61 protein-coding genes and 1 pseudogene (2 of these 62 running past the window's edge) are annotated in these 57,671 nt (G+C 31.1%); 7 read left to right on the forward strand and 55 right to left on the reverse strand.

The window, feature by feature from the left end:
• The 15 genes and pseudogenes from HMPREF3125_RS00540 to HMPREF3125_RS00610 all read right to left on the reverse strand — a co-directional run.
• Positions 1-760: the 5' portion of a phage portal protein gene (locus HMPREF3125_RS00540; RefSeq protein WP_070451264.1), read on the reverse strand. The gene continues 689 nt to the left of window position 1, outside the view; 760 of the gene's 1,449 nt are visible here — the first part of the coding sequence; the start codon lies at positions 758-760; the stop codon falls past the left edge of the window.
• A gap of 12 nt (positions 761-772) precedes the next feature.
• Positions 773-2,047 (reverse strand): PBSX family phage terminase large subunit, encoded by a 1,275-nt coding sequence (locus HMPREF3125_RS00545; protein ID WP_047447314.1) that lies wholly within the window; start codon positions 2,045-2,047, stop codon positions 773-775.
• Positions 2,034-2,462: an HNH endonuclease gene (locus HMPREF3125_RS00550; protein WP_070451267.1), complete on the reverse strand. Its 429-nt coding sequence runs from the start codon at positions 2,460-2,462 to the stop codon at positions 2,034-2,036. The genes HMPREF3125_RS00545 and HMPREF3125_RS00550 overlap by 14 nt, the downstream gene beginning before the upstream one ends.
• 76 nt (positions 2,463-2,538) lie before the next feature.
• Positions 2,539-2,760 (reverse strand): helix-turn-helix domain-containing protein, encoded by a 222-nt coding sequence (locus HMPREF3125_RS00555; RefSeq protein ID WP_070451269.1) that lies wholly within the window; start codon positions 2,758-2,760, stop codon positions 2,539-2,541.
• A 203-nt stretch (positions 2,761-2,963) separates the two neighbouring features.
• The gene (locus HMPREF3125_RS00560) at positions 2,964-3,458 is read right to left on the reverse strand and encodes a sigma factor-like helix-turn-helix DNA-binding protein (protein ID WP_070451270.1); all 495 of its coding nucleotides are present in this window, start codon (positions 3,456-3,458) and stop codon (positions 2,964-2,966) included.
• 29 nt (positions 3,459-3,487) lie between these two features.
• On the reverse strand, positions 3,488-3,745 hold the full coding sequence (locus tag HMPREF3125_RS00565) for a hypothetical protein (RefSeq protein ID WP_070451272.1): 258 nt from the start codon (positions 3,743-3,745) through the stop codon (positions 3,488-3,490).
• A gap of 42 nt (positions 3,746-3,787) precedes the next feature.
• Positions 3,788-4,324 carry a dUTPase gene (locus HMPREF3125_RS00570; RefSeq protein WP_070451275.1) on the reverse strand — a complete coding sequence of 179 codons (537 nt, stop codon included), beginning with the start codon at positions 4,322-4,324 and terminating at the stop codon, positions 3,788-3,790.
• Positions 4,317-4,874, reverse strand: a complete 558-nt coding sequence (locus HMPREF3125_RS00575) for a YopX family protein (protein WP_070451277.1) — start codon at positions 4,872-4,874, stop codon at positions 4,317-4,319. The genes HMPREF3125_RS00570 and HMPREF3125_RS00575 overlap by 8 nt, the downstream gene beginning before the upstream one ends.
• Complete coding sequence (locus HMPREF3125_RS00580; RefSeq protein ID WP_070451279.1) at positions 4,871-5,281, reverse strand: hypothetical protein; 411 nt, start codon at positions 5,279-5,281, stop codon at positions 4,871-4,873. The genes HMPREF3125_RS00575 and HMPREF3125_RS00580 overlap by 4 nt, the downstream gene beginning before the upstream one ends.
• 42 nt (positions 5,282-5,323) lie before the next feature.
• The gene (locus HMPREF3125_RS00585; protein ID WP_070451281.1) at positions 5,324-5,689 is read right to left on the reverse strand and encodes an SA1788 family PVL leukocidin-associated protein; all 366 of its coding nucleotides are present in this window, start codon (positions 5,687-5,689) and stop codon (positions 5,324-5,326) included.
• Positions 5,690-5,692: 3 nt separating this feature from the next.
• On the reverse strand, positions 5,693-6,649 hold the full coding sequence (locus tag HMPREF3125_RS00590; RefSeq protein WP_070451283.1) for a DnaD domain protein: 957 nt from the start codon (positions 6,647-6,649) through the stop codon (positions 5,693-5,695).
• A 27-nt stretch (positions 6,650-6,676) separates the two neighbouring features.
• Positions 6,677-7,192, reverse strand: coding sequence for a DUF669 domain-containing protein (locus HMPREF3125_RS00595; RefSeq protein WP_070451285.1), 516 nt, complete (start codon positions 7,190-7,192; stop codon positions 6,677-6,679).
• A 26-nt stretch (positions 7,193-7,218) separates the two neighbouring features.
• The gene (locus tag HMPREF3125_RS00600) at positions 7,219-7,986 is read right to left on the reverse strand and encodes an ATP-binding protein (protein ID WP_070451287.1); all 768 of its coding nucleotides are present in this window, start codon (positions 7,984-7,986) and stop codon (positions 7,219-7,221) included.
• Positions 7,987-8,525 (reverse strand): annotated as a pseudogene (locus HMPREF3125_RS00605) (host-nuclease inhibitor Gam family protein).
• A 4-nt stretch (positions 8,526-8,529) separates the two neighbouring features.
• Positions 8,530-8,796, reverse strand: a complete 267-nt coding sequence (locus tag HMPREF3125_RS00610; RefSeq protein WP_070451289.1) for a hypothetical protein — start codon at positions 8,794-8,796, stop codon at positions 8,530-8,532.
• Positions 8,797-9,157: 361 nt separating this feature from the next.
• Here HMPREF3125_RS00610 and HMPREF3125_RS00615 point away from each other — a divergent pair, with 361 nt between their 5' ends.
• A complete protein-coding gene (locus HMPREF3125_RS00615) occupies positions 9,158-9,622 on the forward strand; it encodes a hypothetical protein (RefSeq protein ID WP_070451292.1) in 465 nt (154 codons plus the stop codon).
• Between the two features lie 258 nt (positions 9,623-9,880).
• On the opposite strand, the gene HMPREF3125_RS12750 is transcribed toward HMPREF3125_RS00615, so the two are convergent.
• Genes HMPREF3125_RS12750 through HMPREF3125_RS00625 form a run of 3 tightly spaced genes read right to left on the reverse strand, consistent with a single transcriptional unit; the run spans position 9,881 to position 10,574 of the window.
• Positions 9,881-10,036, reverse strand: a complete 156-nt coding sequence (locus HMPREF3125_RS12750; RefSeq protein WP_176745264.1) for a hypothetical protein — start codon at positions 10,034-10,036, stop codon at positions 9,881-9,883.
• Positions 10,037-10,057: 21 nt separating this feature from the next.
• Positions 10,058-10,330 (reverse strand): hypothetical protein, encoded by a 273-nt coding sequence (locus HMPREF3125_RS00620; protein ID WP_070451294.1) that lies wholly within the window; start codon positions 10,328-10,330, stop codon positions 10,058-10,060.
• Between the two features lie 25 nt (positions 10,331-10,355).
• Complete coding sequence (locus HMPREF3125_RS00625) at positions 10,356-10,574, reverse strand: DUF739 family protein (RefSeq protein WP_070451296.1); 219 nt, start codon at positions 10,572-10,574, stop codon at positions 10,356-10,358.
• Between the two features lie 169 nt (positions 10,575-10,743).
• Between HMPREF3125_RS00625 and HMPREF3125_RS00630 the strand changes: the two genes are divergently transcribed.
• The 4 genes from HMPREF3125_RS00630 to HMPREF3125_RS00640 all read left to right on the forward strand — a co-directional run bounded on the left by HMPREF3125_RS00630 (position 10,744) and on the right by HMPREF3125_RS00640 (position 12,824).
• Positions 10,744-11,124 carry a helix-turn-helix domain-containing protein gene (locus HMPREF3125_RS00630; protein WP_070451298.1) on the forward strand — a complete coding sequence of 127 codons (381 nt, stop codon included), beginning with the start codon at positions 10,744-10,746 and terminating at the stop codon, positions 11,122-11,124.
• A gap of 161 nt (positions 11,125-11,285) precedes the next feature.
• The gene (locus HMPREF3125_RS00635) at positions 11,286-11,657 is read left to right on the forward strand and encodes a hypothetical protein (protein ID WP_070451300.1); all 372 of its coding nucleotides are present in this window, start codon (positions 11,286-11,288) and stop codon (positions 11,655-11,657) included.
• A 41-nt stretch (positions 11,658-11,698) separates the two neighbouring features.
• Positions 11,699-11,836: an Arm DNA-binding domain-containing protein gene (locus tag HMPREF3125_RS12925; protein WP_252457966.1), complete on the forward strand. Its 138-nt coding sequence runs from the start codon at positions 11,699-11,701 to the stop codon at positions 11,834-11,836.
• Between the two features lie 91 nt (positions 11,837-11,927).
• On the forward strand, positions 11,928-12,824 hold the full coding sequence (locus HMPREF3125_RS00640) for a tyrosine-type recombinase/integrase (RefSeq protein WP_256278043.1): 897 nt from the start codon (positions 11,928-11,930) through the stop codon (positions 12,822-12,824).
• A 141-nt stretch (positions 12,825-12,965) separates the two neighbouring features.
• On the opposite strand, the gene glnA is transcribed toward HMPREF3125_RS00640, so the two are convergent.
• From glnA to hflX, 4 genes are all read right to left on the reverse strand, one after another.
• Positions 12,966-14,306 (reverse strand): type I glutamate--ammonia ligase, encoded by a 1,341-nt coding sequence (glnA, locus tag HMPREF3125_RS00645; protein WP_029055421.1) that lies wholly within the window; start codon positions 14,304-14,306, stop codon positions 12,966-12,968.
• 19 nt (positions 14,307-14,325) lie between these two features.
• Entirely contained in the window at positions 14,326-14,691 is a 366-nt protein-coding gene (locus HMPREF3125_RS00650; RefSeq protein WP_017638328.1) for a MerR family transcriptional regulator, read from the reverse strand.
• Between the two features lie 238 nt (positions 14,692-14,929).
• Positions 14,930-16,168 carry a methionine gamma-lyase family protein gene (locus tag HMPREF3125_RS00655; RefSeq protein WP_070451303.1) on the reverse strand — a complete coding sequence of 413 codons (1,239 nt, stop codon included), beginning with the start codon at positions 16,166-16,168 and terminating at the stop codon, positions 14,930-14,932.
• A 14-nt stretch (positions 16,169-16,182) separates the two neighbouring features.
• Positions 16,183-17,424, reverse strand: a complete 1,242-nt coding sequence (gene hflX, locus HMPREF3125_RS00660) for a GTPase HflX (protein WP_029055423.1) — start codon at positions 17,422-17,424, stop codon at positions 16,183-16,185.
• A gap of 109 nt (positions 17,425-17,533) precedes the next feature.
• Here hflX and HMPREF3125_RS00665 point away from each other — a divergent pair, with 109 nt between their 5' ends.
• The gene (locus HMPREF3125_RS00665) at positions 17,534-18,010 is read left to right on the forward strand and encodes a glutathione peroxidase (protein ID WP_029055424.1); all 477 of its coding nucleotides are present in this window, start codon (positions 17,534-17,536) and stop codon (positions 18,008-18,010) included.
• Positions 18,011-18,252: 242 nt separating this feature from the next.
• Here HMPREF3125_RS00665 and hfq read toward each other — a convergent pair whose 3' ends face one another.
• The 17 genes from hfq to HMPREF3125_RS00750 form a co-directional block, all read right to left on the reverse strand.
• On the reverse strand, positions 18,253-18,480 hold the full coding sequence (gene hfq / locus HMPREF3125_RS00670; protein WP_017638332.1) for an RNA chaperone Hfq: 228 nt from the start codon (positions 18,478-18,480) through the stop codon (positions 18,253-18,255).
• On the reverse strand, positions 18,434-19,432 hold the full coding sequence (gene miaA, locus HMPREF3125_RS00675; RefSeq protein ID WP_070451305.1) for a tRNA (adenosine(37)-N6)-dimethylallyltransferase MiaA: 999 nt from the start codon (positions 19,430-19,432) through the stop codon (positions 18,434-18,436). The genes hfq and miaA overlap by 47 nt, the downstream gene beginning before the upstream one ends.
• A gap of 1 nt (position 19,433) precedes the next feature.
• Positions 19,434-20,369 carry an alpha/beta hydrolase gene (locus HMPREF3125_RS00680; protein ID WP_017638333.1) on the reverse strand — a complete coding sequence of 312 codons (936 nt, stop codon included), beginning with the start codon at positions 20,367-20,369 and terminating at the stop codon, positions 19,434-19,436.
• Positions 20,370-20,607: 238 nt separating this feature from the next.
• Positions 20,608-22,281, reverse strand: coding sequence for a glycerol-3-phosphate dehydrogenase/oxidase (locus HMPREF3125_RS00685; protein ID WP_070451307.1), 1,674 nt, complete (start codon positions 22,279-22,281; stop codon positions 20,608-20,610).
• A 172-nt stretch (positions 22,282-22,453) separates the two neighbouring features.
• A complete protein-coding gene (glpK, locus tag HMPREF3125_RS00690; RefSeq protein WP_017638335.1) occupies positions 22,454-23,953 on the reverse strand; it encodes a glycerol kinase GlpK in 1,500 nt (499 codons plus the stop codon).
• Between the two features lie 142 nt (positions 23,954-24,095).
• Complete coding sequence (locus tag HMPREF3125_RS00695) at positions 24,096-24,914, reverse strand: MIP/aquaporin family protein (RefSeq protein WP_017638336.1); 819 nt, start codon at positions 24,912-24,914, stop codon at positions 24,096-24,098.
• A 269-nt stretch (positions 24,915-25,183) separates the two neighbouring features.
• Positions 25,184-25,717, reverse strand: a complete 534-nt coding sequence (locus HMPREF3125_RS00700) for a glycerol-3-phosphate responsive antiterminator (RefSeq protein WP_029055427.1) — start codon at positions 25,715-25,717, stop codon at positions 25,184-25,186.
• A gap of 14 nt (positions 25,718-25,731) precedes the next feature.
• Positions 25,732-27,696: a DNA mismatch repair endonuclease MutL gene (gene mutL, locus HMPREF3125_RS00705; protein ID WP_017638338.1), complete on the reverse strand. Its 1,965-nt coding sequence runs from the start codon at positions 27,694-27,696 to the stop codon at positions 25,732-25,734.
• Positions 27,697-27,707: 11 nt separating this feature from the next.
• Entirely contained in the window at positions 27,708-30,335 is a 2,628-nt protein-coding gene (mutS, locus tag HMPREF3125_RS00710; RefSeq protein ID WP_070451309.1) for a DNA mismatch repair protein MutS, read from the reverse strand.
• Between the two features lie 204 nt (positions 30,336-30,539).
• On the reverse strand, positions 30,540-31,031 hold the full coding sequence (thiW, locus tag HMPREF3125_RS00715; RefSeq protein WP_017638340.1) for an energy coupling factor transporter S component ThiW: 492 nt from the start codon (positions 31,029-31,031) through the stop codon (positions 30,540-30,542).
• Positions 31,032-31,052: 21 nt separating this feature from the next.
• Positions 31,053-31,418 carry a YlbF/YmcA family competence regulator gene (locus HMPREF3125_RS00720; protein WP_017638341.1) on the reverse strand — a complete coding sequence of 122 codons (366 nt, stop codon included), beginning with the start codon at positions 31,416-31,418 and terminating at the stop codon, positions 31,053-31,055.
• A gap of 2 nt (positions 31,419-31,420) precedes the next feature.
• Positions 31,421-32,965, reverse strand: a complete 1,545-nt coding sequence (gene miaB / locus HMPREF3125_RS00725; RefSeq protein ID WP_070451312.1) for a tRNA (N6-isopentenyl adenosine(37)-C2)-methylthiotransferase MiaB — start codon at positions 32,963-32,965, stop codon at positions 31,421-31,423.
• Between the two features lie 199 nt (positions 32,966-33,164).
• Complete coding sequence (locus HMPREF3125_RS00730; protein ID WP_070451314.1) at positions 33,165-33,461, reverse strand: thiamine-binding protein; 297 nt, start codon at positions 33,459-33,461, stop codon at positions 33,165-33,167.
• A gap of 57 nt (positions 33,462-33,518) precedes the next feature.
• On the reverse strand, positions 33,519-34,142 hold the full coding sequence (locus HMPREF3125_RS00735; protein ID WP_070451316.1) for a poly-gamma-glutamate hydrolase family protein: 624 nt from the start codon (positions 34,140-34,142) through the stop codon (positions 33,519-33,521).
• A 174-nt stretch (positions 34,143-34,316) separates the two neighbouring features.
• Positions 34,317-35,183 (reverse strand): 2-oxoacid:ferredoxin oxidoreductase subunit beta, encoded by an 867-nt coding sequence (locus tag HMPREF3125_RS00740; protein WP_017638345.1) that lies wholly within the window; start codon positions 35,181-35,183, stop codon positions 34,317-34,319.
• Positions 35,184-36,944 carry a 2-oxoacid:acceptor oxidoreductase subunit alpha gene (locus tag HMPREF3125_RS00745; protein WP_070451319.1) on the reverse strand — a complete coding sequence of 587 codons (1,761 nt, stop codon included), beginning with the start codon at positions 36,942-36,944 and terminating at the stop codon, positions 35,184-35,186.
• 142 nt (positions 36,945-37,086) lie between these two features.
• Positions 37,087-37,881, reverse strand: coding sequence for a TIGR00282 family metallophosphoesterase (locus HMPREF3125_RS00750; protein WP_070451321.1), 795 nt, complete (start codon positions 37,879-37,881; stop codon positions 37,087-37,089).
• A 163-nt stretch (positions 37,882-38,044) separates the two neighbouring features.
• Here HMPREF3125_RS00750 and HMPREF3125_RS00755 point away from each other — a divergent pair, with 163 nt between their 5' ends.
• Complete coding sequence (locus HMPREF3125_RS00755; RefSeq protein WP_017638348.1) at positions 38,045-38,260, forward strand: hypothetical protein; 216 nt, start codon at positions 38,045-38,047, stop codon at positions 38,258-38,260.
• Positions 38,261-38,399: 139 nt separating this feature from the next.
• On the opposite strand, the gene rny is transcribed toward HMPREF3125_RS00755, so the two are convergent.
• The 16 genes from rny to truB form a co-directional block, all read right to left on the reverse strand.
• The gene (gene rny / locus HMPREF3125_RS00760) at positions 38,400-39,959 is read right to left on the reverse strand and encodes a ribonuclease Y (protein WP_070451323.1); all 1,560 of its coding nucleotides are present in this window, start codon (positions 39,957-39,959) and stop codon (positions 38,400-38,402) included.
• Positions 39,960-40,219: 260 nt separating this feature from the next.
• Positions 40,220-41,266, reverse strand: coding sequence for a recombinase RecA (gene recA / locus HMPREF3125_RS00765; protein WP_017638350.1), 1,047 nt, complete (start codon positions 41,264-41,266; stop codon positions 40,220-40,222).
• 172 nt (positions 41,267-41,438) lie between these two features.
• Positions 41,439-42,584, reverse strand: a complete 1,146-nt coding sequence (locus tag HMPREF3125_RS00770; protein ID WP_070451326.1) for a CinA family nicotinamide mononucleotide deamidase-related protein — start codon at positions 42,582-42,584, stop codon at positions 41,439-41,441.
• Between the two features lie 165 nt (positions 42,585-42,749).
• A complete protein-coding gene (gene pgsA / locus HMPREF3125_RS00775; protein WP_070451327.1) occupies positions 42,750-43,325 on the reverse strand; it encodes a CDP-diacylglycerol--glycerol-3-phosphate 3-phosphatidyltransferase in 576 nt (191 codons plus the stop codon).
• Between the two features lie 31 nt (positions 43,326-43,356).
• The gene (locus HMPREF3125_RS00780; protein ID WP_017638353.1) at positions 43,357-43,749 is read right to left on the reverse strand and encodes a helix-turn-helix domain-containing protein; all 393 of its coding nucleotides are present in this window, start codon (positions 43,747-43,749) and stop codon (positions 43,357-43,359) included.
• A 19-nt stretch (positions 43,750-43,768) separates the two neighbouring features.
• Positions 43,769-44,605: a YmfK family protein gene (locus HMPREF3125_RS00785; protein ID WP_017638354.1), complete on the reverse strand. Its 837-nt coding sequence runs from the start codon at positions 44,603-44,605 to the stop codon at positions 43,769-43,771.
• 133 nt (positions 44,606-44,738) lie between these two features.
• Entirely contained in the window at positions 44,739-45,443 is a 705-nt protein-coding gene (gene ymfI / locus HMPREF3125_RS00790) for an elongation factor P 5-aminopentanone reductase (RefSeq protein WP_017638355.1), read from the reverse strand.
• Positions 45,443-46,729 carry an EF-P 5-aminopentanol modification-associated protein YfmH gene (gene yfmH, locus HMPREF3125_RS00795; RefSeq protein WP_070451329.1) on the reverse strand — a complete coding sequence of 429 codons (1,287 nt, stop codon included), beginning with the start codon at positions 46,727-46,729 and terminating at the stop codon, positions 45,443-45,445. The genes ymfI and yfmH overlap by 1 nt, the downstream gene beginning before the upstream one ends.
• Positions 46,729-48,006 (reverse strand): EF-P 5-aminopentanol modification-associated protein YfmF, encoded by a 1,278-nt coding sequence (gene yfmF, locus HMPREF3125_RS00800; protein WP_070451331.1) that lies wholly within the window; start codon positions 48,004-48,006, stop codon positions 46,729-46,731. Before yfmF ends, yfmH begins: the two co-directional genes overlap by 1 nt.
• A gap of 26 nt (positions 48,007-48,032) precedes the next feature.
• Positions 48,033-48,746, reverse strand: coding sequence for a GntR family transcriptional regulator (locus HMPREF3125_RS00805; protein WP_017638358.1), 714 nt, complete (start codon positions 48,744-48,746; stop codon positions 48,033-48,035).
• A 2-nt stretch (positions 48,747-48,748) separates the two neighbouring features.
• Complete coding sequence (locus tag HMPREF3125_RS00810) at positions 48,749-51,151, reverse strand: DNA translocase FtsK (RefSeq protein WP_070451333.1); 2,403 nt, start codon at positions 51,149-51,151, stop codon at positions 48,749-48,751.
• Between the two features lie 254 nt (positions 51,152-51,405).
• Positions 51,406-53,079 carry a ribonuclease J2 gene (gene rnjB / locus HMPREF3125_RS00815; protein WP_070451335.1) on the reverse strand — a complete coding sequence of 558 codons (1,674 nt, stop codon included), beginning with the start codon at positions 53,077-53,079 and terminating at the stop codon, positions 51,406-51,408.
• Positions 53,080-53,252: 173 nt separating this feature from the next.
• Positions 53,253-55,352 (reverse strand): polyribonucleotide nucleotidyltransferase, encoded by a 2,100-nt coding sequence (gene pnp / locus HMPREF3125_RS00820; RefSeq protein WP_017638361.1) that lies wholly within the window; start codon positions 55,350-55,352, stop codon positions 53,253-53,255.
• A 135-nt stretch (positions 55,353-55,487) separates the two neighbouring features.
• Positions 55,488-55,757: a 30S ribosomal protein S15 gene (gene rpsO, locus HMPREF3125_RS00825; protein WP_017638362.1), complete on the reverse strand. Its 270-nt coding sequence runs from the start codon at positions 55,755-55,757 to the stop codon at positions 55,488-55,490.
• Positions 55,758-55,869: 112 nt separating this feature from the next.
• On the reverse strand, positions 55,870-56,841 hold the full coding sequence (ribF, locus tag HMPREF3125_RS00830; RefSeq protein ID WP_029055438.1) for a riboflavin biosynthesis protein RibF: 972 nt from the start codon (positions 56,839-56,841) through the stop codon (positions 55,870-55,872).
• Between the two features lie 12 nt (positions 56,842-56,853).
• Positions 56,854-57,671, reverse strand: partial view of a tRNA pseudouridine(55) synthase TruB gene (gene truB, locus HMPREF3125_RS00835; protein WP_029055439.1) — the 3' portion only. 100 nt of this gene lie beyond the right edge of the window; 818 of the gene's 918 nt are visible here — the last part of the coding sequence; its start codon lies beyond the right edge, outside the window; its stop codon occupies positions 56,854-56,856.

Consider the following 57,671-nt stretch of genomic DNA (forward strand, 5'->3'; position numbering starts at 1 on the left):
GGTCATATAAATCAATTAAAGAAATAACATTTTCAAAATCACCTTGTTTAAATTGATCATTTAAATATTCAATAATTGGAACATCATTATAGTAATGAGGTATTTCATCGATAGAATTGAAAGAGCCGCCTTTAACTTCTATGTAATAGATTTTATTTGTTGTATAGACTTCAATTTTTTGTATTGGTGTATTATCTAAATCTTTAACATTAAAGTATCTAACTCCTGCTATCATCTTTTTATCTAGTGAAGTGTCATATACAACAAATGTACTTTTACTATCTAATAATTTGAATGTATCTTTATCATCAGTATCTCTATAAACAATTTCATACGCTCGACCATAAATAGATAAATTTAATGCTAAATCACTATTTGTAGCATCTGCATCATTCACTTTATTAAGGTCAACTAATTTTTCATTTGTATTTTCGTCTTTATGTGTAATTGTTATAGGATTACCAGTTAAATAACCGACTATAAAGCGTGTGACATACTTAGCATAATTATGTACAGCTCTATGGTCAGCTTTATCACTATAATCATTTATTCTTCGGTTATCGGTTAAAATATCAGTATTTCTGTTCAAATAATAATCTTCTAACATTTCTAACCTTGGTACTTGTTCAGTTTTATGTTTACTTACCAAACTAAGTAATACTTCTTCTTTTAATAACTGTTCTACATTACTGATTAAAAAATCATTATTTGCTGTTTTAGAGAACTTTGTGTTGTTAATTTCTTGGGTGTAAATCGTCATCAGTTCACTTCCTTAGAACATGTTTCTAATCCTTGTTAAATCATCTATTTTATTTTCAGTTTCCTTATCTTTAAAAATTAAATTGCATACAGAATATCGAAGTGCATCTATGCAATGATTATATGTATCTACAGGTTCGTTATAGTATTCGCCGGTATTTTTATCTTTTTTCCATGTATAGTTATCTAATTCTTCAATAGTTTTAAAACATCGTTCATCAACTATAATTTCAAATTGACTAATAAATTGAATTCCGGCCATAATGCTATCTTTACCTTTGATTGCAGGTTTAATTCTTCCTATACCATGCTTTCTAATCTCAGCTATACTTTTTTGTTCAGCTGAATCAGCAATTATCACTTCTTTACTAAATCCTAAACTTTTAATAAGTTTAGCTATTTCATCGTTCAACATTCCTTTTTTGACATACTCTGAAATAACATAGAGTTTCTCATTTTCAACATCTACTTTCACATGAATAAATGCACTTGGATCGTTGATATATCCAAAATCCAGTCCAAAATATGATGGTAAGTGTCTAATTTCATCAGTATTAATGATTCGTTTTTCATATTTTGGAAAAACTAATTTATCTAATGTAGCGAACTCTCCTAACGCATATATTTTGTAATAGGCTGGATTTCTATTAGCAAGTTGTTCTAGCGTATCTTTAGTCATATCATCTAAAAATTTATTATCCTTATAACTTGATTGTCTAATCAATACATCTTTTAATGGATTACTAGTTTCAAAAAATGCTTTATAAACCCAATTTAATTTTGATACTGGGTTAAACATTAAAAAAATTTGTTTGTTCAAGTGTTTTCTTTCTCTTAAACGAAGTGTCAATTGTGTGTAATCATCTAAAGTAAACTCAGACGCTTCTTCCATCACAATATCTGATACTGCTTTAATAGATTTAATTTTTTCTGGATTATCTAAACCTTTAAATAAAAAAATAGCGCCATTAGGTAGCACTACTTTGTTATCAGTTTTATTCCATTTACATAAATCCCAAATTTTAAAATCAATTAAGCAGCTTTTTACATCTTCAAATATACTTTCACTTATTGTTGATTGGACTTTTCTAAGCCAAAGTACTTTACGTGGATATTTCCACTTTTTCAATGCTTTTAATACTACTTTTTGAACAACGCCATGTGATTTACCACTTGAACCACCACCATAATGTACTTCAGTAACATGTGAATAATCGTTAATAATTTCGAATATATTTTTATTAAACACCTTATTAGGATATTTAATATTTAACTTAATCGTCGTCATTATATTCACCAATATTGATTTCAATATTTTTCTGAGTGATTTCTTGTTCCACTTTATCTCTGTATTTATGCGGTAATCTATTTTTTAGGGCAAATATTAGTGATGTAGGATTTGGATGTTCATATTTTTTAATTTTTACTATATTACCTTTATTTGTCACGGTTTCTTCTTCGTAATAATAGCCTACTGCCCTTTTATGTAAAGCGTTCTCTAACTCATAGTCAGATACTTCTTTGCCTCTTTTTATGGCGTCTAAAAAGTCTGGTATATTCTTTTTCCATTTAATTAATGTATGTTTTGAAACACTTAAATTCTTAGCAATTTGTTCATCAGTTAGTCCATCACGTTTCCAACCTTCAACTAATCCCAATTTACTTTCAATATCTAATTTTTCATATAAACCTTTTCTAGCCATTCCATATATCACCAACTCTCACGCTAATAGCTTTTTAATTTTTTTGCATTAAAAAAACGCCAATTAAGGCGCTATTTTATAATTTACAATATTTTTCGTAATATTCTCTACCTTTATCGGTAATATTAACTGTTATATTATCAAGACTTTCCTCAGTACCGTCATAACCTTCTACTTTTATATAACCTTCTCTAGATAAACTTTCAATCTGTTCGTGAGACGGAACCGCATGTAAGTTTTGCCCTAGGGGGTTTCCATAATACTGTACTAAAAACTGACATATTTCCTTGTTGTTCATTTGTATTCCCCTTTTGTTTTAATTTGCCTTACACAACTATATTACATTGTTATGCATTAAATTACCATAGATTTAAATAGCAAAAACCTACCCGATTTTTCTCTCAGATAGGTTTAGGGAGGAGAACATATAATGTCAAAAATCTTAGGACACCTTGGAGAATTTCACTTCTCCTATATATGTATCAAGATTAAGACAAAAATTCATAATAAAAATAAATTCTCTATCAATTCATTATCAATTTTCTTTTGCGCTCTTTTTAAAAAGTTTTGAACTGTACCAATTTTTATATTTAATAAATCAGCACATTCTCTATAAGATAAATGCTCACACTTAACCATGATAAAACATTCCAACTCTTTAGTCGTAAGTTTCATTAGCGCATAACTTATTTGATTATCCATATCATCAATAACATCATGATATTCCATATTAGATACTTTTTTATACATAGATTCATCACAAGCTTTTTCTAAAACTTGTTGATCTACTAAATAACATTGAGATTTATCAATAGCATTATAGTTTCCAGGTTCATGTCCAGTAGTTAACCATTCGATAGTGTAATCAATATCTTTTAATATATCTTTATAAACAGTTAAGTCATCTATTTCATCTGTATTATTTTGTTCCAGTTCTTTAATTTTATTAAGTACGTTCAACCTGGTATTCCTATACTCTATTAATAAATCTCTCATGTTGTCGTTCTCTCCTGATGTTTTAATTCTTAAATTGATTCACTGTCTTCAAACTGTTTCCTAACTTTAATTCTCAAATCAATAATTTCTATTAACATAACGAATATTAAAATTGGTAAAACTAAATTTAATTGCTCAAATAAAATTGAAAATGTAAATAAAAATGTTATTCCAAAACTCAGTACAATACCTAATATAAGTCTTAAATAATAAATAGAAACTATAGACATTAAGTAAAATATACTAATACATATAGCTAAACTAATTAATGTGATTATTGTTGTCATTGAAAAGCACCTTCTTCACTTATTTATAAATACCTTGATACCTTAAACGTAACCTTTGTCTATATCTGCAATTCCATCTTGCCTAGTATGGTTAAGTTTCATTTTCTTTTTGTATGCATCGATGAGTTGGTCAATAGAGTAAATGTTGTATGCTATATCGAACACCACAACAACAGTGAAATAGTCAGGATAAAATTCGTTATAAACCAAATCAGGTAAACCTAAAATTGCATCTTTAGCAAATTCTTTATTATTAAAATCAAACATTTCTTTAAATAGTTCATCTTTAAAGCTTTCTTTTATTGATTCAACTATTTCTTTAGCATTTGAACTTGTTTGATTCGCAATACTTAATCCAAATGCCAACATATCCGCTAACTCGTCTAGTTGAACATCTAACGGTTTGCCTGGTTTCTTCTTCCAGTTCTTGAACGTTTCTAATGTGTCAAACCATTCAAAAAATTCAACTACATATGCAATCTTGCTATCTTGCAAATTAAGTGTCGGTATTCTACCGTCAAAGTCCTCTTGTATCTGTAATAACTCTTGTAATTGATCTACTGTTAATTGATTAGTCATTATTAACCTCCTGTAAAATAATTTTTAATATCTGACAATCTTTATAATCCAATGTTTCATACTTTCCTAAATCTAATACGTGGCTGAGATTGCTTTGTATTTCATCAAATACTTTTGCTTTTCTTTCAACATTTACTAAATCCTCGTCCAATAACTCAAAATCTTCATAAATATTACCGATGACATCTAAATTCAAATCAAATTCACATAATTTATAACGAATAGTAGAATAATTATCTTTAGTTCCATCTATTGCACAAAAGCCACCATCTTTAAAAATGATTTGAGCGTTATAATCTATACCATCGCTAGAAAAAATACGTACAATATCTCCTTCGTATATCTCAATATCATTCACATCTTTAAGTCCTGTAGACATCATCACTACTCTATTTATAGAACCATCACCATTAATAATGTCTAAATCTTCCATGTGGCTGAATGTAATTTTGAATGAATCATCAAAATCTTCTCTCACACCATAACTCATACCTTTTCCTGGAAAGATTTCTTCTCTTACTGCGTCCCATTCTCTAAATTTCAGTATCATTCCACCATCGCCCCATTTTTATATATACAAACAAATTCCTTCGTCACTTTGTCGTAATGATGAATAGTAATATCTTGAATTAGTTCATCAGTGGTCACACTCAATATTTCTTTAATTGAAATTTCTTTAAAAACACCTTCAGTTGAATGCCATTTTTCGTCAACATCTCTCCCCATGGCAACTACTCCAAAAAGTTGAGTTTCTAGTGTTAAAGGTTCTTCAATTTCTACTTCAAAGAAAGAATCTTTCACTATAAAATCTCCACATGTATCAAAATCTCCGAAATCATTGAAATATACTAATTCATCTCTGTTACTTATAAATCCTTGATTTTTAATATTGTTTTCCCAAGCCCACTCAATTAATTGATGTAAATTCATTTCTACTTTACGTTTAATTTTTGACATTTTATTCCTCCAATTTTTGTTTTATGTTTTGCATTTTGCGTTTTAATTTTTGAATGCTTTAGTTGCAAAATTTAGCAAATCAAAATAATATTTTGATGCTTTTACTTTTTGTGGATATTTCTTTAAGTGCAATTTCTCCTGTTGTCTTTTTTCTTGGAGTTCCTTTTTATAAACTGAGCGCCGTTGCTTTGACAATAGATTTTGCTTTCTAATTGCTATCATTTTGTCAAAATCTTTTCTAGACATACGTTTTGGCTGATTCACTATATAAAATCTTGGCCAACCATTTTTAAATCTATTAACAATTAATGATCTTGTAATACCAAGCTGTTTCATCTTTTTCACTTCGTCGCTATTAAATATAAGTTTATGGTCTCCAATTTTTACTTTGTAAGGTTCTTTGTCCAAATGCTAATCACCCCACTGTTCGTTTAATTCTTTTAAAAATCTAGCCCTATCTTCCTCAAAATTTTCGTCTACTTCGTCTTGATATTTGTCTCGATTTTCAATCCAGTCTGGCGTTTTCTCTTTACTTTGTTGGAATTGTTTAGGTTTGGTGTATTGATCTCTTAATGCTTTTTGTTGAATTTCATAAGCTCTTATTTGATCAATTGAATTCAAGTTTGATTGTAACCAGGAATTTAAAATGCTTTTAGCATAACCCCAATTCACTTTGTTTCTGTCCTTTGCAATTTTAAGTGCAGCTATGACTATTTCGTCTGAATCATGAGAAAAGTTATCAAGATAATAATTTAATTCTTCGACAAGATATTGAGTGATAAAGCCAAATCCATTTTCTTGGAAGAAGTCGAAGGCTTTATACTTCTTCTCCTTCTTCTCATTCTTTACATTCTTATCATTCTTTATATTCTTTACATTCTTAGTCTTGTTCAGTGATTTGTTCAGTGTTCTGTTCAGTCTATTGTCTCTCTTTTGTTCAGTCTGTTGTTCAATGATTTGTTCACTTTGTTGTTCAGTTGGTTGTATAGTTTGTTGTTCATTTAATTGTTCAGTCTGTTGTTCAATCATATGTTTTTTAGTTTCTTCTTTTCCTTGATAAACCTCGTAGTTATGCACTTTAATGGTTGTTCCGTTTTTTGTCTTTTTAGTGTTTATCATGTTGTCTTTTTCTAACGAATTTAAATAGTTTCTCACGGTATTTCTAGACACGTTCCAACGTTCAGATAATTTCAATTCTGATGTATGGAATGAACCTCGTTTCAAAAGGACTAAATTTCCACCAATCATCACTTTTTTATCAGAATGATTTGTTAATAATAAGATGTCTAACCACCATTTAAATCGTTTGGAATCTGCCCATATCCAATGATCGATTATTTTACGATGTATTTTAATCCAACCTGTCATCTAACCACCTCTTTTAAATACGACCAATTAAAAAGGTAAATCATCATCTGTTATATCAAATGAATCACTCATATAAGGATTATCTGGACTGTCTAAACTAGTTTTTTTCTGCTCTTTAGTATAGTTTTTCTCTTCGTCTTTAATGTCATATTTTTCATATACAGCTGTACCATCAAATTTCCAAAATCTCTTTAAATTCGTAACCCATTTGTCAGTATAGTCATTAAATTTACGCTCTAATTCAATGTTTATTGGCTTACCTATTAAATCTCTTTCAGTAAATTTAAATTGCATATTATTACCTTTAAGCCCTAATACACTTAAGAATGTATATAGCCAATCACGTGCATAATTATGTTCCATATCAGCATTGGCGTAATGAACAAATTCTCCTTCTTCTTTATGTATAAATGTAATTGCAAATTGTGGATGTCCATTTTTGGATTGTTTAGCCTCAAAGTTTTTAATTTTCACGCTATAAAGTCCAGGTTTCATATAATTACCTAATTCTTGCGCACCATTAAGATTAATATTAAAATTCATAGTTCTTACCACCCTTTAAATATTTATTAATTTCCATTTCTGATTGCTTCTACAAGGTCATTTACGCTAGGATTAATAAACTTCTTATCTCTAATTTTGACATTGCTAGCATGCCTTATTTTAGTTTCAAATAATGAAGATGGTTCAGCATTTAAAACATATTCAAATCTCTTCCCTTCACTATCACTGTGTTCTTCAATTGTCATTCTTGCTAAAACATCAGACTGGCTTAAAATAGCCTTTCTAATTTGTTCTTGTGCCTCAATAGTGATAGTAGGATTGATTGTGCTACCTTCTTCGTCTTTATCTTTATTTATGCCTTCATGACCACTTATAGCTAAATGAAATTGATATTTCTGTTGAATTGTTGATATATACCTATACATTTTTACTATTCGGGAAGCACACTCTCCCCAATCATTGAATGTAGGATTCCGTCTTTTACCATTCATAATCTCATCAATAGTTATATCTCTTAGCTTTTGAATGGTTTCTATCACAACAACATCAATATTTTTTCCATAATCACGTAATTGTTGAATAATTTCTGGCAGCTTCTTTATAACTAATCCAAAATGTTTATAATTTTTTATTTGAACAACAGCACTATCTTCTGTAACAGTAGTGCCATCTTCATTAATATCTAATACCAAAGCATTATTATCTTTAGTTAAAAATGTGGTTTTACCTGTCCCAAATTTGCCGTATATTGCAAATTTGTAGAACTTATTAGCATTTTGTTTACTTATATCTTTGACACCTAATTTTTCTAAAATACTGGGCTCGTGTGTCATTTAATCACCCACTTTGACTGAGTATGATGTTGGCTTTTGAACAAGGTAAATACCATCCAACATTTCACCATTTGAATCAATTAATCTTCCTGATTCAGTTACATTAAAATCTTTCTTAATATCTGTTTGATTTATTTTTTAGTCACTTTGATATATTTATCAAATCCGCGTTGTTCTAATTGATCAATAACGTTTTGTTCATTACTTAATTGAAGTACTTTTGAACCTTTGCGCGAAGTTACTTTTCCATATGGTGTATTTAATTTAAATTTATTATCTTGTTGACGCATCTCTTTAAAATATTCTGTAAGTAAATGCTCAAAATAAGTTTTATGATTTTTTAATTGCTCAGTTTGGATACTTTGCCAATCTTTGATTCTGTCAATTTCTTGACTAGCAAGCTGATTAATCTCATTTTCTTTGGCATTGATTGCATCAAGCTTTTTAAATGCCCAATTTGCTTGATCTAAATTAGTAATTTTAAACGATTCTTCTTGGTGCTCTATACTTTCAAATTCTTGTTGTTGTAATTCATTCATTTAATCAAGCTCCTTTCTTAACCAAAATTTGGCCACGCATAACAGCAATAATATAATTTTTCATTCTTTCGTGTGATTCAGGATATATTTCAAAAATTTGTAGTAGTTTGTTATTGGTTTTATATCTATTGTGGTAATGTAAGAAATTAATAATAATTTCTTTACGAGGCGTTCTTTCGATTTCGAGTATACAAGTTTGGTCTGATTTCTTTAATTCTTCAAAAAGTTTTTGATATAGTTCATACATGTCTTGTTTTGAATTATTTGTCATTGTTGTTGTCCTCCATTGTTGGTATAATTCAAGTGTGTTATTTTTTAATTACTGATTGCTAATTGCCGTTAGCAGTCAGTTTTTTTATTTTTAATTTTATTTTCTAGGTATAAATATAGTGCTAATCCAATAAAAAAACTTAATACTATTGAAGTCGTAAAATATATACCTATAAGCATAAATACAAATGATAAAATCAATGTTAAAAAATATGCTGCAAAGAATGGAATTTCACTTCTACTTATAATAATCATCTCCAAAAAATTAAATTCCTAAATTTATGTTGCAAACCACTTATTTTATATTTAAATCAACTGTATAATTTAATTATCGCTACTGCGATGAACGGGGGTGAAAATTGATGGACTTTTTTCAATCAACATTATTTTCAAATATCATTGCTTTAGTGGCTTTGATAATAGCTATTGTTAGTTTCATCTATACATTTATAGTTAATCGTCCACATATTGATTTAAGTGATCATGATGTAGAGGATTTAGAATATCATAGTGACTTAATCAAATTTAGTTTCATCCTTTGTAATACTTCATCAACTACAATTGTTGTTAAAGAAATTAATTTATACAGTAATGAAGGTGCTAAGTTATTACACAATGAAGTTAAACCTCCTGAAAAAGAATGGTTAAAATACCCTAATCCTTTATTCTCGCCATATAATTCTTATCAATTTAGGACGAAGGAAACCTTTATACCAGAAGCCAAAATAGAATTTTCTTATTACTTAACTGATAAACCCAAAGTAATTGAAATTAACACTAATAAACTTATTAATGGATTTAGCCACAAACAAAAGTTTATTTTTTAATGTTTATAAATGTTGTTAAAGTTATGAAAACAATTGTTAAAATGATACAAATATTAGTGAATAATATAATATTCCCTCCTATAAATAATCATGTATTAGATTAAACTAATTAAGATAAATCCATGGAACAACTTTTAACATTTATTGCGTTAATATTTTTTATAATCAATTCAAATATTTTCTCACCCATAGCATTCCTAATCTCTTCCGCCAAGATGACGATTAGGAGTGCTATTTTTAATATTTTAATTCTTTCAATTACGCACCTCTTAAATCACTAAAATTAACTACTCTATTACTCTCAATTTTTAATTTCACTTGTTCCTTCTTTATCTTTTTTACACATTCATTCAATTCATCTTTATCTTTAAATTTTTCTAATAATGATTTGTCATTTAATAATTGTTTGATCATGTACATTACTCCTCTAAATATTTATGAACCTAGTCGATTAATTACAGTTTGATAAGCGTCTAAAACTTGAGGATAAAGATATAAAACACGAGTGCCTAAACGCCTAGTAACTTCTACAATTTCAGGTTCACAGACAATTTTATTTTGTAATGTTGATTGACTTAATCCAGTAATTTTGACTAAGTCTTTTATATCTACAGTTGCAACTTGTCTTTTATATTTGTTTAAAATTTCTTCAACTTTTTCGTTAACTAGTTCATTAATTGTTTGTTCATCAAGTTGAATGTTTAACATAGTTCTCACAACCTTCAATTCAAAACTATTGAACTTTAGTATTAAAAAAATAAGATGCTATATCTGATTTCTTAATACCCAAAAGCTTAACGGCCTTGATTATTTCTCTATCCTTCCATCCAACTTTATTATTTAATTTTAAAGATAGACTTCTTTCAGAAAGCTTCATTGCTAATGCAAAATTACATCTACTACCATATTTCTCTACTATTTTTCCATTTAAAACTGAATAATCAAAATACATAAAGAGCTCCTCCTTTCTAGTTCAATTTTTTTGAACTTTGTAAATATAATTTATCACACTACAAAATAAAGAGCAATACTTTTGTTGTTTATTTTTGAATTTTTAAATTGAACTTTTATTCAAGTTTGTCTATAATTAGTTTATAAATTGAATAGGAGGAAATCATAAAATGAGAGAATCATTTAGTTCTAGATTAAAAAAAGCAATGTCTGAGAAAAAAATGAAGCAAATAGATATAATAAATAAATCTAAGTTACTAAGTGATAACGGTGCTAAAATTACAAAAACCGATTTAAGCCAATACGTAAATGGCAAAACTACACCAGGACAAAAGAAGTTATATATTTTGTCCAAAACTTTAGATGTAAGCGAAGCTTGGTTACTTGGCTATGATGTTTCATCTGAGCGTCCTAGTGATGAAGAAAGACGACAGTTAAGCCATAATAAACAAATTATAGCGGCACACATTAGTGATGATGTTACAGATGAAGAAATGAAACATATAATAAAATATATAAAATTTATTAAAGAAAGCAAAGGCGATATATAAAGAGAATGCTAATTATACTAATAATCATATTAGAATAAGTGTGTTCTCTTTTTTTATATATAAATTTTGCATTTAGTTAACTTCTGAAGAGATTGGTGATGATAAACATAAAAATTTAAATTTCAATTTTATAAATATAAATGAAAAGGAAGTGATCTACTATGCAGACTTGCAAGGAGATGATAAATAAAATTGAAGTAAAGTATATTGATTGCCCTCAAAAATTAGAAAGCTGTGTAATTGGTAATACACTATATATAAATAAATCTATAATACCAGATTTAACTATTAATGAACCAATAACGTCATATGGCAAAAGGAAGTCATACAAAACTAGTTATTTATCAAGTAATGGTATTTTAGAATTAATCCCTCTCAACCTACTTATTGATGCAATTGAAAGTCCTCATTTAAATTCATTTTCAAATCTAGCAATCCACTTTGATACTACTTCAATTTTTATTAAACAAAATATCACATTTTATAAAATCAAATATCCAAATTTAAAACATTTCGACAAAATTACAGATTAACTCATTACAACTTAAGAAATAAACAGCTAGGAGATGGTTAAATGGCATATTTTGAAAAAAGAGGAAATAAATGGAGATATAAAGTACATTATCTAGATGAACTCGGAAATAAAAAATATATTAGCCGTTCAGGTTTTAAAACTAAAGCAGAAGCCAAAAAAAAACGCATTAGAAACTGAATTAAATTTAAAAAAAGGCTTTAAAGAAGAAAAACATTATTCTCTTAATGAATGGCTTAATTACTACCTTGAAACTTGGCGTAAAAATAAAATAAGCGACAATTCATATGAAATTGAACAATTTTCTAAAAAGAGAATTTTAAGTTTCTATAACGATGTTGATATTAAAGCTATAACACCATCCATGCACCAAAAATTTATAAATCATCTTATAGATAATGGCTATAGTAAATCAACTCTATCAAAAACACATAATTTGCTTAAACGTGCATTAGAACGTGCGAAATATGATAGGTTAATCTATTTTAATCCATGTGATGGAATTACACTCCAACATAAAAATTTGAAAGAACAAGAAAAAGCTAAATACTTACCTAAAGAAAAAATACGGCCATTTTTAGAGACTGTAAGAAAAAGAGATATGTATCAGTACTTTTTATTTAGAACATTTATAGAAACTGGTATGAGAATTGGAGAAGCTAGTGCTTTAAACTGGAATGACTATGATAGAAAGAGTAAAACAATAAAAATAAATAAAAGCTATAACCAAAAGAAAAATACATTTGGTCCAACTAAAAATAAAGAGAATCGAACTATATTTATTAGCGATGAGTTGGCAAATGAACTATTCAAATTAAAATTGTTACAAAATGGTAATAAAATTGCGAATAGTGAGTTATATAATACAAATTATGATTTTATCTTTTGTAATGAATTTGGAGACCCGCTTCCACGATCTACTACACATAACACTATGATTTATGTTACACGTAAATTATTAGGTGAAGGTAATGAGTTAAGTATACATAAATTAAGACATACTCATGCAACTTTGTTGTTAGAAAGCAATGTACCTATGAAAGTGATACAAGAACGATTGGGTCATAAAAGTGAAACAATCACTAGTGATGTTTATAGCCATGTAACAGACAAAATGAATGAAAACGCTAAAGATAATTTTGAAAAGTACATAAAAGATGTTTTTTAAACTTAGTTGCCCAAAAGTTGCCCAGTTATCAATTTTATCGTTAAATTTCTTATATTAGTTGCCCATTTTAAACAAAAAAGAGCTAAAGCAAAAATGCTCTAGCCCTTGATATAACAATATTCCCCAATATTGTTTAGCGCTTTAGTATTGTTTCATGTACTGATCTCTTTCCCATTCAGATACTTGAGTTCTATAGTAATCCCATTCAATTGATTTTGAATTAAGGAATTGGTTATAGATATGATTACCTAAAGCTTTTTTGATTGTTGGATTTTCACGCATAGCTTTTAACGCAGTGTATAGTGTTGAAGGTAAGTCTTCAATACCTACAGCTTCACGTTCTTCGCGATTCATTTCGTAAATATTTTGGTTTACTGGTTTAGGAACTTCTAATTTGTTTTTAATACCGTCTAGTCCAGCTTCTAAGATTGCTGCTAATGCCATGTATGGGTTAGCTGCTGGGTCTACTGAACGTACTTCAACACGAGTAGATAAACCTCTTGAAGATGGTACACGTACTAATGGTGAACGGTTTTTACCACTCCATGCAATGTAACATGGTGCTTCGTAACCTGGAACTAAACGTTTGTATGAGTTTACTAATGGGTTACAAACTGCAGTGAATCCACGTGCATTTTTAAGAATACCAGCTGTAAATTGGTAAGCTGTATCTGTTAATTCCATTTCGCCATTTGGATCATAGAATGCATTTTCTTTACCTTTGAATAATGATACGTTAAAGTGCATTCCGCTTCCGTTTACACCGAATAATGGTTTTGGCATAAATGTCGCATGTAAGTTATGTTTACGAGCGATTGTTTTAACAACTAATTTAAATGTTTGGATATTATCACATGCTGTTATCGCATCTGCATATTTAAAGTCAATTTCATGTTGTCCAGGTGCAACCTCATGGTGACTTGCTTCGATATCAAAGCCCATGTCCTCTAATTCAAGAACGATATCACGACGACAGTTTTCACCTAAGTCTGTTGGTGCTAAGTCGAAGTAACCACCATCATCATTTAATTCTAATGTTGGTTCGCCTTTTTCATCTAATTTGAATAAGAAGAATTCTGGTTCAGGTCCTAAGTTGAAATCTGTGTAACCTAAATCTTCCATTTCTCTCAATACACGTTTTAAGTTATTACGTGGGTCACCTTCAAATGGTGTACCATCTGTTTTGTATACGTCACAGATTAAACGTGCAACTTTACCTTGACCAGCTGTCCATGGGAAGATTACCCATGTATCTAAGTCAGGTTGTAAGTACATGTCAGATTCTTCGATACGTACGAAACCTTCGATAGATGATCCATCGAACATCATTTCGTTATCTAATACTTTCTCTAATTGGCTTACTGGTACTTCAACATTTTTAATTGTTCCTAATATATCTGTGAATTGTAATCTTAAATATCTTACGTTCTCTTCTTCAGCAAACTTACGAATATCATCTTTTGTAAAACTACGTTTAGGCATACTTAAAATCCTCCAAATTTTATTTTATAAATCGGGATAAATCTCCTCGATTTATTGGCAAAGTTTCGCCATGTGGTTTTTGAGTTGCATCTACAATCATTCTTTTTCTAGTTTCTTGTTCGTCTGATGTTAAGTGATTTTGTTGATTATGAATAATTTGTTTAATACCTTTAATATTAAATCCTTTTTCAATTAAAGATTTAATTTCTAATAATCTTTCCAAATCATTCAGCGAAAATAATCTCTTATTTCCTTCAGTTCTTGCCGGCATAACTAGTTCATGTGTTTCATAGTAACGAATTTGTCTAGGACTTAATTCTGTTAATTGACTAACAACACTCATGGAGAATACGGCCATATTTCGTCTGATAGAATCATTAGACATCTATAACCTCTCCTCCACTTTTGAACTTGTACTTAATTTAGCATAGTTTAGCTCATATTACAAAAATATGTTAGGTTTTCTGACATATGCTCTCAAAATACTGATTTTATTGCATTTTCCACCCCTAAAAGTATCTCTTTTTAACCAAATACCCTATATTTCGAAAAATAAATTTAAAATTTTCTGATAAAATAAGAAAAATCTCGAAGTTTTAAATTACTCTGAGATTATCTCAATGTTACACAAGCCCTTGTTCTTTTAATTGTTTGACTGCTCGTGTGACTGCTAGTTTAACATGTTCATATGTTAATCCACCTTGAACATAAGCTTCATATGGTTCTCGTATAGGACCATCAGCAGATAATTCAATTGAAGATCCTTGTACAAACGTACCTGCTGCCATTATCACGTCATCTTCGTATCCTGGCATATAGCTTGGCTCAGGACTAAAGTGTGCATTAATTGGTGACGCATGTTGTATACTCTGACAAAATGATATCATCTGTTCTTTTGTATCAAATGTCACTGTTTGTATTAAATCAGTACGTTTAACATTATATTTTGGTGATGTTGTCATATTTAATTTTTCTAATAATAGACTAGTAAATAAAGCACCTTTTAAACTTTGACTTACAACGTGTGGTGCTAGGAAGAAACCTTGATACATTTCTTGTAATGAATTTAAAGAGGCACCTGCTTCTTTACCAATACCTGGAGCAGTAAGTCTATAACCGCAACGTGCTATTAAATCTTTTTTCCCTGCGATATAGCCTCCAATTTTAGCTAGCCCACCACCAGGATTTTTAATTAATGAACCAGCTATTAAATCAGCGCCTACTTCGATAGGTTCTTGTTCTTCAACAAATTCACCATAACAATTATCTACAAAAATAATGACATCAGGATATTGTTCTTTTATTGCTTCTATTGCTTCTTTTATTTCATCAACTGGAATAGATGGTCGTTGATCATAACCTTTAGAACGTTGTATTGCCACAACTTTAGTTTGTTTATTAATAGATTTCAGAACCTCTGGTATATCAATTTTACCTTCATTTAATGCAACTTCATTATATGTAACACCATGTTCTTTTAAACTTTCAATCCCGTTTCCGTTCACGCCTATAACTTCTAGTAACGTATCATAAGGACTTCCAGTGATATATAATAATTCATCACCATATTTTAAATTACTTTGTAATGCTAATGTGATTGCATGAGTACCAGAAATAATTTGTGGACGTACGATAGCATCTTCGGCTTTAAATGTTTTAGCATATATTTCTTCTAAATGATCCCTACCAAAATCATCGTACCCATAACCAGTCGTACCTAATAAGTCACTTTCTGTCGCTTTCACCGCATGAAACGCGTCTAAAACTTTTTCCTGATTAATTAAAGCAACACGTTCAATTTCTTTAAAATATGGAGATAATGTATTTTCAACGTCTTCAATAAGACTTGTCATATCTGTCATCTTACTAACTTCCTTTATATTTTTTTATATCCTTTAATTTCATATGTCGCATCATTTTCATTAAATTCTAATTCACTTACTAATGTATGTTGTTTTAAGAAATATAATCGATCAGCATCAGAACTTGGTACAGTTTCTTCATAGTAAGTTAAATTATCTTTAATTTGATTAATTAATAAGTCTTTAACTTTATCTTTGTCACTATCGTAGCGACTTGATACAAATACATATGGATTGTTTGAAACTGGTAAATCCATTTGGCTATCACACTGGTCTTTTTTATTAAAAATAACGGCTTGTGGAATTTGATCCATGTCTAATTGTTTAATCAATTGATTAACCGTATCATACTGTGAACGATACTCTGAATGACTTGCGTCTACCACATGTAATAATAAATCTGCACCTTTTGCTTCTTCTAACGTTGATTTAAAAGCAGCAACTAATGTGGTAGGTAACTTTTGTATAAATCCAACTGTATCAGAAATAATTAAGTTAAAGCCTTCATTGATCTGAATTTGTCTTGTTTTAGGATCTAATGTGGCGAACAACTGGTTCTTTTCATAAGTTGTTTCATTAGCAAGTACATTAAACCATGATGATTTACCAGCATTGGTATAACCCACTAAAGCAATTTGAAATACTTGATTCTGTTCACGTTTACTACGATAACGATCTCTATGTTCTACTACCGTTTGTAATTGATGTTTAATTTCGTTCATTCTAGTACGAATATGTCGACGGTCCATTTCAAGTTTCGTTTCACCAGGACCTCTAGTTCCAATTCCACCACCAAGACGTGATAAGCTACGTCCATGTCCTTGTAATCTAGGTAATAAATAATCAAGTTGTGCAAGTTCAACTTGTAATTTACCTTCTCTACTTTTAGCTCTTAGTGCAAATATTTCAAGTATTAACTGTGTTCTATCGATAATCTTAATGCCCAAATTACCATTTAATGTTTTAGATTGAGCTGTCGTTAATTCATCATTCGTTACTACGACATCAATATCATGAAATTCTATAAAAGCTTGTATTTCTTCAATTTTCCCTTTTCCAACATAGTATTTATGGTCTACTTGTTCTCTATTTTGAGTAATTTGACCTTTTACATTTAATTGGCAAGTTTCTGATAAAGCTTCTAATTCTTCCATTGTTGATTCAAAATTAAATTGATTATCATTTTGAGCATGTACACCGATTAGTACAGCCGTTTCCAATTTTTTCTTTGTATCATGTGTTGATAGCTGTGCCATGATATACATCTCCTTTATATTTTCTTCTTAAGTATTTTATCATAGTGCCAATATAAAGACTATTCGTCCATATTATGTTAAATTGTAAGTAATTCGAAAGGGTGGTATTATGGAAAATATTTATGATTTCGTAGTAGAAAAAAATACTGGAGAAACATACAAGTTAGAAGATTATAAAGATTATGTTATGTTAATCGTTAATACTGCAAGTGAGTGTGGTTTCACACCTCAATTTGAAGGATTACAACATCTTTATGAAAAATATAAAGATCAAAAATTTATTATTTTAGGATTCCCATGTAATCAATTTGGTGGGCAAGAACCTGGTTCAGGTGAAGAAGCTGCACAAAATTGTAAATTGAATTATGGCGTTACTTTCCCTATTCATCAAAAAATCGATGTTAAAGGTGATAATCAACATCCATTATTCCGTTTCTTAACAGATGCTCAACACGGTATGTTTAATGAAAAAATTAAATGGAATTTCACAAAATTCTTAATTGATCGTAACGGTAATGTGGTTAAACGTTTCTCTCCACAGAAAAAGCCAGCACAATTAGAAAATGAAATTGAAAAATTACTTTAATCAGATTACTAAAATAAAATTATAAATTTAAAAGCTTCAATTAAAGTTGGGTTCGTGAGCTGAATGTTAGCTCTGCCAGCTTTAACTGAAGCTTTTTTACATGAATTAATACAAATACGATAAAGCACGAATGAGAATGATATTAGAGAAATAATCCATTATATTTCTGTTACCATTCCCACTATTATGTAACTATTGCTACGTTCATTGAAAGTTGTGCTTTAATGCACTTCAATTATTACTTATTCTTCTGATGTTGATTCATTTTCGTCATCAATCATGAAAGTGCTGATCGCATGTTTGTAAATCAGATGTTGTTTTCCTTGAGAAACCAGACGAATTACCTGATCATCGAAATCTTCAATAGTTCCTTTCATTTGGAACCCATTTAGAAAGAATACAGTAACTTCTGTTTTTTCTGATTTAAAGTTCTCTAGTGCTTGATCTTGGATGTTTTCGTTTGCAATCATGTTCAGTACTCCTTTTATTTATTTGGGGTGTAATCTCATCTAACATCATTTGAAGCGACATTTTCTCTCTATCTAACCAGTGAACGTTCATTTTATTTTTAAACCAAGTCAATTGACGTTTCGCATATTTTCGCGAATTTTGTTTTAACTTTTCAATGGCTGTTTCTTTATCCATGTTCCCTTTAATAACAGGTATAAGTTCTTTGTATCCAATTGCTTGCATACTTTGACTTGATTCATAACCTTGTTCAACTAAGTATTGCACTTCTTTAAATAATCCGTGGCTCAACATAATATCAACACGTTTATTTATTTTTTTATATAATGTTTCACGCGACATTTCAATCCCTAATAATAATGTATCATAATTTTCGGTGAATTGTTGAACTTTCTTGCGATAACTTAAAAGTTTTTTTGTTTTTAAATAATATTCTATCGCTCTCAATACTCTTTTTCTGTTATTTGGATGTATATTCGAAGAAGATTCAGGGTCAAATGTATTTAGATAGTCATGTAAATCAATATTATTTAATTGTTCCAATTCTTTTAATTTAGTATTAACTTCATTCATTTTTTCATCTGATACTGTTTCGTCTTCAAATTGATAGTTATAAAGTAAAGACTGAATATATAATCCTGTACCACCTGCAACGATTGGTGTTTTACCTCTATTAGTTATATCTTTGATACATGCTTCTGCTCTTTCTTTAAATGCATAAGCAGAGAATGATTCATCTGGATTTAATATATCTATTAAGTGATGTGGAATACCATCCATTTCTTCTTTAGTTACTTTAGCAGTACCGATATCCATTTGTTTGTATACTTGCATTGAATCTCCGCTAATAATTTCGCCATTACATCGTTTGGCTAATTCTATACTTAATTCTGTTTTACCGGATGCTGTTGGTCCAACAATGACGATTAGAAATGGTTTATCTGTACTATTCATGCTATTCACTCACTTTATTTTTCTTTAAAATTTGTTTTTTAATCCATTCAAACATATGTTGCCAAGTTGACAAATAATCGTCTTCAAATAAAATTTCATGACGTTTATTTTTATATAATTGTACGGTGATATGTTTAATACCCGCTTTTTTATAAATTTTACCTAATTTTTTAATTCCCTTCCCGTATTCACCAAAGGGGTCATCTTTTCCTGATATTAAAAGAATAGGCAGATTGTGATTCATTTGTTTTAACGATTTTACATTTGCAGTATCCATCATGTATTTAACGGTTTGATAAATAAGTTGATTAGATACTCTGAAGCCACAATATTCATCATCAATAAATTTATTAACTTCTTCTCTTTTTGTAGAAAGCCAATCACTTTCTGTCTCAGGTTGGTCAATTTTTTTGGTGAATGATTTATTCATTAATCGATTAACCCATCTAATACGACGACGTTTTCCAGCAACAATTGTAAGTAATTTTAACAATATCATTGTTGGAATGCCTTTCCATTTTGGGAACATACCTGTACCAGTTAATATAAGACCATCTGCAAATTGAGGGTATTGTTTTACAAATAGTCTTGCAATGATTGAGCCCATTGAATGACCTAAAATAATGTATGGTAATTCAAAATGACTATCATATAACGTTTCAACTATTTCGTATGCATCGGCAGCGACTTGAGACATATCATCAAAATGACCTCTTTCTTTTTCGTCAATATTTTTACCATGTCCTCTGTGATTATGTCTGATAACATCATAGCCTTGTAAATTTAAAGCTTTGACTAATTCATCATAACGATCCATATGTTCAGCCATACCATGAAAAAGATGAACAATGCCTATAGTTTCATTATTTGCTTTGTCTATTTTCACTTCAATCATTGTTCCATCTTCCACTGTGATATTGAATTGACTTTGACTCACATATATACCCCCAAAATTTCTAAAGTTCATTTATATTATTTACGTTAAACAACCATATTATATTCAATATACCTTTTGATAACATTGTAATCAAATTGTATGCATAATAAATAGTTATCTACTTATAAGATGTTTATTTTGATTAAAAAAAGTTGTATTACAAAGTATAACATTTCGCATAAAAAAACTACTAGTATTGAGAGTATATCTCAATACTAGTAGTTCAACATCATGATATTTATTCTTTAACTGCAGGTTGGTTATTACCTGATTGTGCTTCATCAATCGCTTTATTTACTTCTTCAGTATAAGCTTGTTTTTGAGCATCGCTATATTGAAGCATATCTGCTAAAACATCAATAACTGCATCTTTGTAATTAAGTACATCATCAATATTAAAGTATAATTTACCAGAACGACGTACTAAGAAGTCAGTTGGTTTAAATACCATTTCTTGTTGAATACCATAAATTAATTCAACATAAATTTCTAATGGTAATTTACTGTTATGATATTGTGCTGTTTGAGCAATATTGAATAAATCGTCAACGTTAGAACCATATTTACTTGCTAAACGATAAGCAACGTCTTCGTCAATGCCAAATCCTTTAGCTGCGTTAACTTTTTGTTTAACGAAATTGTCGAAGTTTTTACTTCCGCCTACGTCACCACCAGAGATTTTTAATTCTTTAGTTGCACATGGTTTGAATGTTAAACCGTATTCTTTTTTAAGACGTTTAGCTAATAAATCTACAATTTCTAATGCCATATGACGGTATCCTGTTAACTTACCACCAGCGATAGTTAGTAATCCAGATTCGCCTTCCCATACTTCATCTTTACGAGAAATTTCTGAAGGGTCTTTACCTTCTTCTAAAATTAATGGACGTACACCAGCCCAAGTTGATTCGATGTCTTCATCTTTAACTTTAACTGATGGGAACATGTAATTAATAGCTTCGATTAAATAATCTCTATCTTCTTGAGTTGTTAATGGTGTAGCTTTCTCATTATCATAAAATGTGTCAGTTGTACCAACATACGCTTTTCCTTCTCTAGGAATAGCAAAAATCATTCTGCCATCTTTTTCAGTATCAAAGTATACTGCTTGTTGTAATGGGAATTTAGATTGATCAATAACAACATGCACACCTTTAGTTAAACGTAATTGTTTGTTGTTTCTTGCATAGTCTCCACTTCTTACTTCATCAACCCATGGTCCTGAAGCGTTAATCACTTTTTTAGCTTTAATAGGATAAGTTTCATTATCGATCATATCAACGACTTCAATACCATTTACTTTTTTATTTGAGTCATAAGTGAAATGTTCTGATTTAGTATAGTTAATGATTTCAGCACCTTTTTCGGCAGCTTTTTTCATAACTTCAATTGTTAATCTTGCATCATCTGTGCGGTATTCAACATAATAACCGCCACCTTTTAAGCCATCTTGTTTAACTAATGGTTCTTTATTAAGCGTATCTTGTTTAGATAGCATTTTTTTACGTTCTGATTTTTTAACGCCTGCTAAAAAGTCATACATTGTTAAACCAATAGCAGTAGTAAATTTACCGAATGTACCGCCTTTATGCATTGGTAATAACATCCATTCTGGAGTTGTTACGTGTGGACCATTTTCATAAACAATGGCACGTTCTTTACCTGTTTCAGCTACAACACCTACTTGAAGTTGTTTTAAATAACGTAACCCACCATGTACTAATTTAGTAGAACGAGAACTTGTACCTTGTGCAAAGTCTTGCATTTCTACTAATGCTACTTTCATTCCACGGTTACTTGCATCAAGTGCAATCCCTGCACCTGTAATTCCGCCACCAACGATGACAACATCATATTCTTCATTTTTTAAATTTCTTTTTATGTGATCCCTTTTAAGTGTTGATAAACCCATAATTCAACGCCTCCTAATTAGTATAAAAAAAGAGAGACTTATCCCACAATTACCATTTAATTGTACGAATAAATCTCTCATGTCTCGATTTCTTTATTAACTTATTTTAAGTATAACATAAATAAGAAAATCAAGTCTATCTTATGCTTACAAATTATTAATATCTTAATTCCTAGTCTTCTAGTTTAAATACTTGTGTAGCTTCTACAGCTTTTTTCCAACCTTTATATAGTTTCGCGCGTTGCTCTTCTTCCATTTTTGGTTCGAATTCTTCTTCAAGTTTCCATCTGTTAGCAATATCATCTTTGCTTTCCCAGAAGCCTACAGCTAAACCAGCTAAATAAGCAGCACCTAACGCAGTTGTCTCTTGAATTTCTGGACGTTCAACTGGTGTATCAACAATATCAGCTTGGAATTGCATGATAAAGTTATTTTTAACTGCACCACCGTCTACACGTAAGTTTTGAACTTCGATGCCTGAGTCTTTAGACATCGCTTCCATAACATCGCGTGTTTGATAACAAAGTGATTCTAATGTTGCACGGATGAAATGTTCTTTTTCAGTACCACGTGTTAAACCAAAGATAGCGCCTCTTGCTTCAGAATCCCAATAAGGTGTTCCTAAACCAACGAATGCTGGAACTACATATACACCTTCAGTTGAATCTACACGTGTAGCATAGTTTTCAGTTTGTGGCGCTGAATTAATCATTCTTAATCCATCACGTAACCACTGAATTGCTGAACCGGAAACAAAGATTGATCCTTCTAAAGCATAATTTACTTTACCGTCAAGACCGTATGCAATTGTAGTTAATAAACCACTGTCAGATTTTACCGCTTCTTCACCAGTGTTCATTAACATGAAACCACCAGTACCATAAGTGTTTTTCACATCTCCACGATCAAAGCATGCTTGACCGAATAAAGCAGCTTGTTGGTCACCTGCGATACCAGCAATTGGTACATTTTGACCAAAGAAGTGATAATCCACTGTATGTGCATATACCTCACTAGAAGGTTTAACTTCAGGTAACATGTTTTCGGGAACTTCTAGAATATCTAATAATTCTTTATCCCATTTTAATTCATGGATATTAAACATTAATGTACGACTAGCATTAGTATAGTCAGTAATATGCGCTTCTCTACCTGATAACTTCCATACTAACCAAGAATCAATTGTGCCGAACAGTAAATCACCGTTATTAGCTTTTTCTCTTGCACCCTCAACATTATCTAAAATCCATTTTACTTTTGTACCAGCAAAATACGGATCTAATAAAAGACCAGTTTTATCACGGAATAAATCTTCATGACCTTGTTCTTTTAAATCATGACAAATACTTTGAGTTTGACGAGATTGCCATACAATAGCATGGTAAATTGGACGGCCAGTATTTTTATCCCATACAACTGTTGTTTCACGTTGGTTTGTAATACCTATACCTTCAATTTGCTCAGCTCTTACATCTTGTTCATTCATGACTTCTGCCATTACAGATAATACAGATGTCCAAATTTCATTAGCATCATGTTCTACCCAACCAGATTGTGGAAAATGTTGTTTGAATTCTCGTTGTGCTACACCTTTGATTTCTCCGTCTTTATTAAATAAAATCGCTCTTGAACTAGTTGTTCCCTGGTCTATTGATAAAATGTATTTTTCCATAATTATTTGACTCCTTTTGATGTCATAAATATAGATAAAAGATGATTAATACTAATCATTTATATTTTATATTCACGAATCATGTTTATATTCTATGCTTATTTTCTAAAATTAATTCTAACGATGCTACTTAAGTTCTCTTTTAATAGATAGATTCGATGTCATTGCTTTTAGACGCTCTATTTAAAACTACACCTAATACTAATGTTATGATAACTAAAATAATGCCCACTGCACAACTTACATTAAATGTTTGTTTGTAAAATACTTCGTAAATGACAGCACCTAACATACCACCAGCGATTGGTCCAAGTACAGGTACGATAGCATATGACCAATTTGAACCACCTTTACCAGCGATTGGTAAAATCGCATGAGCGATACGAGGTCCTAAGTCACGTGCTGGGTTAATAGCATAACCTGTTGTTCCGCCTAAACTTAAACCAATTGCGACAATTAAAGCCCCAACAATTAATGGGTTTAATCCATCAGCAATTTTATTAACACCAATAAATAATATACCTAAAGTTAATGCAGTTGTACCAATGATTTCACTCATAAAGTTAGCAAAATAGTTTTTGATTGCAGGTGCAGTTGAGAATACACCTAACTTAGTGGCTTGATCTTCTGTTGCTTTCCAATGTGGTAAATACATTAACCAAACTAGTGCACCACCTACAATACCACCAAGCATTTGACAAATGATGTATCCAGGCACTTGCGCCCAACTAAATCCTCCATCCATAGCTAACGCAATTGTAACGGCTGGATTCAAATGTGCTCCTGAGAATTTACCAACTGCGAATGCGCCCATGGCAACGGCTAGTCCCCATCCTGTAGCGATAACAATCCAGTCAGCGTTATTACCTGCACTACGTTTTAAATTAACGTTAGCACAAACGCCACCACCGAAAAGTATGAGGATGGCTGTACCTAAGAACTCTGCTAAATAAGCATTCATATAATTATTCCTCCCAAAATAGATAGGGAGACCCCTACAAAGCGATAAAGCTGTAGAAATCTCCCCTTCTCTGTTCTAATATTAACTTTTAATAACTTGTTTATATATTACAATTACGTTGTAAGCGTTGTCAATGATTTTGTTGAAAATTTGTCAAAAATATCAAACTTATATTCAATAAAATTGACCAAACATTTATAAAAAATAGAGGGATTAATAGATCATTATTTCACCATTAATCCCTCTACTTATTCTTTATAAGTTTTTATTTACCATAATTTTTGATTACTAGTCGTAATATATTTAGCGCCATTTTTAATAGCTTCATCTACTTCAGAAACATCACTAATTAATCCACCAGCAATTACAGCTGTATCGGTTTCTTCTTGAATACATCTTACTGCTTTATGAGCAATACCTGGAAGTACTTCGACAAAATCTGGTTGAACCTTTTGAATTAATTCAATACTTCTACTTAAAGCTTGGCTATCAATAATAAATACTCTAAAGATAGTTAAAGTATTGAGCGATTTCGCTTTTTTAATGACTTTCGTTTTAGTAGATACGATACCTTTAGGCTTATATTGTTGAATAATATATTCACATGAATATTCATCATGACTAAGACCTTTTATTAAATCAATATGGATATAACATTCAATTCCATTATTTTTTAATAAGTCTAAAATGCTTTTTAGATGACCTATATGCATGTCTAACAATACACATGATTTATATTCCGTTTTAATGAGGTTATCTAAATCTTTCATATTTCTAATTGCTGGGAGTATATTTTCTTTCAAATGATTGCTCCTCTCTACATGACACGTTTAAATAATTTTTCTAATTCGTAATTTGAAAAGTTAATAATAATTGGACGTCCATGCGGACAAGTAAATGGATCTTCCATTTCACGCAGTTGATCAATTAAATCTGCCATTTCGTTATTTTTTAAATAATGATTAGCTTTAATTGATTTTTTACATGACATCATAATCGCTGCATCTTCACGCATTTTTTTAACATCTATTTTTTTATTTTCTAAAACTAATTCAATCATATCTTTAATAATTTCTTCCGCTTCTGCTTTTGGAAACCACACTGGATAACTATTAACAATATAATCATGACCTCCAAAATGTTCAAGATGTACACCGACTCTATCTAGTTCTTCTTTATATTGGTCTATAATCAATTGTTCATCCTTAGAAAAATGGAAAGTCATTGGTATCAATAAGTTTTGTACTTCATTTGATACTTCTCCAATTTTATCTCTAAAATATTCGTATTTAATACGCTCTTGTGCAGCATGCTGGTCAATCATAAACATACCATTTTCATTTTGAGCTATGATATATGTTCCATGAACTTGTCCAACAACTTCCATATATGGTACACGACGTCTCGTTGAAGCACTTATAGCACCTTTAATGTCTTGATTATCTTTAACTTCATCATCTAATTCAAATGTATTATCGTTATTATCTAATTCGTTTAAAATTTCTTTTTGATTTTCGAAGTAATTATCATCATTATCACGGTTAATATTATTAGAGGAATTAAATGATTCACTTTCATCATTTTCTTGTACATTGGATGAAAGGCTTTGGCTTGTTTCTTCGTTATACCGTTGTTCATTTGTGGCATGATCTGATTTATTTTCAGAGTCATTCATACCGTTATGATTATTTGCTTCTTCTTTTTGTCTACGTTCAAAGTCTAACTTTTGTTGTTCAAAACTATTTAACACTTTGTTTTTCTTAGAATGTTGGTCTAAATCATTTTTAGGTATTAAAATTTTATCTTTAAATGCTTCTTGAATTTTTTCAACAATTAATTTGTATAATTGCTCTTCCTTAGATAATCTGACTTCAAGTTTAGTAGGATGAACATTAACATCTACTAGTATGGGATCCATTTGGATATTGATGTAGCAAATAGGGTATCGACCAATTGTTAATAATGTATGATAACCTTCAACAATTGCTTTATTTAAAACAAAGTTTTTGATATATCTACCATTGATAAAAATAGAAATATAATGTTTATTACTTCTTGAATGCTCAGGTCTAGCAACATAACCTTCAAGATGATAATCGCTTGTATCACCAGTGATATGTACTAAATCTTTTGCTACTTTCATTCCATATATTTCTGCCATAACTTCATTTGTTTTACCAGAACCATTAGTTTTTAAAAGTGTTTTACCATCAGAAACTAATGAAATTCTTATATCAGGATGACTCATTGCCATTCTATTAACAATATCTGTAATTTTGCCTAGTTCTGTATATAAACTTTTAATATATTTTAACCGAGCTGGCGTATTATAGAATAATGACTCAACAAGTATATCTGTCCCTTTTTTAGCTTTAGCTGGTTTTTGATCTTTAATCACACCATTTTCAGCATATATTTCATGACCACTTTCATTATCTGTACATGTACGTAAAGTCACTTTGGATACTGAAGAAATACTCGCTAATGCTTCTCCACGAAATCCTAATGTTCTAATATGGAATAAATCATCATCTGCATCTAATTTACTAGTAGCATGTCTGTGAAACACCAGACTTAAATCATCTTGTTCAATACCAGTTCCATTATCTACAACACGTATTGAAGCTATACCTGATTGTTCCACTTCTATATTAATTTCGGTTGACTTGGCATCAATAGCATTTTCTAATAATTCTTTTACAACCGAACTGGGTCTTTCGACTACTTCGCCAGCTGCAATTTTGTTAGCTAAGGAGGTTTGTAGTTCTTTAATTTTTCCCATTTACAACACCTCTATTTTAATTGATTTTGTAATTCGCTTAATTTTACTAAAGCTTCTATTGGAGTCATATTTGATAAATTTAAAGATTTGATTTGTGCTTCTACTTCGCTTTGTTGTACTTCTGCATCAAATAAATTAAATGCCGCTTGTTCAAATGAAGACGTATTTTCTTGATTATTAGTATGTTGTACTGCATCTTGTGTCTCACTATTTGAGTTTGAATCTATAGCATCATCTTTTACTTCACTTTGTACAATCATTGGTTCTGGATTATCAGACTTCTGTTCGAATTCATCTAATATAACTTGTGCTCTTTGAATCACTTTATCAGGTAGATCAGCAAGTTTTGCTACTTGAATACCATAACTGTCATCAACAGCACCATCTTTTACTTTGTGTAAGAAGATAAGTTCACCTTTATATTCATTTGCAGCAACATGAACATTTTTCAAACAAGGTAATAACTGATCTAAAGTTGTAAGTTCATGATAGTGTGTAGAGAATAGTGTCTTAGCGTGAGACGTTTGAGCAACGTATTCTATCATGGCTTGTGCGAGTGCTAAACCATCATATGTTGAAGTCCCCCTACCTATTTCATCAAAGATAATTAAACTATCTTCTGTAGCATAAGTTAATGCTTTTTGCGCTTCTAACATTTCTACCATGAACGTACTTTTACCTGATACTAAATCGTCTGCAGCACCAATTCGTGTAAATATTTGATCAAAAATTGGTAGCACTGCTGATTCACAAGGAACATAAGCACCCATTTGAGCCATAATGCTAATAATAGCGATTTGTCTCATATACGTTGATTTCCCTGACATATTAGGACCTGTAATTAAGTAAATGAATGTATCATTATCTAATTCACAATCATTTGGAACATAATCGTTATAATCCATGACACGTTCTACAACTGGATGTCTAGAGTTTTCAAGTTTTAATGTTTTGTTATCGCTAAATTGTGGTCTAACATAATTATATTTTTGAGCAATTTCCGCAAAGCTTTGTAAACAATCTAATTCTGAAATGATTTTTGCCTGCTTTTGAAGTCGTTCTGTATACGACTTAATATGTTCTCTCAATTTTACAAATAATTGATATTCTAATTCTATAGCTTTATCTTCTGCGCCTAGAATAATATCTTCTTTTTCTTTTAATTCATCAGTAATAAAACGTTCAGCATTAGATAAAGTTTGTTTACGATTATATCCAAATTCAGAAGGTTCAAATCCTTGTAAATTGGCGCGAGTAATCTCTATAAAATAACCAAACACTTTGTTAAAACTAATTTTAAGAGATTTAATACCTGTGCGTTCTCTTTCTCTTGCTTGTAATTCAGCAAGCCAAGATTTACCATTACGAGATGCTTCTAAATACTCATCTAATTGTTGATTAAAACCTGTTTTGAACAATCCGCCATCTTTAACTGAGATAGGAGGCTCTTCTACTAAGCTATTTTCAAGCACTTCTAATAAATCATCTAATGGTTCTAACTCATCAAATTGAGTTATCTTGTCGCTTTCAAGCTGACTTAATAATTGTTTGATATTAGGAATCTCACTAATTGAATATTTTAATTGTATTAAATCACGTGCATTAACATTACCGTAACTCACTCGACCTACAAGTCTTTCAATATCGTAGACTTGATTCAAATAATTTCTTAAGGTATCACGTTCAATAAAGTGGTTAATAAACTCATCAACTATATTCAATCTCTCTTCAATTTGCTGTTTATAAATTAATGGTCGGTCTATCCACTGTTTAAGACGTCTAGCTCCCATTGGTGTTTTTGTTTCATCCATTAACCATAACAGTGTTCCTTTTTTGGATTTCAATCTTATACTTTCAGTTAATTCTAAGTTTCTTTTAGCATAGAAATCCATTTTCATGAAATCAATAGCAGCATAATGTTGCACTTCTTCTAAATGTGATAAGTCTCTTTTTTGAGTATGGTGGATGTAATCTAATAATAATTGAGTAGATTGATACATACCTTCATGTTCATTATTGTTTACGGAAAATGATTGGTTAGATATCTCCTCACGAACTGTTATCGTTTCAGTAATCATATTAATTTGTCGTTGCATGTTTTCAGATAAAGTTTCATTTACTACAATTTCATTAGGATTAATCGTTGTAATTTCATTTAGTAAAGTAGCTTCATCTTTAAAATGTGTAGCTTTTAATTCACCTGTTGAAATGTCACAATAACTTAATGCATATTCTTGCCCTTGCTTAATAAAACTTAAAATATAGTTGTTTTGCTTTTCATCAACGCCACCTTGATCCATCACTGTTCCTGGAGTTACTATTCTAACTACTTCTCTTTTAACCATACCTTTTGTCTGTTTAGGGTCTTCCATTTGTTCACAGATAGCTACTTTATAGCCATTATTAATTAATGTTTCAATGTAACTATCAGCGGAATGATAAGGTACACCGCACATCGGTATTGGGTCTTCTTTTTTGGCATCTCTTTTAGTAAGCGTGATTTCTAATACTCTTGACGCTTCTTTAGCATCTTCGAAGAACATTTCATAAAAGTCTCCGAGTCTAAAAAATAATAAACAGTCATCATATTCTGATTTAATTTTTAAATATTGTTGCATCATTGGTGTCACATTCGACATAAAGTTCTTCACAACCCTTATTTTATAGTCTTTTTATTTTTATGAATTGAATCATTTTATGTAATTTTTACGTTCTTTTAACTCATCTATTTTAACATATTGAATATATTCTAGCCTATGAAGTTAATTTGATAATTAAAAAAGTACGTACAAACATTGAACTGAGTCATTTCAGTTTCACTATGTATTGTACGTACTTAATTGCTATTTTTGAAATCTATCTAAAAGACCACGTTTTTTTAATATAATTAATAACACGTAGCTTATTGCGGCACCAATAATACTAGACACGATAAATGCAGTCATTAATGGTTTAACAAAGAAGTTTTGTAAATTAAGTATCCATGCTAATGGAATACATATTAAACTTCCAATGATGCCTGTTCCAAGAACTTCTCCAACTGCTGCCATAAATATATGTTTACGATACATGTAAAAGAGGCTAGCTAAGAATACACCTATCATACTGCCTGGAAATGCAAATACACTTCCAGTACCAAACGTAACACGTAAAATGGAAGAAATTAAAGCTTGTGCAAGTCCATACCATGGTCCTACGAACACTGCGCAAAGTACGTTTACTAGATGTTGCATAGGCGCTGCCTTGATTGGACCAAGAGGGATGACAATGATACTGCTTAAAATGACATTTATTGCTATTAATAGCGCTGTTATTGTAAGTTTTCTAATATTCAATGCATTGTCTCCTTATCCAATTTATTTGTTATGATAACTTTCATTATGTTCATTCAAACGGTTTTCCATTGTTTTAATCATCATTTGTAGAAGATAATTGGCTTCATATTGAGATGTACGAAATTCTTCAACTATTGGTAATTCATTTATTTCGTTTTCCAACTGATGAATTTGGTTCTCTGATTGATTAAATGCTGTTGATTTACCATAGTTTTGTAAGTTTACTGATTGTTTTTGTTGCTTTTTCAATCGGTTCATTTTCTTTTCAATGGTTTTATTATTGTGAATTTGTGTTTCGATTGTTTGATAGTCTTTAATTACTTCAAGATTTTTTATCTTTTGGGCAAGTTGATCAGCATTCGATAGTATGTCCTCTTTATTATACATTATTATTGCATCACCAATTCTTTTTGATGTTCTCCTACGAAAGTACCATTTAATGAATATTGTTTCGCTTCATCTATTTTAACATCAACTAATTTACCAATCATTTCTTTTGGTGCTTTAAAGTTAACAAGTTTATTTTTTTCAGTATAGCCTGCTAAAACTGTATCATCTTTTTTACTTGATCCTTCACATAAAACCGTCACAATTTCGTTCTCATACTGACTCATTGCTTTTTGTGAGTATTCTCCAACTTTTTTGTTTAAACGTTGAAGTCTCTCTTTTTTTACATCAGTTGGTACATTATCTTTCATTTTAGCTGCAGGCGTACCGTCTCTTTGAGAATATAGATATGTATATGCATGTTCGAATCCAACTTCATCATATAAAGTTAATGTTTCTTCAAACTGTTCTTCAGTTTCATTTGGATAACCTACAATGATATCAGTCGTTAATGCGATTTGAGGAATTGCTTCTTTAATACGGTTTACTAAGTCTAAATAACTTTCTCTCGTATATTTTCTTCCCATAATTTTTAGCACAGCATTGTTTCCTGATTGTACTGGTAAATGAATATGAGGTACAATGTTTCCTCCATTAGCAATCACTTCAATCATGCGATCTGTAAAGTCCCAAGGATGACTAGTTGTGAATCTTACTCGAGGAATATCAATTTTTGAGATATCCTCTAATAAATCATCTAATCCATAGTCAAGTCCCTCGATATCTTTTCCGTAAGAATTAACATTTTGTCCTAACAATGTAATTTCTTGATAGCCTTCTCTAGCTAATTCTCTTACTTCATCAATAATATCTTCTGGTCTACGGCTACGTTCTTTACCTCTTGTAAAAGGTACTATGCAATATGTACAGAATTTATCGCAACCATACATAATATTCACCCATGCTTTAATATGACCGTCACGAACTTTAGGAAGATTTTCAATGACATCTCCTTCTTTAGACCATACATCAACAACCATTGCTTTAGATAGATAAGCTTCTTCTAATATTTCTGGTAGTTTATGAATATTATGAGTTCCAAAAATCATATCTACATTTTGGTATGATTTTAAAATTTTATTAACAACAGATTCTTCTTGTGACATACAGCCACATACACCTATTAAACAATCTGGTCGTTCTTTCTTAAGATGTTTTAAATTACCAATTTCGCTAAATACTTTATTTTCAGCATTTTCACGAATCGCACATGTATTAATTAATATAATATCTGCTGTGTTAATATCTGATGTTGCACTATATCCTAAAGCTTCTAATATCCCCGCCATTACTTCAGTATCATGTGCATTCATTTGACAGCCATACGTTTTAATTAAAAATGAACGTCCTTTACCCATGTCTCGATATTTTTCATCAATTTGAAAGTCTCGATTATATTTTATCTCTTGTTTACCACGTTTTTTAGCTTCTTTTAAACTAGGTGGTTGATACACTTGTTCAAAATATTTACTATAATCCTTTTCTTCTTTACGATCACGTTCTGCTAAAATATTTATCGAACCAGCTTTTCTTTGCTCTTCATTCACTATTAAAAATCCTTTCTATATGCCCATATATCATTTCTACATTATATTAAATTTAACCACAAAGTGCAAAAAGCGTCTTATCAATATTTACTTCACAATGAATAAGGCTAAGACAACATTGATGCCTTAGCCTCTACTTTAGTCTATCTAATTCTAAAAGTAAGATTATTATCACAGTGATTATAAAATTGTCATAAATCTATGCTTCGTCATACTTTCCTGTTAATGTTTCAATTTCAATACCTTCTGGTACATGATAAAACTTAACTTGACTAATTATACTAGGACATTCTAATTCTACCATACGTTGGTTTAAATTTTGGATTAATATTAGACATTCATTCATATCTCCTTGTACGGATGTTTCAAGTGGTCCGACACGATAGTGCATTCCCGATTCATCTATAATCTTAATTGCTTCATCTACATAAGGAATGACGTCTTCATTATTTGGTGTTTTAGGTATAATTTGAATACTCATTAATGTATCAACCATTTAATTTATCTCCAATCTTATCTTTAGTTATAATACTAGTTTAACATTTTTATTAAGTTAATCATGTAATTCTTCAACTGCCTTTACCAAAGCATTTGCAAATGTATATAAAAATTCATCCCAATTACCTTGATCTTCTCTGCTTTTACGAGTTAATTTTCCATCTTTAAAAAACTGTTTCCTTAATGCATGTGTTATTTCCAGTTGTACGCCTGCTTGTATTTGAGTTTGATTAACTATGTTTTCCTTTTGTTTACCGGACATCGTATGCGGGGCATGTTGAACGTCTACTTCAATATCTTTTAATTCAGAAGTTATTAACTTAATTAACTGTTTATCTTTACCGCCTATGTAAACGATTGATTCTTGGCCTGTACAACCATGTAATGAGATTGCGCGTTGACTTTTTTGAGTTAAGTCTTGTGCTATTTCGTTATCATAGTGAATTGATGTGACATGTAACTCATTATTACCATGTCGTCTATCTCCCTTAAAGGTAAAATAGTTATATTCGTTGGTTTGTGCAGTCACAAAGGCAAGCTCACTAGTTGCAGGTTCGATACCTCCGCCGTGTATAGCTAATATTGTAATGTCACTATTATTATCTTCAGTTTCAATATGCCAATCTTTATCTTCTATTGTATTATCTTGTAATTCTTTCATAGAAATAAATTTGTCCATATACCTTCTCCTTATATGACCTTTATTATCTATTCCACAATGTACAGTATTTTAATGTATATTTACAGAAAATTTATAATTTAATTCTATAGATTAATATGTTGTTTGCTTATAAGCTAATAATAAAATAGCTGCCAAATACCATTCTATTAATGGAATTGACAGCTATCCTCTCTATACAAATTGTTTAGTTAATTCATTAAACTTGTCTTCTGATATATGAATATCTTTCTTAGCTAATGGCGTTCCTTCCATTTCTTCAATCTGTGATTCATATGAAGGTGTTTCTGTATCTTGATAAACAATACCTTTTAACATAGATTCATGTTCTAAAACTGTTTGTATAGCTAATTGTTTATCCGTCGTATCATAATTTTCAATGTCATCAATACTTGTCAGATTTTCTTTGAACCAATCATAAGTATTAATTTTGTTATAAGTAACACATGGTGAGAATACATTTACGAATGAAAATCCATCGTGATTAATAGCATCTTCGATAAGTTTTGTTAATCCTTTAATATCACTTGAAAAACCTTGTGCTACAAAAGTCGCTCCTGAAGATAATGCTAATTCTAAAGGTGCTACATTTTTTTCAATGTTACCTTTAGGTGTAGATTTAGTCACAAATCCAACCGCTGAAGACGGTGAAGTTTGTCCTTTAGTTAAACCATATATTTGGTTATCCATAACGATATAAGTCATGTTCATATTTCTACGTAAGGCGTGAATAGTATGACCCATACCAATCGCATAACCGTCACCGTCACCGCCAGAAGCAATAACTGTAAGATCTCTGTTAGCCATTTTAACGCCTTGTGCTAACGGTAAAGCACGACCATGTATGGCATGTACACCATAGGCATTTATATAGCCTGATAATCTACCTGAACAACCAATGCCTGTAATAAGTGCAACTTCTTCTGGTTCTAACCCTACATTTGCGGCTGCTTTTTGTATAGCAGCTTGAACAGAGAAATCACCACAACCTGGGCACCAGTTTGGCTTAACATTATTTCTAAAATCTTTAAATGTAGCCAATTAGACCAACTCCTTTATTTCTTTTGCAACTTCGATACCTTTATCAACTATTTCATGTGGTAAGAATGGTGTACCATCATATTTAGTTTGATTTACTAATTTATTTTGAATATTCACGTTCATTTTAATAATATTTGCTAATTGTCCTTGATAGTTATGTTCTGCAATAACAACTTTTTGTGCTTTATCAATCGCACTTTGAATCGTTTCAGTTGGGAATGGATGTAATTGTCTGATTTGTAGTGTATTCACTGCGATATTTTTATTATTTAATCGTTGTGCACCTTCTTCGATAGCACCTTTACTTGAAATGAAACCAATATATAGAATATCAGCTTGTTCGTGATTTTCAGTATAGTCTACTGGTTTTTCTATAAGAAGATTTTTAGTTTTGCGCATACGTTTGTCCATTTGTTGTTGACGATTTTGTGCAGCTTCGCTTGTTTTACCTTCTTCGTTATGTTCAACACCAGTAACATGGTGAATACCACCTTTATTACCAGGTATTGGTCTAGGTGAAATGCCACTTCCTGTTAATGCATATCTTCTGAAATATGATTTGTCATCTTCTTCACGTTCGATATCAGATTGAATTAATTCTCCACGTTTAATTTTGATTTTATCATAGTCTAATTCTTTAACTGTTTGTTTACCTAATGATAATTGTAAATCACTTAAAATAATTACTGGACATTGATATTCCTCAGCTAAATTAAATGCTTCCATTGTTAAATAAAATGCATCTTCCGCATCTGTAGGGGCTACTACAATTTTTGGAATATCACCATGAGTACCATAAATCATTTGCATTAAGTCAGATTGTTCTTGTTTAGTTGGTAAACCTGTAGAAGGACCTCCACGTTGTGTATTTATGACAACAAACGGTGTTTCAGTCATACCAGATAAGCCAATTGATTCCATCATTAGAGATAATCCTGGTCCTGCGCTTGCAGTGAATCCACGAACACCTGCATAATTAGCACCGATAGACATTGTCGCAGCAGCAATTTCATCTTCAGTTTGAACAACTGTTCCGCCAACTTTTGGTAAATTAGCAATCATGTATTCCATAATTTCAGAAGCTGGCGTAATTGGATAAGCTGACATAAATCTTGATCCAGCAGAAATTGCACCTAATCCAATTGCGTCATTACCAATCATATAAAGATGAGGATTTTCATTACTTTCTTGAAGTTCGAAATCGCCTTGAATATCTTCTAAATATTCTTTCATTAATTGATAACCTTGATTTAAAGCTTGTATATTCATTTCAACAACTTTGTCACCTTTTTTAGTGAACATGTTTGTAATTAATTCTTCAAATGTAGATGTATCTAGGTTCATTAATGCAGATGTAGCACCAATCGCTACCATGTTCTTCATTAATGCAGTTCCTAATTCTTTTGCAGTACTAGTAAACGGTAAATCTATAAGTTGTGCCTGACAATCATCAGGTTTTACTGGTTTTGCTTTTGAATCAGCAATAATGATACTATCTTCGCGCATTTCATGATGATTAACTTCTATTGTTTCTTGGTCAAATGCGATAAGTATATCTAAATCATCACTAATAGCATGTACTGGAGAAGTAGAAACTCTAATTTTATTATTAGTATGTCCACCTTTTATACGACTAGAAAAGTGTCTATAACCATATAAGAAATAGCCTTTTCTATTCATTGCAGTAGCAAATATTTCTCCAGTTGATTCAATTCCTTCACCTTGTTGTCCGCCCACTTTCCATGATATTTGTGATTTCATATCATAAGCCTCCTGTGGTTTTTAATTCATATTAAATGATAACAAAAATAACCACCGTATTACTATGTAAACAGTGGCATGTTTATAATTTCATACTAATGGACGATAGTCTTTTGTAACTATAATGTCACAAACATTTACTTTATAATTTCATAGGATTATCGTCATTAATTAATATTCTTTCAATATTTGTTGTTTTACCATTTTTATCTAAATCAATGATAACACCAGAAAGAACACTGCGTCCATTATCTGGTACAACATGACGTTGTGGTAAACTCGTAATAAAACGCTCTATCACTTCATCTCTATTGATGCCTAATATACCATCATAAAAACCTGTCATGCCTACATCAGTAATATAGCCTGTTCCACTTGGTAAAATACGATTATCAGATGTTTGAATATGAGTATGTGTACCCACTACTGCACTTACTCTACCATCTAAAAACCATCCCATTGCATTTTTTTCTGATGTTGTTTCAGCATGAAAATCAACGAATATATATGGCGTTACTTTTTGAGCTTCTTCAATGAGTGCGTCAGCTTTTTTAAAAGGGTCATCTATATCCTGCATGAACGCTCTTCCTTGCAAATTAATTATAGCTAATTTTATTTCATTAATTTGAATAAAGCGCATCCCTACTCCAGGTGCTTCATCAGGAAAGTTGGCCGGTCTAACCATTCTTTTAGCATCATCAATAAATTCGTATATTTCACGTTGACCATAAGTATGGTTACCCATAGTCATAAAATCGACACCCTCACGAAGCAATTGCTTATATATCTTTTCAGTTAGTCCTTTACCATGTGCTGCATTTTCAGCATTTACAATGGATACAGTAGGACGATATTCTTGTTTTAATTTAGGTAAATATGTAGTTATTGCGTTTCTGCCAATCTTACCTACAATATCCCCAATAAATAATATTCTCATGCCTTGTTCATCCTCTCATATCATTAAGTTTAATAGATAGAACACTTTATTTAAAGTACTCTTTGTAAAATTATTTATCTGAATATTAACTGTCTTTGCTTTTTTATAAACATATATTATGTTAGTATATGTTTATAAAATATTTAGGAGTTGTAAATAATAAATGTCTATTAATATCGATCCTGAAAAGTTTGCAGAATTAGTAGTAAGTTCTAACCCATCTAAATCAGAAGATGCAGAAGATATTGCTAAAGAAAGTTTAAAATTATATATCAATGCATACCGTTTAGCAGAAAGATACGCTAATATCGCTACTAATTGCTATGACACAGCTGAAATTATTCAAGAATTGAAGAAAACAGATTTACAATTGAAGTAAAATTTTTAATACAACATTATGATTATACAAATATCTGACGATTGATTTATTTAACATCAATCGTCAGTTTTTTTATATAATCACAAATTTTGATAATAATTAAACCCCTAACTACACAATGAGTAATTAGGGGTTTAACTTATTTAGCATATTCTACTGCTCTAGTCTCTCGAACAACTGTCACTTTGATATGACCTGGATATTGTAATTCGTCCTCAATTTGAGTTTTAATATCTCTAGCCAATCGGTATGATTTTAAATCATCTATTTCTTCAGGTGAAACTACTACACGAATTTCTCTACCTGCTTGAATTGCGAATGCTTTTTCAACACCATCATAACTTTCTGAAAGTGTTTCTAAACGCTCTAATCGACGAATGTAATTTTCTAATGTCTCTTTTCGAGCGCCAGGACGAGCGGCTGATAATGCGTCAGCTGCTGCAACTAAAATCGAGATAATTGATGTTGGTTCAACATCACCATGATGGGAATGAATAGCATTAATAATTGTTTCATTTTCACCATATTTTTTAGCTAATTCAACACCTATTTCAACGTGACTACCTTCAACTTCGTGATCGATGGCTTTACCAACATCATGAAGTAATCCAGCACGTTTCGCTAACGTAACATCTTCACCTAGTTCTGCTGCTAACATTCCTGATAAATGTGCTACTTCGATAGAATGTTTAAGCACATTTTGTCCATAACTTGTACGATAATTTAAACTTCCAAGTATTTTAACTAAGTCAGGATGCATGTTATGAACATTGATTTCGAATGTAGCTTGTTCACCGGCTTCTCTAATAATATCGTCTACTTCTTTTCTAGCTTTTTCGACCATATCTTCAATACGACCAGGATGAATTCTTCCATCAGAAACTAAGTTAACTAATGCTGTTCTAGCGATTTCTCGTCTAATAGGGTCAAAACCAGATAAAATGACAGCTTCTGGAGTGTCATCGATAATTAAATCGATGCCCGTAAGTGTTTCAAGTGTACGAATATTTCGTCCTTCACGTCCGATTATTCGACCTTTCATTTCATCATTTGGCAAGTTTACAACTGATACAGTTGATTCAGTTGTATGATCTGCTGCTAACCTTTGTACTGTAGTAGCTAGCAATTCTTTTGCTGTTTTATCAACTTTTTCTTTAGCTTCTCTTTCTTTTTCCTTAACAAGTATAGCAATATCTTGTGACAGTTCTTCTTCTACTCGTTGAAGTTGCTCATTTACAGCTTCTTCTTGAGTGAGACCGGAGATGCGTTCTAATTCTTGTTCATGCTTCATTATTAATGTTTGAACACTACTCTCTTTTGCGTCTACTTGTTGTTGTCTTTCTTCAATTTTTGATTCTTTTTGCTCTAAAATCTCATCTTTTTTATCTAATAAATCAGATTTACGCTCTAAGTTCTCTTCTTTTTGAAGAAGTCGGGTTTCTTGTCTTTGTAATTCACCACGTCTTTCACGTAGTTCATTTTCAGTTTGTTCTCGTAAAATTTGATTTTCTTCTTTTGCCTCAAGCAATTTTTCTTTCTTAGTGTTGTCGGCTTCTTTGTGCGCTTGATTGACAATATCATCGGCTGTCTGTCTAGCCTGAACCTGCTTTTGATGCAATAAATTTCGGGCAACAACATACCCTACAACAACGCCTAGAATTATACCCAGCAAAATGAGTAGGAGGCCTAATAAATTCACATAAACACCTCCTTTATCTAGGGTTTGCTCTGTATATCAAAATCAATATGATTATATGAAATTATATAAGAATCATACATACTAATTGTACGGTTTTACACTCAGAAGTGTCAAGATATCAATGCTAACTTATAAGTATTATAAAGAAATTGAGTTGTTATTTTACAAAATGTTATTTTGATTTATTTCAGTTAATGATAAATAAAAAGCAGTTTCTATATAATATCTATAGAAACTGCTTTTGAAAAATCCAATTTATTTTATTCTTCATCAAATAAAGACTTTGGCGCCTCTTCTTCTTTTTCTTCTACGTCACCATCAAAAATTCCAAGTTTTTGACGTAATTTTTGGTCAATTTCTTCTTTAATTTGTGGGTTTTCTTTAAGGTAGGATTTAACATTTTCTTTACCTTGTCCCATTCTATCTCCATTGTATGAATACCATGCACCTGATTTATCTACAATTTCATTTTCAACACCAAGATCAATAAGTTCTCCTTCTTTAGAGATACCTTGACCATACATGATATCAACTTCTGCAACTCTAAATGGTGGCGCAACTTTATTTTTAACTACTTTAATCTTAGTTCTATTACCAACAATTTCTTGTCCTTGTTTTAATTGTTCAGCACGACGAACTTCTAATCGAACAGAGCTATAGAATTTTAACGCTCTACCACCAGGAGTTGTTTCTGGGTTACCAAACATAACACCAACTTTTTCACGAATTTGGTTAATGAAAATAGCTGTAGTGTTAGATTTAGAAATAGCACCAGATAATTTACGTAACGCTTGTGACATCAATCTAGCTTGTAAACCAACGTGTGTGTCTCCCATTTCACCTTCAATTTCAGCTTTAGGTGTTAATGCAGCTACTGAATCGACTACAACGATATCTACTGCACCACTACGAACAAAAGCTTCTGCAATTTCAAGGCCTTGTTCCCCGTGGTCAGGTTGTGAAAGATATAAATTATCAATATCCACACCTAATGCTTGTGCGTATACAGGATCTAAAGCATGTTCGGCATCAATAAATGCTGCAACGCCGCCATTTTTTTGTGTTTCAGCAATAGCATGTAATGCTACTGTTGTTTTACCAGAACTTTCTGGACCATATATCTCAATAATTCTTCCTTTAGGATAGCCACCTACTCCTAATGCGTTATCTAACGTAACTGAACCACTTGATGTACTTGAAACTCTACGGCCTTTATTATCGCCTAATTTCATTACTGCACCTTTACCAAATGATTTTTCCATATTTTTTATTACTGTATCTAGAGCTTTTTGACGTTCGTTATCCAAAGCGAGACCTCCTAAATTGGGAATGTTTTCTGTTTAATATCTTAATTCATACTATACAAGCTTTTAAATAAAATTACAAGCGATTTGCGAATATTTGTTCGTGTTATTTTATAAAACACACAAACAAAAACGAACAAACGTACTATAAAATAGTACAGAAACTAATATAATTTTATTGTTCTAGCCATTTTAATAATTTTATTAATGCATAATTTTGACTTCTGCTTCGTAATAAATTTCTATTTTGAGACATTTTAAATGATTCAATATCTAATTTATCATCATTGAGGATACCCAAATAAACATCTTTTTCATTATGCAATAAAGTAATACCCTTCTCTGTTTTAAATAAATCTTTTACATATTTAGCAGTCATATATAATTGTTCATTTATATCTAGTTCATGATCAACAAATTGTGGTGAATCTGGTAATGCGCCTTTTAATTGATCTTCTGTATCTTCATTTTTTAGACGTGTATATAATGCTCCATTGGTAACACCATCATAAATTGAAAATGTACTATTCATGTGATTCATTACAGCCGCTTCTAATGTTGTATCGTCTGAACCATAATAATATTCGCCAATGCGATTTAATACTTCTTCTTTTATTGGTTGAATTAAATCTCGACATTGCTGTTGGGTTTCAGCATTTGCTGTTAATCTGATATATACTTCATGAGAACCAGCTAGTGGCGCAATAGTAGGATTTGTTTGCTTATCAATTAAATCCATTAAGATTGTTTCTACTTTAGATTCGCCAATGCCAGCAAATTTAAGTTGTTCTGAAAAAATAACTTTATCATCATCAAGAATATATGGTAGTAATTCATTTTTAGCCATAGGTTTCATTTCTTTTGGCGGTCCGGGTAATAATACTACCTTTTTACCTTCATTTTCAACTAACATACCTGGTGCCATTCCATTTCTATTAGGAAGAACAATTGAATCTTCTATTACTAATGCTTGCTGTTTATTATTAGGTGTCATTTCTTGACCTTGGTCTTCAAAATAACTTTTAATATAATCTAATGAGGCTTCATCAGTAACTAAATCTTTGTTTAAAACTTTTGCGACTGTATGTTTCGTTAAGTCATCTTTTGTAGGTCCTAAGCCGCCTGTCAGAACAAGCATGTCAAAACGTTCTAAACCTTGACGAATAATATATTCTAAACGCTCTGGGTTGTCACCAATAACTGTATGTTCTACAACATTTTTTCCAACACCATTAAATAATTTAGACAAATATTGTCCATTAGTATTTGCAATTTGTCCTAACAGTAGTTCTGATCCAACAGCTATAATCGAAATATTCATAACACATTACTCCCCTTTAATTCTCGAATGTATTCAATATCACTATTATAAACGTTTATAATAGTAAAATCTAAGAATGAGGATTCCACATCAAACAAGATACTGAATCTGTTGTAAAATATAAAAAAACGAGTTGAAACGATACCATTTCAACTCGTTAATTATTTAATGTTTAAATACATCTCTGCCTTTGTAGAAGTATTCAATACCAGAAAGAATTGTAAAGAATACACCGATATATAATAAAACTTGTCCAATTGGGAAACCAATCCAAGTTGCTAATGGATCACCTAATAAAATCCAAATAATAGCAACCATTGTTACTGCAGTTTTAATTTTACCTAGTTGCCCTGCAGCACTTACAAAGCCTTGTTCAATTTGTAGTAATCTAAGACCTGTAACTGCAAATTCTCGTGCAATTATTATAATTGCTACAACAGAGTTAGTTAAATCTAATTGAACTAATACAATCAATGCACTAGCAACTAATAATTTATCAGCTAAAGGATCTAAAAATTTACCCATATTAGTTACTAACTGCCATTTACGTGCTAAATATCCATCGGCAAAATCACTTAATGATGCAATAAGGAAAATAATTGCTCCGATAAATAGTTCTATTTTTATATCATATCCGCCTAAAAATGACATTTTCCCAAAACCAAAATTAACTAAAGCAAATAAGATAAACACTGGTATAAGTATAACTCTGAATACCGTAATCTGATTCGGTATATTCATTTTTCAACCTCATTTCTTAATACATTTTTCTTTAAAATAATAATACTGCTAAAATCCATAAAGCTAATGTTACTAATGTAACTAAAACAATAATAGCTGCAACTTGCAATGGTTCCATAGATTTACTTCGATAAGGAGGCGCTTCTTTATTAGCGAACGAAGTTATCATGTCGTCTAATTGAATATGATGTTGGGGTATTTCATCTTGATGTGCTTGGATTAGTTGGTTGGGTTCAATATTAACAACATTGGCATACTTTCGAATGAAACCTTCAGCATAATTACTATTAGGTAATTGATTAAATTCATTGTTTTCTATTTGTTCTAGTGTATGACGTTTAAGTTGCGTTCGTTGCTCCAATTCATTAAGAGTCATTCCTAATCTTTCACGTCTACCTTTTAATACTTCGCCTATCGTTTTCAAAAATATGCCTCCTTAAATCCTATTCAAAAAATCCAAATCCTCCACCAAATGGATCACCAAAATCTAAATTATTTTTACTTTTAGTTTGAGCTGTTTGTTTCTTCATTTCTTCATATTGAATTTCCTGATCTTTATTTTCACGTAATTCAATAATATAGTCAAAATCATCCATGCTATAGTCACATGATTCAACAAATAAATCTGGATGCTCCACTACTTTCACTGAAGGAAGTGTCATTATCTCTCTAACTAAATCTTGGTGTTTCGTATTAGATTCTCGAGCTGTAACTGCTCCGTCTATAATATAAACATGGTTCGAATCATATTCGCCTTTAATTAATGAACTTCTAACTGTTTGTTTAATTAATGTTGAGCTGATAAATAACCATCGTTTATGGGCACAAACACTACCTGCAACGATTGATTCCGTTTTACCAACTCGTGGCATACCACGAATTCCGATTAATTTATGTCCTTCTTCTTTGAATAATTCTGCTAAGAAGTCAACAAGTAAACCTAAATCTTCACGTTCAAAACGAAATGTCTTTTTATCATCGGCATCCTGTTCGATATAACGACCGTGTCTAACAGCTAATCTGTCTCGCAATTCAGGTACACGTAATTTAGTTATATCGATTTCATTAATTTCTTTAACGATTTGTTCGAATCGTTGAAATTTTTCTAATTTATCAGTTTTAATTAATAATCCACGTTTACCTTGATCAACGCCATTAATAGTAACGATACTAATGCCTAACATCCCTAATAAACTCGAAACGTCTCCTAGCAAACCAGCACGATTCATTGTAATTTCGTATTCTAGATACCATTCTTTTCTTCTCTCAGCCACTGACACGAGAATCCACCCCTTGTTTAAACACAACTATAAAATAGACTATACTTTGATTAATAATACTCACATTATAACATCGAATTCAATATCATGTACTACAAAGTTCATGCAAAAATTTGGAGCTTACAAGTAGTTATTACAAATACCAACCACCGTTAACTTTTTGAATGGTGCCAGTAATACTTTTAGCCATAGGATGATATAAATATGAACAAGCATAAGCTATTTCATTAGGTGCAATCATACGGTGTTGAGGAAGTTCATCTAAAATTTGGTTGAGTTCATCTTCAGACCATTTGTCACTCATATTACCTGATACAAAACCTGGCGTAATTGCATTAACAGTCACTGATGTTTGTGATAATTCTTGACTTAATGATTTTACGAACCCTAGCTGAGCACTTTTCATTGTCGCATAAATTGTTTCCATACTCGCACCAGTTTCTCCCCAAATTGAAGAAATAACAATGATTCTTCCATTTTCACTTTGTCTCAATGTATCTACAAAATAACGACTTATTCTGATGAGTTGGTGGACGTGAATCTGATAAGTCATGTCAATTTGTTCATCAGTCATGTCTTGAAGCATACCGTATAATGCATTTCCTGCAGCATAAATAATACAATCAAGTTGCTGAATATGCCCAAATAAATGGTCTAAATTAACATTACCTGATAAATCGCATTGAATTAAATTAACTTTTTTATTTTGATACTGTGCCTTTAATTGGGTCTCATCGGACGTGTTAAATTGTAGATCGACTTCATATCCATCAATTAATAATTGTTCAACAATTGCTGTTCCTATTGAACCTGAACCACCTAATACTAGAGCTCTCATTATGGTTTAATCTCCAAGCGACTATCAACGATTTCATCTAAATTTAAATATAGTTGTGATGTCTCGTTGACACTTTCAAGCGTAATATTTTCAACAATATCTAACATATCAAAGACACTAACTCCTTCAAAGTATAGCTTTGCGTATTGATTCGCAATGTACTCAGGAGAATTAAGACTCGAAATAAATTCGCCGATAAATTGTTTTTTCAGTAATTCAAAAGCTTCAATATCTGAGAGATTACCTTGATTTTGTTTCAATTGATTTAAAAGCAATTGTTTTAATTGATCTGGATTAGTTGTGGCACTTGTAATTATAGAAAAACTATACGTCGGTTCTAAAACAAATTGATATCCAAATGTTTCATCAATTAAATCATTATTAAGTAATTCTTGATAAAATTCAGTCTCTTCTCCAAAAATAAGTTCATAGAAAAATGTCATTTCTAAATCACGTTGTACATATTTTTCAGGAGATTCTTCTAATGGTTGATTTTTAAATCCAAGCATCAATTTAGGGGATTGTAGTTTCATTTCTTCAGTTACAAAATGTTGATTCACAGATTGAGGTTCATCAATTTTAGCACGTTCGATTTCAGGTTGATTTGTTTTATCTCGCTGATTTTCATGTTCCTCTACAATATCAACAATATATTCTGGATCTACGTCACCTACAACAAAAAGTACCATATTAGATGGGTGGTAGAATGTTTCATAACATAAATATAAGTCATCTTTAGTAATGTCATAAATACTTTCAACACTACCCGCAATATCCACTCTAATTGGATGATTTGTATACATCGCTCTTAATGTATTAAACATTAATTTATAGCCAGGTTGTTCTTGATACATTTTGATTTCTTCTGCAATAATACCTTTTTCTTTATCTACAGTTTCTTTTGTAAAATAAGGCGTCTCAACCATAGTCAATAATCGTTTAATATTATTTTCTAAGTGATCAGTAGCACTAAATAAGTAACTTGTACGATCAAAACTTGTAAATGCATTCGCTTGTGCATTTTCTTCAGCAAAAGCAGTAAATAAATCTTCCTCTTCTTTTTCAAACAATTTATGTTCTAAAAAATGTGCTACGCCATCAGGGACTGTCACAAATTCATTCTGGCCAAGAGGTTTAAAACGACTATCTAGTGAGCCAAATTGAGTAGTATACGTTACAAATGTTTTTTGAAATCCAGGTTTAGGAATGACAAATAAACGTAAGCCATTTTGTAATTCATGTTCATAAACTTTTTCATCTATGACCTCATAGTAATGTTGTTTCACTACTCATTTCCCCCTTTCGTTAATACATAAATCGAATCTAAAACTGCTTCATTTACAAGATCTACGATATCTTTCTTAGTAACTTGATTTATGTTATTCAAAAAGTCTTCGTCAGTTTGTGGTTCATCTAACAGAATCTGATTATGTAATATTTCTATAATACTTTTGGGTCTATCTGTAGATTCGTGTCTTTGGGACGTAATGATTTTTTTAGCTAATTCAATTTTACCTTCTTCAAATTCACCTTTTTTAAATTTAGCGAACTCTTCTAAAATTGTTTGTTTAGCAACTTCATATTTATCTGCTGATACACCACTAAGCACAAATAGATAACCATTTTTACCATCAATTTGTGAATGAATAGAATAAGCTAAACTTTGTCTTTCACGTACCTCGTTAAATAGTACAGATGAAGGATCTCCGCCAAACATAATATTAAACACTATAAAAGCATAGTAATTATTTTTACCATAATGCGTTGGGAAACGATATCCTAAATTTAGCTTTGCTTGATCAACATCATCAGTCTCAACAATTGGATTCGGTATGTTGCTAGCATTTTCTAATTGTTTATTATCATTTGAAGTTGTCTCAAAAATAAATGGCTCAATATTAAATTTAGTATTGATTTGGTCAATAACTTGTTGTTGATTAACATTACCTACAACATAAACAGCACAATAATCATTTTGAATCATTGATTGATATGTATTATATAAGGAATTTGGAGTCACTTTAGATATTTGTTCAATTTGACCTGTTGCTAAATATTGATAAGCTTCATTTTCAAACATATTTTCTAACAATTTTAAGAATGAATATTGCGCTTTATTATCAATCATAGCTTCTATTTTTTTACTAAGTAGTGATTTTTCTTGTTTAACAAATTTTTCGTCAAATTGTTGATTATGTATTAATGGATTCCATATTAATTCATTTAATAAATCTAACCCTTGTTCAAATAATGGGGTTTGGTCTTTGAGATAGCGTTCATTTACGATTTCAAGGGAAATTGTAATAACATGTTTATCTTTAAATTTAGAAACAAAACTATTCACATAAGCGCCATAAAGTTCAGACAATCGACGATTCAAAGCCTTATCGTCTTGCCACTTTTGAGAAGCTCTTACTAATACTTTACTAAGCACTGATCGTTCAGTAATTGTTTCATAATCAAGTGGTGCCATAAATTTAAATGTTATCGTTGTAGTTTTAAATTTTTCAGTTGGCATCACATGAATATGTCTATTTTTATTATTTTGCTTTTCTTTATGCAACTACTTTACCTCCAATGACTTTATCATTATTTTTCTTTTGTAATTCTAAATTTCACTAAACTACTTTTCATATAATTTAAAGAATATAAAATCGGATTCTTTTCTTCATCATAATGTGTTACTTTGAGTAACATTAATCCTTCATGTGGTGAGGCATTAAGTAATTCTGATATATGAGGTTCATAATTAACCGCTTCTAAATCAGTTTCTGCATAAGTTACTATATGACCTGTTGCATCTTTAATTGCATTTAACATTGAACCATTACTTTCTTGGTAACCCGTACATGTTAAATAGTCCTTCGCAATTTTATCTAAACAATACACAACCGGTTGGTGATTGGCAGTTTTTAATCTTTCTATAATAGTAACTGGTTGTTTTTCGCCAATTCCTAAACGTTTAGCATCTAAAATGGTTGCTGGTTGTTCATCAAAATTTAAATATTCAGTCCCAGATTTAAAACCAGCACTTTTAATCATTTCAGTTATACTAATCAATTCATTTAAGGGATAAAAGAAAGGGGGCAGTGATTTCACACTTGTACCCTCTTCAAAATTATCAACTATCACTTGTTCAGTGATAAGTTCATTTATCCCATCATAAACATCATCTGTTTTTATTTGAAGTTCACGAGCAATTGATAAATTACTTGGTAATTTACTTCCATACTCTAACTCTCCAGATTTAATTTTATTTAAAATGTATTGTTTTACTCTATATTTAGCATTCATTTCCGACATAATTACACCTCATCTTTATCAATATCAACTAAAATTTGTCTTGGTTTACTTCCCTTTTGAGGACCTATAACTTGATTTCTCTCAAGATCATCCATGAGTCTTGATGCTCGGTTATACCCAATTCTAAACTGTCTTTGTAATAAAGATGTACTTGCTTTTTGTTTTTCTATAACAAATAAGTAGGCTTCATCATATAACGCATCTTCACTTTTCATTTCTGACTTATCTACTGGTGCATCAGGTTCCATTTCTTTAACATAATTAGCTTGTTGTTGTTCCACTACATAGTTGACTACATCCTGTACTTCTTGGTCACTTAAGAATGCACCCTGTATTCTTGTTTTAGTTGAATCACCATTTCCAACGTATAGCATATCACCTTTACCTAGTAATTTTTCAGCTCCTCCAGAACCTATAATCGTTCTTGAGTCTGTTTGTGAACTTACAGCAAAGGCAATTCTTGATGGAATATTATTTTTAATTATACCAGTAATAACATCTACGGACGGTCTTTGTGTAGCAACAATTAAATGAATACCTGCTGCACGTGCCATTTGGGTGATACGTTGAATAGCATTTTCTACTTCTTTACCAGCAACCATCATTAAATCAGCTAATTCATCTACAATTACAACAATATAAGGTAATTCTGCTTGTTTTTCATCTAATTCTTTATTTTGATTTCTAATATATTGATTATATCCTTCTATATTTCTTGTAGAAGAATGTTGGAATAAATCATAACGTCTTTCCATTTCCGCTACAATCTTTTCTAAAGCTTGTGCCGCTTTATGTGGGTTAGTTACAACTGGTATTAATAAATGCGGAATACCATTGTACACATTTAATTCTACCATTTTAGGATCAATCAACATAAGTTTAACTTCATGTGGCTTAGCATTTAATAACAAACTAGTAATTATTCCATTAATGCAAACAGACTTACCACTTCCGGTAGAACCCGCAACTAATAAATGGGGCATTTCGTTTAATTGAATAGTAATTGGATCTCCTGAGATATCTCTACCCAATCCGACTTCTAATTTATCATTAGAAGGGAATTTTTCTTCTAATACTTCTTTCAATGCAACTAAAGAGATCTTATCATTTGGCACTTCAATACCTACAGCTGAACGTCCTGGTATAGGTGCTTCAATACGTACATCCTTTGCAGCTAAAGCTAAAGCAATATCATTATGCAAATTAACGATTTTATTTACTTTCACTCCTTGTGCTGGTTGAACTTCATATTGTGTAACGGCTGGTCCGATTTTAATTTGAGTAACTTTTGCATCAACACCGAAGTTTTTCATTGTAGATTCTAAAACTTGACCTTTACGTTTAACTTCTGCTTTTGACGTTGATTGTTTCTGAGCTGGTTGCTTTAATAATGATAATGGCGGTACTACATAAGAAACATTCATTTCTTCTCCAGCTTCAGAAATAGAATTTTCATTTTGGCTATCATCATTTTCATTATTTGTTGATTGAGTTTGATGTTCTATTTCAGAACGATCATTATTCGTCTGTTGTTCTTTATTGCTTGGTGTATTGTCATTTGCTTCATGATCAAATAATCGTTTTTTACGTTTTGGTTGTACTGTCTCTTTCTCAGAATCACTATGACCATATATAGGTATATCACTGTCTTGTTGTACTTCTGGTAAATCTGTAACGTCTTTAACTACATCATTTTCTTGTGAACGATGGCGCTTTTCGATTCTTTCTGCTTTATTTTTGGCTTTTTCTTCTTTTTTAGATTTATTATTTTGTCGGTTTTCTTTTAAATTTTGAGAAGCTGATACTGTAGTAGTTTTTATACCTTCTAATATTTTTTTAGATACATCACGATGTCTTAAGTTTAATAGCAAAATAATGCTTGATGCTAAAAGTAAAATCGTAATAATGATAACACCGACAATAGAAATGAGCGGAATACAAATTTCTAGTAAATAATAGCCAATCAATCCGCCACCAAAATTTGGAAAATGATTATGTTCATATGATTTATAAACATAAGACAATACTGGTTCTCTTTCAGAAACGATACCTTTACTAAAGTGATAATATAGCTGAGCTATAAATAGTAATGCAAATTGTAATGTAATTGAACCTACTGTTCTTCTTGTTTTAGGTATTTTCTTAGAATATGTGATAAAACCTGTTGCTAATAAAATTAAAATATATGTTAAATATCGACTCATTCCGACAAAATAATTAAAGAAACTATCAATCATTCGTCCTATGATGCCTAATTGAAAAGCACCTAAAATGATTAAAATAACCACAACGATAGCAATAATATATCTTAATGGACTCTCAGTTTGCTTTTTCTTTGTGGTTGTTTTCTTTCTAGTTGTATTTGTTTTTTTCTTTGTCGGCGATTTTTTCTTTGCTTGTGGCAAATTGGTACACCTTCTTTTTATAATCTTTCATATGTATAATAAATAACTTTTGTGCCAATAATTTAAGGCTTTTTTAATAAGATGAAAGAGGCAAGGACACTTACACTCATAATAGAAACATTTCGTAAAATAAAGAATGTATTCGAATCATTCCTTATACTTACAATAGTCTATTGAAGTTCAAAGTCATATATTTCAAATGACTAAAAACAATGTGAGTATGTCCCAACCTCTTTAAATTATATTTATAATGATTATATTTCTGAAATGACTGGAATAATCATTGGACGACGTTTAGTACTTTCGAAAAGTAATTTGCTAATTTTGTCTCTCATATTTTGTTTAATATCTGACCATTCAATACGTTTTTCTTGTAATCCTGCTTCAACGATTTCACGTACTTTTTCTTCAGCTTCTTTTAATAAGTCTTCGCTTTCTCTAACGTAAACAAAACCTCTTGATTGTATTTCAGGTCCCGCTGCAATTCTGCGATTTTTAGGATCAAGTGTAACTACTGCAATAAAGATTCCGTCTTCAGCTAATAAATGGCGATCTCTTAATACAATATTACCTACATCACCGACGCCGATACCATCGATTAATATATTACCTGAAGGTACTTTTTCATTTAATACCATATTTGTACCGTCATAATTAATAACATCACCTTTTTCAACAAGGAAAATCTTTTCAGGTGCAACACCTGCTTCAGCTGCTAATTTAGCATGCGCAATTTGCATTTTAAATTCACCTTGAACAGGTATAAAGTATTCTGGTTTCATAATATTAATCATCATTTTTAGTTCTTCCATACATCCATGACTTGATGCATGAATCTTTTTATTATTAGGAATAATATGTGCACCTGCACGTACTAATTCATTTAATGTATTAGCGATAATAACTTCCATATTAGCTGATGCTGTAATTGCTAAAAATACTGAATCACCTTTTTCGATGTTAATAATTTTATGTTTTTGTTGAGCCATTTGACTTAATGCTTCTACAGGTTCACCTTGCATACCTGTTGCAATAATAATGACTTCATTTTTAGGATAATTTTCAACTTCGCTAATTGGAATAAGTAAATCTTTCGGAATATCAAAATAACCCATTTTACGTGCAATATTAAATGAACTTTCTAGTGAACGTCCTAAGAAAGATACTTTACGATTTAATTGGCTCGCAATATTTAATACTTGTTGTATTCTTATAAAGTTTGAAGCATAGCATGATACAATAAGACGTCCATTTACTTTAGCAAATGCATCGTACATGTGATGTTCAATCACGTTTTCAGGTGTATTGTATCCTGGTTTTTCAGCTTCAGTAGAGTCACTGATTAAAGCAAAGACTCCTTCTTCTCCAATTTCAGCCATACGTTTAAAGTCTGGTGAGTATTGTCCACTTAAACTTTGATCAAATTTGAATTCACCTGTGTATACAATTGAACCATAAGATGTGTGAATACAGATACCTAAACTATCGGGGATACTATGTGATGTACTAAAGAAACTAATATTCACATTTTTAAAACGCATAACTGATTCATGGTTAACTGAATAGTAACGAACTTTTTTATTAATATTACGTGATTTCATACTCTCTTTAACAAGGGCAATTGTTAATTTAGACCCGTAAACAGGAGCATCAACTTGTTCTAATATATAACTTACGGCACCCATTGCATGTTCATGTCCATGTGTTAGGAAAATGCCTTTTAATTTTTCTTTATTTTCAATGACATATTGAATGTCTGGAATTACGATATCTACGCCTAACATTTCATCTTCTGGAAACATTAAACCAGCATCAAGCATAAACATCTCATCGTCTACTTCAACGATATACATATTTTTCGCAATTTCTCCTACACCACCAAGTGGTATGATGCGAATGTCTTTATTTTTTTTCTTTATTAAACTCAAAATGTTACCTCCTATATTTTATCCCCGTCCATATATAAACTCACCATTTATTATAAGTTAAAATGGGCTTGATGTACACTATTAATCAATGTCATCACTGCTTTAATATAAAAGGTTAGCGAAATATAAAAAGATTGGAACCCTTTATAAAGATTCCAATCATTTAAACAATATTATTTTTCGTTTATAGCTTTATGTGAAGCGTTGACACGACCTTGTTTGTCAATTTCAGTTACTTTAACTTCAATTGTGTCTCCAATTTTCAACACGTCTTCTACTTTATTAATACGTTCAGTAGAAATTTGTGAGATGTGTAATAACGCATCTTTACCTGGGAATAATTCAACGAAAGCGCCGTATTTTTCAATACGTTTAACTTTAGCATTGTATACTTGACCAACTTCAGCTTCACGAGTAATTTCTTCAATTATTTCACGTGCACGATTAATCATTTCTTGATCTACTGCACCAATAAATATTTGACCGTCTTGTTCGATATCAAGTTTAACGCCTGTTTCATCAATAATTTCATTGATTTTTTTACCGCCTGGTCCAATGACATCTCTAATTTTTGATGGGTTAATATTCATTGTAACAACTTTAGGTGCATAGGCACTTAGTTCATTTCTAGGTTGATCAATAGTTTGTAACATATGATCCATAATAGCTAAACGACCTTGACGCGCTTGTTCTAAAGCTTCTTCAATCACTTCACGAGTTAAACCGTCAATTTTAATGTCCATTTGGATAGCAGTAATACCTTCTTTAGTACCTGCAACTTTAAAGTCCATGTCACCTAAAGCATCTTCCATACCTTGAATATCCGTTAAAATAGTATAACTATCTTCACGAGTAACAAGTCCCATAGCGATACCGGCAACTGGTGCTTTAATTGGCACACCTGCATCCATTAAAGCTAATGTTGAACCACAAATAGACGCTTGTGAAGATGAACCATTAGATTCTAATACTTCACTTACGATTCTTACTGTATAAGGGAAATCTGAAGTATCAGGTATGATGTGCTTAAGTGCTCTTTCACCTAATGCACCGTGACCAATTTCACGACGTCCTGGTGCTCTTACTGGACCCGTTTCACCAACTGAGAAGTTAGGGAAATTATAGTGATGCATAAAACGTTTTTCTTCTTCTGGTCCTAGGCCATCAATTAATTGATAATCTCCTAAAGCACCTAATGTTAATACTGACAATGCTTGTGTTTGTCCACGAGTGAATAAACCAGATCCATGTGCTCTAGGTAAAAGACCAACTTCAGATTCTAATGGACGAATTTCATCAGGTTTACGACCATCAGGACGAATTTTTTCGTCTGCGATTAAACGTCTTACTTCTTCTTTAACCAAATCATTTAAGATTGCATAAACTTCTTTAATTAAAGTTTCATTATCAGGATCTTCTTCATCGATAAATTCAGCAACAATGTCTTCTTTTAATGCATCTAAATTAATGTCACGTTGTTGTTTATCAAATGTTAATACAGTGTCTTTTAAACCTTTTTCTTCTGTTAAAGATTTAACCTTTTCAACAAGTGCTTCATCTCTTTCAATTGGAATAAATTCTTGTTTTTCAGGTTGAATATGGTCAATAATTTCTTGTTGGAATGCAACTAAGCGTTTAATTTCATCATGACCAAAGAAGATTGCCTCAAGCATTTCGCTTTCAGTAATTTCGCTAGCACCCGCTTCAACCATGTTAACAGCGTCTTTATGACCTGCAACTTCTAGGTCTAAACGTGATACTTCTTTCTCTGCAACAGTTGGATTGATAACATATTTTCCGTCAACATAACCCACATTTACACCAGCGATTGGTCCTTGGAATGGAATATCAGAAACACTTAATGCCATAGATGAACCTATCATTGCAGCCATTTCAGGTGAGCAATCTGGGTCTGCACTAAGTACAATGTTCATAATTTGCACATCATGTTTGTAACCTTTAGGGAATAATGGACGAATTGGTCTATCAATTAAACGTGCAGTTAAAGTTGCATCATCACCTGGACGTCCTTCTCTCTTTTTAAATCCTCCAGGAATTTTACCTGCAGCATACATTTTTTCTTCATAATTAACTGTTAATGGGAAAAAGTCACCATCACGTGGCTCTTTAGAAGCAGTTGCAGTTGATAATACAACTGTATCACCATAACGAACTAAAACAGCACCATTAGCTTGTTTGGCTAACTGTCCTGTTTCAATTGTTAATGATCTGCCAGCCCATTCAGTTTTAAAAACTTTCTTCTCTTGAGACATTATGAATCTCCTCTCTAAATTCTATTACTTATATCATATCACTTATTACTTTCAATTTATATTAGTTCTTATTTGTTAGAGAATAAAAAAAGGAAAGTACCAATCAAATGGTGCTTTCCTAATTTATTATTAAGATTAACGACGGATACCTAATGATTTAATTAATTCACGGTAACGTTGAATATCTTTACCACGTAAGTAGTTTAATAAATGTCTACGACGACCTACCATTTTTAATAATCCACGACGTGAATGGTGGTCTTTTTTGTGCTCACGTAAATGCTCGTTTAAAGCTGAGATTTCAGCAGTTAAGACAGCGATTTGTACTTCTGGAGATCCAGTGTCTGCTTCGTGAGTACGGTATTCTTTAATTAATTCATTTTTACGTTCTTGTGAAATTGCCATTATCAATTTCCTCCTTTATTGTATATACACCTTTATCCGAGTTAGGCGTCGGAGTCTCGACCTACTAAGAAAAAGGTTGTGGTTAAAACGAATCAACTCGTTTTAATCAACTTTATATATTATATGATACATCATCACCGAAATCAACTGATAATAAATATTTTGCACGCGCTTTATCATCATTCATTTGTTCAACCAATGGATCTATACCATCAAATTTTATTTCCGGTCTTAAGAAATGATGCCAATAAACAACTACACGTTCACCGTAAATATTTTCATCGAAATCGAAAATATTTACTTCGATAACTACTTCGGCTTTAGCTGGGTCATGGAAAGTTGGTTTAACACCTACATTAGCAACTCCACGGAACAGCTTTTGTTCTGCTCCGATTTCCATACTTACAGCGTATACACCTTTTTTTGGTAATAAGTAATCATCGCTAGGATGAACATTTGCAGTTGGAAAACCAATAGTACGGCCTCGTTTTTCACCTTGAACTACAGTACCTTTGATTTTATATAAGTAACCCAATTCTTCATTGGCTTTTTGTAGTTCTCCATTTTGCAATGCTTCTCTAATAGCAGTCGTTGATATTTTTTCTTCGCCTAGTTCTTGTCTACCAACTATAGTAGTGTTAAAGTCTTCTACCTCATTTAACACTGACATGTTACCTTTACCGAATTTTCCAAATGTAAAATCAAATCCTGCAATAACTTCTTTAACATTATTTTTAATAATATATTCTTCTATAAATTCTTCAGAAGTAACATTAGCAAATCTAGATGAAAAATTGATGACAATACAGTAATCAACACCATGTGCTTCAATCATGTCAATTTTATCAGAAAGTGGTGTTAAATAAGTTGTTCTTTTACGTTCTGGATTTAACACAACTGATGGATGCGGATCAAAGGTCATAACTGCTTTTTTCAATCCGTGTGATTGCGCTTGTTCATCTAAAGTTTGAAAAACTTTATCGTGCCCTTTATGCATACCATCAAAGAAACCAAACGCCATCGCAACGTTTTCATTTATTCTTTGATTTTCTTGAATTGGATGGGTAATTTCTATCACTTTCATAATAAATCTCCTTTAATTAAATACTTTTTTAGGTTTTAATTCTCCTGGTTTATCTGGATGTATGATATATATAGCCAACACTTTTTGTGATGCATTATCTACAAATACAAATTGATCATCATTAATGTTTTCGAACTGCTTTTTATAAAATTTTTGTCCGTTTAGGATGCGTTGTTTGATTTGATCATCTGTAACCATTTGTTGTGGTAAACCTTTCAAACCATATTCTATAGGAAACAATTTATCTTGTAACGAATCATGCTCATGCAAATTTTTAATATCTTCTAATGACAAACTTTGTTCTAAATTAAAGCCTCCAGATTCAATACGAGTTAATAATGACATATGAGCAGGATACCCTAGTTTAGCACCTATATCAGTAGCTAGTGTTCGTATATATGTTCCTTTACCACAACTAACTGCTATATCAAAGTGACATTCTTCCCCATCAAAACGTAATGGTGATGTACGTTTAATAATTTTTATAGTGGCTTGTCTTATTGGTCTTTCAACCGTTTCATTATTACGTGCATATTCATATAATCTTTTGCCGTTAACTTTAACGGATGAGTACATAGGTGGAATCTGTTCAATTGTACCTTCGAATTGTTTAATAACATGATCTACTTGTTGTTCAGTCAAATCAGTTTCAGTAATTGATTTATGTTCAACTGTTTCTCCTGTCTGGTCTTCTGTAGTTGTACTTCTTCCAATGGTTACTGTTGCTTCATATGCTTTCCCCATCTCCATAACATAATCGCTTACACGAGTAGCCGGTCCTACACAAATAGGCAATACGCCTGATACTTCAGGATCTAATGTTCCAGTAT

Source organism: Staphylococcus sp. HMSC13A10 (assembly GCF_001808005.1).
GTDB classification, from domain to species: domain Bacteria; phylum Bacillota; class Bacilli; order Staphylococcales; family Staphylococcaceae; genus Staphylococcus; species Staphylococcus pasteuri.

Excerpts from the sequence above, each read along its gene's own strand:
- pgsA (WP_070451327.1), bottom strand. The coding sequence starts at position 43,325 with ATGAATATACCGAATCAGATTACGGTATTCAGAGTTATACTTATACCA.
- HMPREF3125_RS00625 (WP_070451296.1), bottom strand. The coding sequence starts at position 10,574 with ATGTATTTTGATTATTCAGTTTTAAATGGAAAAATAGTAGAGAAATAT.
- HMPREF3125_RS00545 (WP_047447314.1), bottom strand. The coding sequence starts at position 2,047 with ATGACGACGATTAAGTTAAATATTAAATATCCTAATAAGGTGTTTAAT.
- pnp (WP_017638361.1), bottom strand. The coding sequence starts at position 55,352 with ATGTCTCAAGAGAAGAAAGTTTTTAAAACTGAATGGGCTGGCAGATCA.
- mutL (WP_017638338.1), bottom strand. The coding sequence starts at position 27,696 with ATGGGAAAAATTAAAGAACTACAAACCTCCTTAGCTAACAAAATTGCA.
- HMPREF3125_RS00595 (WP_070451285.1), bottom strand. The coding sequence starts at position 7,192 with ATGAATTTTAATATTAATCTTAATGGTGCGCAAGAATTAGGTAATTAT.
- HMPREF3125_RS00655 (WP_070451303.1), bottom strand. The coding sequence starts at position 16,168 with ATGACAGATATGACAAGTCTTATTGAAGACGTTGAAAATACATTATCT.
- hfq (WP_017638332.1), bottom strand. The coding sequence starts at position 18,480 with ATGATTGCAAACGAAAACATCCAAGATCAAGCACTAGAGAACTTTAAA.
- HMPREF3125_RS00730 (WP_070451314.1), bottom strand. The coding sequence starts at position 33,461 with ATGGTTGATACATTAATGAGTATTCAAATTATACCTAAAACACCAAAT.
- HMPREF3125_RS00575 (WP_070451277.1), bottom strand. The coding sequence starts at position 4,874 with ATGATACTGAAATTTAGAGAATGGGACGCAGTAAGAGAAGAAATCTTT.
- HMPREF3125_RS00570 (WP_070451275.1), bottom strand. The coding sequence starts at position 4,324 with ATGACTAATCAATTAACAGTAGATCAATTACAAGAGTTATTACAGATA.
- HMPREF3125_RS00750 (WP_070451321.1), bottom strand. The coding sequence starts at position 37,881 with ATGAGAATATTATTTATTGGGGATATTGTAGGTAAGATTGGCAGAAAC.
- glnA (WP_029055421.1), bottom strand. The coding sequence starts at position 14,306 with ATGCCTAAACGTAGTTTTACAAAAGATGATATTCGTAAGTTTGCTGAA.
- HMPREF3125_RS00635 (WP_070451300.1), top strand. The coding sequence starts at position 11,286 with ATGCAGACTTGCAAGGAGATGATAAATAAAATTGAAGTAAAGTATATT.
- HMPREF3125_RS00735 (WP_070451316.1), bottom strand. The coding sequence starts at position 34,142 with ATGGACAAATTTATTTCTATGAAAGAATTACAAGATAATACAATAGAA.
- HMPREF3125_RS00615 (WP_070451292.1), top strand. The coding sequence starts at position 9,158 with ATGGACTTTTTTCAATCAACATTATTTTCAAATATCATTGCTTTAGTG.
- rpsO (WP_017638362.1), bottom strand. The coding sequence starts at position 55,757 with ATGGCAATTTCACAAGAACGTAAAAATGAATTAATTAAAGAATACCGT.
- HMPREF3125_RS00630 (WP_070451298.1), top strand. The coding sequence starts at position 10,744 with ATGAGAGAATCATTTAGTTCTAGATTAAAAAAAGCAATGTCTGAGAAA.
- HMPREF3125_RS00650 (WP_017638328.1), bottom strand. The coding sequence starts at position 14,691 with ATGTCTAATGATTCTATCAGACGAAATATGGCCGTATTCTCCATGAGT.
- ymfI (WP_017638355.1), bottom strand. The coding sequence starts at position 45,443 with ATGAGAGCTCTAGTATTAGGTGGTTCAGGTTCAATAGGAACAGCAATT.
- HMPREF3125_RS00695 (WP_017638336.1), bottom strand. The coding sequence starts at position 24,914 with ATGAATGCTTATTTAGCAGAGTTCTTAGGTACAGCCATCCTCATACTT.
- HMPREF3125_RS00555 (WP_070451269.1), bottom strand. The coding sequence starts at position 2,760 with ATGAACAACAAGGAAATATGTCAGTTTTTAGTACAGTATTATGGAAAC.
- HMPREF3125_RS00620 (WP_070451294.1), bottom strand. The coding sequence starts at position 10,330 with ATGTTAAACATTCAACTTGATGAACAAACAATTAATGAACTAGTTAAC.
- miaA (WP_070451305.1), bottom strand. The coding sequence starts at position 19,432 with ATGAATAGTACAGATAAACCATTTCTAATCGTCATTGTTGGACCAACA.
- HMPREF3125_RS00805 (WP_017638358.1), bottom strand. The coding sequence starts at position 48,746 with ATGTCGGAAATGAATGCTAAATATAGAGTAAAACAATACATTTTAAAT.
- ribF (WP_029055438.1), bottom strand. The coding sequence starts at position 56,841 with ATGAAAGTGATAGAAATTACCCATCCAATTCAAGAAAATCAAAGAATA.
- HMPREF3125_RS00755 (WP_017638348.1), top strand. The coding sequence starts at position 38,045 with ATGTCTATTAATATCGATCCTGAAAAGTTTGCAGAATTAGTAGTAAGT.
- HMPREF3125_RS00580 (WP_070451279.1), bottom strand. The coding sequence starts at position 5,281 with ATGTCAAAAATTAAACGTAAAGTAGAAATGAATTTACATCAATTAATT.
- HMPREF3125_RS00560 (WP_070451270.1), bottom strand. The coding sequence starts at position 3,458 with ATGAGAGATTTATTAATAGAGTATAGGAATACCAGGTTGAACGTACTT.
- HMPREF3125_RS00685 (WP_070451307.1), bottom strand. The coding sequence starts at position 22,281 with ATGGGTTTATCAACACTTAAAAGGGATCACATAAAAAGAAATTTAAAA.
- HMPREF3125_RS00770 (WP_070451326.1), bottom strand. The coding sequence starts at position 42,584 with ATGAATATTTCGATTATAGCTGTTGGATCAGAACTACTGTTAGGACAA.
- mutS (WP_070451309.1), bottom strand. The coding sequence starts at position 30,335 with ATGTCGAATGTGACACCAATGATGCAACAATATTTAAAAATTAAATCA.
- HMPREF3125_RS00745 (WP_070451319.1), bottom strand. The coding sequence starts at position 36,944 with ATGAAATCACAAATATCATGGAAAGTGGGCGGACAACAAGGTGAAGGA.
- HMPREF3125_RS12925 (WP_252457966.1), top strand. The coding sequence starts at position 11,699 with ATGGCATATTTTGAAAAAAGAGGAAATAAATGGAGATATAAAGTACAT.
- HMPREF3125_RS00590 (WP_070451283.1), bottom strand. The coding sequence starts at position 6,649 with ATGACAGGTTGGATTAAAATACATCGTAAAATAATCGATCATTGGATA.
- HMPREF3125_RS00600 (WP_070451287.1), bottom strand. The coding sequence starts at position 7,986 with ATGACACACGAGCCCAGTATTTTAGAAAAATTAGGTGTCAAAGATATA.
- HMPREF3125_RS00565 (WP_070451272.1), bottom strand. The coding sequence starts at position 3,745 with ATGACAACAATAATCACATTAATTAGTTTAGCTATATGTATTAGTATA.
- glpK (WP_017638335.1), bottom strand. The coding sequence starts at position 23,953 with ATGGAAAAATACATTTTATCAATAGACCAGGGAACAACTAGTTCAAGA.
- HMPREF3125_RS00665 (WP_029055424.1), top strand. The coding sequence starts at position 17,534 with ATGGAAAATATTTATGATTTCGTAGTAGAAAAAAATACTGGAGAAACA.
- HMPREF3125_RS00550 (WP_070451267.1), bottom strand. The coding sequence starts at position 2,462 with ATGGCTAGAAAAGGTTTATATGAAAAATTAGATATTGAAAGTAAATTG.
- HMPREF3125_RS12750 (WP_176745264.1), bottom strand. The coding sequence starts at position 10,036 with ATGATCAAACAATTATTAAATGACAAATCATTATTAGAAAAATTTAAA.
- hflX (WP_029055423.1), bottom strand. The coding sequence starts at position 17,424 with ATGGCACAGCTATCAACACATGATACAAAGAAAAAATTGGAAACGGCT.
- HMPREF3125_RS00720 (WP_017638341.1), bottom strand. The coding sequence starts at position 31,418 with ATGTATAATAAAGAGGACATACTATCGAATGCTGATCAACTTGCCCAA.
- HMPREF3125_RS00610 (WP_070451289.1), bottom strand. The coding sequence starts at position 8,796 with ATGACAAATAATTCAAAACAAGACATGTATGAACTATATCAAAAACTT.